The sequence below is a fragment of the Fulvimonas yonginensis genome (assembly GCF_037137055.1).
Classification (GTDB): domain Bacteria; phylum Pseudomonadota; class Gammaproteobacteria; order Xanthomonadales; family Rhodanobacteraceae; genus Frateuria_A; species Frateuria_A yonginensis.
In genome coordinates, this window is sequence record NZ_JBBBNY010000011.1 from 1 (window position 1) to 56,740 (window position 56,740).

Sequence of the window (56,740 nt, forward strand, 5' to 3'; positions counted from 1 at the left end):
ATGCAGGTTCATCCGGGGTTCCTGGTGTGCTGGTTGGGTCGCACCTCCAGAATCCCGGGATCGCCCCGGGTGAACAACCTACTGAGAGATCACAGCTAGGCCCGCGCCGCTTGCACCTGCGGCGGATCGGCGCAGACTTCGGCCCGTACCACGCGCTGGAGCCTCGCGATGCCTTGCTGCCGAGGGCTTGCCGCCTGCCTTGCCGTGCTGCTGCTGTCCGGCGGCATGGTCCACGCCGTGCCCGCGCAGAAGGCTCCGCCCACCGCCGCGCAATGGCGCGACATGCAGCTGCGGGCGGCGGACAAGGCCGACCGCCTCATGCGCGAGGCCGACACCCGCAAGAGCCTGCTCGGGCGCTACGAGGCGATGCTCGCGGCAGCGAGCCAGGGCGACGCCAACCCGGCGTTCGCGATCATCATCGGCCAGTACCTGAGCTGGTACGAGACCTTCATCGGCGACTACCCGAACGCGGCGGCGAACTTCTCCATCCAGGAACTGCCGCAACCGGACGACCGGCCGCTGCCGCCGGACGGCGAGGCGCAGGCGCGCCCGGCCATCGAGGCGATCAGCGAGCTCGCGCGCGGCCGCCAGGCGGTATTCCTCAACGAGGCCCACCACCTGCCGCTGACCCGCACGCTCACCGTGCAGTTGCTGGCGAGGCTGCGCGAGGAGGGCTTCGATACCTTCGCCGCCGAAACGCTGTACGCCAGCGACGGCCATCTGGCCGAGCGCGGCTATCCCGTGGAGGGCACCGGCTTCTACACCCGGGAGCCGATCTGCGCGGAAATGGTGCGTACCGCGCTCAGGCTCGGCTACCGCGTGGTCGCCTACGAGGCCGAAAGCGAAACCAGCGGAGACGCACGCGAAAGCCGGCAGGCACGCAACCTCTACGAGCGGGTCTTCGAGCGCGACCCGCACGCGCGGCTGGTGCTCGACGCCGGCTACGGGCACATCCAGGAAGCCGGCACCTACCTGGGCGGACGGTCGATGGCCGAGTACTTCCGCCGCATCAGCGGCATCGACCCGCTCACCGTGGACCAGGTCATGCTGATCCCGCACCCGGATCCCACGCACGACCATCCCGACTACACGGCCGTGATGAAGCAGCTCGCCCCGAAGGAGCCGCTGGTCTTCATGCAGGCCGGCAAGCCCTGGGCATTGCGCGCGGGCTACGACGTGAGCGTGTTCTTCCCGCCGCAGGTGCTCCGGCTGGGTCGCCCGACCTGGCTGGCGCTGGGCGGCCTGCGCAGGCCGTACCCGGTGCGCGGCGAGGAGATCTGCAGGGGTGAATACCCGTGCCTGGTCGAGGCGCGCTATGCGAGCGAGGGCGACGATGCGATCGCCGCCGACCGCCTGGCGTTCGACCCGCCGCCCCGCTACGGTCCCCCGGACGTGGGCCTGCGGCCCGCCGGCGGCGCCTCGATCGGCGAACTGTACCTGCGCCCGGGAAAGTATCGGCTGCTGGCGACCGATGCGCAGGGACACCCGCTCGGCCGCCGGACCATCACGGTCTCCCCGTGAGACCACGCCCCCGCCGCCGGCGGAGGCACGGGTGTCCTCACTTGCGCTGGTCGGCAGTCTTCTCGCGGACGGCGCGGAACTCCGAATCCTTCGACCACTCCGGCCAGGCGTCCGAATCGGCCAGCTCGTCGCCGAGCTGGTACAGCACGCCCAGGTCGTGCGCCATGCCGGTGAAACTCCAGCTCGCCTGCCATTCGTCCGAGGGCTGGTGGTAGTGGTCGCGGGTGTAGGCCTTGCTGGCCGCCTCGCCGGCGGCCTTGCCCCCGTCGACCAGGTCGTTGCCGGATTCGAACGACACCGCCGGCACGCCCTGCTTGGCAAAGGAGAAATGATCGGAACGGAAGAAGCTGCCGGCTTCCGGGTGCGGGTCCGGCGCGTAGCTGAGGCCATGCGCCCCGGCGACCGCGATCAGCCGGTCGAGCAGGCCCAGCCTGGCGTTGCCGGAGATGGTGAAGTTGCGCGCCGGACCGTGCGGGTCCAGCGCGTCCATGTTGATGTCGGCCACGGTAGTGGCGTTCGGGTAGAGCGGGTGGGTGGCGTAGTACTCCGAGCCGAGCAGGCCCTTCTCCTCGGCGGTGACGGCGAGGAACACCACCGAACGCCGCGGCCTGGGCGCATGCGCGAAGGCGCGCCCCATCTCGATCAGCGCCGCGACGCCGGTGGCGTTGTCCACCGCGCCGTTGTAGGTGCGGTCGCCGGTCCGGTCCGGCGCGCCCACGCCCAGGTGGTCCCAGTGCGCGCTGTAGATCACCGTCTCGTCCGGGCGCTTGGCGCCCACGATGCGGCCGACGATGTTGTGCGAGGTGATCACCTTGGCGTCGACGTCGTAGCGCGCCGACAGGGTCACGCCCTCCAGCGTCACCGGCTTGAACGCGCGCGTCTGCGCCTGTTTCTTCAGCGTCTCGAAGTCCAGGCCCGCGGCCTTGAACATCTGCACCGCCAGGTCGCGCTGGATCCAGCCCTCCAGCGTGGGATGCTCGGCGGTCGGCTTGTCGCGCACGATGTCGAACTGCACGTTGGTGTTGGAGTTCTTCACCGTGGCCCAGCCGTAGGAAGCCGGCGCGGTCTCGTGGATCACCAGCATGCCGAGCGCGCCCTGGCGCGCTGCCTCCTCGTATTTGTAGGTCCAGCGGCCGTAGTAGGTCATCGCCTTGCCGCCGAAGTCGCCCTGACCGGTCTCGAAGTCCGGGTCGTTGACCAGCACCACGCCGATCTTTCCGTGCAGGTCCACGCCCTTGAAGTCGTCCCAGTGGCGCTCGGGCGCGTCCACGCCGTAGCCGACGAAGACCAGCGGCGCGTTGCGGATGTCCACCTTGCGGCTGCCGTCCATCGCCGCGCGCACGGCGATCTCTTCGCCCTGGGTGAGCGTGCGGGTCTTGCCGTGCTCGGCCAGCGACAGCGCGGGCGTGCCGACCATCTCGAAGCGGCCCAGCGGCACCGGCTGGGTCCAGCTGCGGCTGCCGTCGGGCCGGCGTTCGCCGCCCGGCGACAGGCCGGCGGCCTTCATCTGCGCCACCACGTAGTCGATCGTCTTCTGCTCGCCCGGCGTGGCCGGGCCGCGGCCCTGGAAGTCGTCGGAAGCGAGCGTGCGCACTTCCTGCGACAGTCGGTGGGGATCGAAGGTCGGAGCCTCGGCAGCGGAGGCCGCGCCGGTCAGCGCCAGGGCGATCGCGAGGGCGGGCAGACGGTTCATGGAGCACCTGTGCTTGGGGAACCCCGGCATGTAAGCACGCAGGCGCCGGACGGTCCAGCCGCTCAGCGGTTGTCACCCTTGGGAAAGCGCACCCGCTCGGGCTGTGCGTTGAGCCGCGCCAGCATGGTGTCGATCAGCCGCGTCTTCACGCTGCCGGCGCGGCGCGGGTCGACCACGTAGCGCACCGTCGCATCCACCCAGGTGTTGGGGTTGATACGGAACAGCACCGAGGGATGCTCGTTCACCTGCAACTCGTCCACCGGCGTGCGCGCCAGCACCTTCCGGAACGTGTGCACGCGCTCGATCATCGCCTCGCCCAGCTCCTCCTCGGCGACCTCGCGCATCACCTGGGCCACGAAGGCGAAGTCGCTGTCGTAGGCCACCTGGAAGGTGATCTCGTTCCAGATGTAGGGAAACACCGGCCAGGAGTAGTTGTAGACCGCGCTGGTCAGTACGTTGGCGTTGGGGAACTTGACGATGCGCCCGCTGGGGTGGTCGGTCGAGATGTAGGGGCCGCCGACCTCCCACAGCGTGGTGTCCAGGTAGGTCACGTCGATTACGTCGCCGGTGGCATCGCCGATCTGGATGCGGTCGCCGACGCGGTAGGGCTCGCGCACCAGGATGTAGAGCCAGCCGATGAAACTGGTGATCGGCGTCTGCAGCGCGAAGCCCAGCACCAGCGAGATCAACCCCAGCGAGGCCACGGCGGCGTACCAGTTGGCGAACAGGACCGACACCACGATCAGTGCCAGCACCATGTACACGACCAGCCGCAGGATGCGGCGCAGGTTGTAGCGGGTCACCGCGGTCTGCGCGCGTTCGATGGCGTACGCGCGCACCAGGCGCGCGGCGGCCAGCGTGAGCACGATCGCCATCGCGCCCACGGTGGCGCGCCGGGCCATCGGCAGGTAGCGGCCGAGGAAGCCGAAGAAATCCAGCCGCAGCAGATAGAACAGCACGCCAAGCGCGACCAGCGTCAGCACGTAGGCGCCCAGCCACAGCTTGTGACCCGTCCGCACCGGCCGCTTGCGGGTGCGATAGGTGGCGCTGCTGGTGGCCAGCGCGCGACGAACGTCCGCGCGGCGTTCCACCTTGCGTACATCCGTGTCGGTCATGCGATCTCCCGAGCCCAGGACGCACACAGCAGACAACCGCGGCAGTGCCGGCCAGGTGAAGGCCTTGACCCGCACTGCACGCCGCGGCCGGATGATGAGTCCGGCAGCGCGCACGCATCGGGCTCGGTGACGACGGTCCCAAGCCCGCGAGTCCAAGGAGCCGCGATGTCCGTCGAACCCGCAGCAGCCCCCCGCGCCGACCGCGAGGAGGCGCCACCCACCCCACGCTGGCGGCGCCGGCTGTGGTGGGGTGGGCTGGGTGCCGTCGCGACGCTGGTGTTCGGAATCCTGGTGCTCAACCTGCTGCCGCAGGAAAAGCAGCTGGTCCACCCGCTCGGCCCGATCAGTCCGGTGGAAAGCGCGCAGTTCCGGCGGGAGATCGGGAACCTGCTCGGGTCCGCGGTGGTGGAGGGCAATGCGGTGGCCGACTACCAGAACGGCGCGGAGATCTTCCCGGCGATGCTGGCGGCGATCCGCTCGGCGCGCTACAGCGTGGACATGGAGACCTACATCTACTGGTCCGGGCGCGTCGCCGACGAGTTCGTACAGGCACTCACCGAGCGTGCCCGGGCCGGCGTGCGCGTACACGTGATCGCCGACTGGGTCGGCTCCTCGCGCATGCACCGGGACGTGGTCGAGGCCTTGATCGCCGGCGGCGTGCACTTCGAGTACTTCCACCCCTTGCGCTGGTACGACATCGACCGCGTGAACAACCGCACGCACCGCAAGCTGCTGGTGGTCGACGGCCGCGTGGCCTTCACCGGCGGCGTGGGCATCGCCGACGAATGGGATGGGCATGGCGACCGCCCGGACATCTGGCGCGACATGCAGATCAGCGTCACCGGCCCCGGCGCGGCGCAGATGCAGGCCGTGTTCGAGGACAACTGGATCACCACCACCGGCCAGGCCCTGCTCGGCCCGGCCTACTACCCGCAGGTACCGCCGGCCGGTGCCAGTGCGGTGCAGACGGTGGCCAGTTCGCCGGACGGCGGCAGCGAGAACCTCCAGCTGATGTACCTGATGGCAATCGACGGCGCGCGCCGCTCGATCGACGTGGAGGCCGCCTACTTCGTGCCGGACGACCTGACCCTGGCCGCGCTCCAGCGCGCCCTGCGGCGTGGCGTGCGCATCCGCCTGGTGGTGCCGGGCCCCTACGTCGACAGCAAGGTGATCCGCAACGCCTCGCAGGCGTTCTGGGGCGGAATGCTCGAGGCCGGCGCGCGCATCTGGCGCTACCAGCCGGCGATGTTCCACAACAAGCTGATGATCGTCGACGGCTACCTGACCATCGTCGGCAGCGCCAACCTCGACAACCGCTCCTTCAGCCTCAACGACGAGGCCAACGTGCTGGTCTACGACCGCGACTTCGCCGCGCACATGACCGGCGTGGTCGAGCAGGACATCGCCCGATCGCGCGAGGTCGCCCTGGCGCAGTGGCGCGAGCGCCCCTGGACGGACCGCCTGCTGGACCGGCTCTCGCTGCTGGGCGCGACGCAGTACTGAAGGAAACGCCATGCCCGCCCGCAAACCGCTCAAGCTGGCCACCTTCAACATCAACGGCGTGCGCTCGCGCCTGCCCGCGCTGCTGGCCTGGCTGGACCGCGAGGCGCCCGACATCGCCTGCCTGCAGGAGCTGAAGGCACCGGACGAGGCCTTTCCAGCCAACCCCATCCGGGACGCCGGCTACGGCGTGATCTGGCATGGCCAGCGCTCGTGGAACGGCGTGGCGATCCTGGCCCGCGGGCAGGACCCGCTGGAGAGCCGCCGTGGCCTGCCGGGCGACCCCAGGGACACGCAGAGCCGCTACCTGGAGGCGGCCGCGCACGGGCTCGTCGTGGGCTGCCTGTACCTGCCCAATGGCAATCCGCAGCCCGGTCCCAAGTTCGACTACAAGCTGGCCTGGTTCGACCGCCTGCTGGAGTACGCGGGGCAACTGGTGGACAGCGAGCACCCGGTCGCGCTGGTCGGCGATTACAACGTGGTGCCCACCGACGAGGACATCTACAACCCGCGCTCCTGGCGCAAGGATGCGCTGCTGCAGCCGGAAAGCCGCGACCGCTATGCTGCGCTGCTCGCGCAGGGCTGGACCGACGCGCTGCGCCAGCGCTTCGGCCAGGAGCGCATCTACACCTTCTGGGACTACTTCCGCCAGCACTGGGAGCGCAACGCCGGGCTGCGTATCGACCACCTGCTGCTCAACCGCACGCTGGCGCCGCGGCTCACGGATGCCGGCGTCGACCGCTGGGTGCGCGCGCTCCCCAGCCCCAGCGACCACGCGCCGACCTGGGTCGCACTCACCCGGACGCGCCGGAAAACGCTTCCGTAGGAGCGGGCTTGCTCGCGATGCCTCTCCTTCGGTCGGGAGCGAAGCGCATCGCGGGCAAGCTCGCTCCTGCCGGCACGCACGGCGACAGCATTTCTGGCACAGTGCCCCGGCCGTTTCCGCACCCTGGGGAATCCATGCGCCTCCTGCCCTGCCTCGCCGGCCTGGTCCTGTCCGCATCCGCCTTCGGCACGCCCGCAACCGACCTCGCCGCCAGCGCCTACGCCCGCGATCCGTCGCAGCCGGTGGACCCGGCCTACACCGCGCAGATCGCCAAGTTCACCACCGATCCGCGCTTCAACTCGCCGCTCACCGACTACCTGCCGGCCTCGCCGACCGTGCCGACGCCGCTGGCGGTGCTCGGCCACATCGCCGGCGCGGCCGACTGGCTGCCCTACTCCGCCGACGTCTACCGCTATTTCCGCGCGCTGGAAGCGGCCAGTCCGCGGGTCAAGGTGTTCTCCATCGGCCGCACCGAAGAAGGCCGCGAGATGATCGCCGTGGCGGTGGCCGACGAGGCGTTGCTCGCCGACCTCGAGGCCAACGACGCGCGCCTGGCGCAACTGGCCGACCCGCGCACGATCGGCATGGACGACGCGAAGGCGGACGCGCTGATCGCCCGCACCACGCCGGTGTACTACCTCACCGGCAGCATCCATTCGACCGAGACCGGCGCGCCCACGGCACTGATGGAGCTGGCCTACCGCCTGGCGGTGGACGAGGCGCCCTACATCCGGCACATCCGCTCGCACGTGATCACACTGATCACGCCGATCGTCGAGGTGGACGGCCGCGACCGCATGGTCGACCTGTACCGCTGGCACAAGGCCCACCCGGGCCGGAACTACCCGGACCTGCTCTACTGGGGCCACTACGTCGCGCATGACAACAACCGCGACGCGATGGGCATGACGCTCGCACTCACCCGCCACGTGGCCGATACCTACCTGGGCTGGCACGCCCAGGTGCTGCACGACCTGCACGAGTCGGTGCCGTTCCTGTACGACAACACGGTCGGCGACGGCCCCTACAACGCCTGGATCGACCCGATCCTCACCGGCGAGTGGCAGCAGCTGGGCTGGGACAACGTGCAGAAGATGACCGAACTGGGCATGCCGGGCGTGTTCACCCACGGCGACTTCGACACCTGGAGCCCCGGCTACCTGATGTTCGTCGCCGCCATGCACAACGGCATCAGCCGCCTGTACGAGACCTTCGGCAACGGCGGCGCCGACACGCAGAAGCGCATCCTCGAGCCGGCCGAATACGCGCGCACCTGGTACCGCCCGAACCCGCCGCTGCCCGAGGTGGAATGGTCGCAGCGCGACAACAACAACTACGAGCAGACCGGCGTGCTCACCGCGCTGGACTACTTCTCGCACAACACGCAGGCCTTCCTGAAGAACTTCTACCTGAAGGCCAGGCGCTCGATCGAGAAGCCGCAGCAGGCCGGCCCGGTCGCCTACGTGCTGCCCGCCGACGAGAAGCGCAGCGGCACCCAGGCCCAGCTGCTGCGCGTGATGGAACGCCAGCACGTGGAGATCAGCCGCGCCGACGCGGCGTTCAGCGTGGCCCTGCCCGCGGACGGCAAGGACGACCCGCCGCGCAAGCGCCGCTTTCCCGCGGGCAGCTACGTGATCCGCATGGACCAGCCGTACTCGCGCATCGCCGACGCCCTGCTCGACCGCCAGTACTGGTCGCCCAAGGATCCGCAGCAGCATCCGTACGACGACACCGGCTGGTCGATGGGCGACCTGTTCGATGTCGAAGTGGTGCGCGTCACCGACCCGGACCTGCTGAAGGTGCCGGTGAGCCGGCTCACGCAGCCGGTGGAGGTGCCGGCAGGCCTGGCCGGCGTGGACGTGCCCGCCGGGAAGCTGCCGCGCATCGCGCTGATGCACACCTGGCTCGACACGCAGACCGAGGGCTGGTGGCGGATGGCGCTGGACCAGCTCGGCGTGCGCTACGACTACATCAGCACGCAGGACGTCGCTCACCTGGGCGACCTGCGCGCCAGGTACGACGTGATCCTGTTCGCCCCGGTCGGCGGCGCCAGCCTGCGCCGCATCGTCGACGGCTTGCCGATGTGGGGCGATCCGCTGCCCTGGCAGACCACCGAGCTGACCCCCAACCTGGGGCACATCGACAGCACGCCCGACATCCGCCCCGGCCTCGGCGAGGCGGGCCTGGCCGGCCTCAAGCGCTTCGTGCAGGAAGGTGGCCTGCTGGTCACCGCGGAGGACACCGCGCGCTTCGCGATCGACGCCGGCCTCGCGCCGGGCGTGTTCGTCACGCCGACGAACCGGCTCAAGGTCGTCGGCAGCGTGCTGCAGGCGCGCTTCGTCGACCGCGACAGTCCGCTGGCCGCCGGCTACGACAGCGACCGCCTGGCGGTGTACAGCGCCGAAGGCCAGTCCTTCACCGTCTCCAACCTGCTCACCGGCAGTCGCCACCTGCCCGACGCCGCCGACGCGGAACGGCCGACCGGACGCGGCGGCCCGCAGGACGAGGACGTCCCCGAAGGCCGCCCCTTCGCCCGGCCGCCGGCGCTGCCCGATGCCAAGCCCTGGCAGGCGCTACCGCTGAACGAGGAACAGACCCGCAACAACCCCTGGGTGATTCCCGCCGACCAGCGCCCGCGGGTGATCCTGCGCTTCGCCGACGCCAAGCATCTGCTGGTGGCCGGCCTGCTCGACGGCGCCGGCGAGATGGCCGAACGCGCCGCCGTCGTGGACGCGCGCTACGGCAAGGGCCACGTGCTGCTGTTCGCCGGCAATCCGATCTGGCGGGGCGAGACGCTGGGCAGCTATCCGCTGGTCCTCAACGCGCTGACCCACTTCGACCGCTTGGATCAGGGCCACTGAGCCGGCGGGCCCCGGCTCGGACATGGTGCGCCGGAGCCGTGGCGAGCGGAGCCCCCGTGCGGGCCGCAACGATGGGCTCCTCGCGCAGCCGCGGGCACCCCATCGCCCAGGCGACCGACACCATCACACCCGCCTGAATGCCCCCATGCCACCTCACGGTTTTTTCATCACCCATTGCCGTGCGCCCGCCAACACTCGGACGCATCCCCTCCGTGGAGCGACGGCCATGAAAAAGCTCGTTTCGACCGCCTTCGCGCTGACGCTCGGCGTCTGCGGCACGGCACTGGCGCAGCAGCAGGCGATGACCGAGGCCCAGGTGCGCGAGACGCTGATCCACCAGGGCTACACCGACATCGACGACCTGGAGTTCGACCACGGCCTGTGGCAGGCCGATGCGCACAGTGCCGACGGCAGCCACGTCACCGTGCGCGTCGATCCGAAGACCGGCAAGGTGTTCCCGAACAAGGAGGTCTCGCGGCTGAGCGAGGACGACGTCCGCGCCGCGCTGGCGACCCAGGGCTACACCAACGTGCACGACCTCGATTTCGACGATGGCGTGTGGAGCGCCAAGGCCGACGACAAGAACGACCACCGGGTCAAGCTGACCATCGATCCCTCGACCGGCCGCGTGCTCGACAGCGAGGACTGAGCCTCAGCCACTGGCTGCGGTAGCGGGCCGCAGCGCCTCGTCGGCGGGCGCGGCGCGAAACTGCTGGCGCCAGCGCAACGCGCCCAGCACCAGCAGTACCAGCACCGCCACGAGCAGCAGGATCAGGCCGAACCGGCGTCGTCTTCCCTTCATGGGCAACAACCTAGCGTGGGGATCGTCGTGGCGGCGTGCGCGCGGCGCCCGCACGCCAGGCGAGCGCCCAGCGCCCGAGCACGCGGTACTCGGTCCGCCCCAGCAGGCTGTGGATCAGCACGAACTCGCGTGCCTCCCAGCCGATCGGTTCGATCGGCTGGGGCGCCACCATCCGGGCGTCGTACAGCAGCGTCAGGTGGGGCACGAAAGGACGCTCGCGCCGGAGCAGCCCTGCCGCCGCCAGCCGTGCGCCCAGCGCAGCCTGCAGCCCGGCGGGTCCCGCCGTGTCGGCGTCGCCCAGCAGCACGAACGGGTGCCGCCCCGCACGGCCGGCCAAGCTGCCCGCACGGTCGAAGCGCACCTCGAACGGCGCCGTGGCCACGCCGGCCGCCGCCGTCGCCGCGGCTGCCACCTGCTGCGCGGGCAGGCCCGCGAAGTCGCCCAGGTGGTGCAGCGTCACGTGCAGGTGACCGGTCGGCCGCGGCTTGCCGCGCAACCCCAGGCGCCGGCGCAGCGCCTCGGCGAACGTGGTGATCGGCGCGGCTGCGTCGGACGGCGGCATCAGGGCGAAGAACAGGCGGTCGGTGGGTTGCCGCGCGGCGAAGCCGGCCAGCGAGGCCTGGTGGTAGTCGGAAGGCATGCAATCGTTCGCTCGATGGGCCTGCCATTGTAGGAGCGGGCCGCCCGCGATGCTCTTGCCGCTCCCACCCGTGGCCATGCCCGCGCAGGCCACGCCCGCATCCATAATGCGGCTTTCCCCGACGAGCCCAGCCATGCCGAAGATCGACATCTCCAAGGTGCCCGAACGCCGCGGCTCGGGCTACCCTGCACCGTTCGCCGAAGCGGCCAGGGACCGCGTCAAGCAGGCGCTGGGCGACGCCGGCGACCTGACCGATTTCGGCGTCAACCTGACCCGCCTGCCGCCGGGCGGCTGGTCCAGCCAGCGTCACTGGCACACCGGGGAGGACGAGTTCGTCTACGTGCTTTCGGGCGAGCTGGTGCTGGTCACCGACGCGGGCGAGCAGCCGTTGCGCGCGGGCGAATGCGCCGCCTTTCCCAAGGGCGTCGCGGACGGCCACCACCTGATCAACCGCTCAGGCGAGTGGGCCGTCTACCTGGAGATCGGCACGCGCTCGGACGAGGACGCCTGCCACTATCCGGACGTCGACCTGCACGTGGAAGGTCGCAAGGGCTTCACGCACAAGGACGGCACGCCCTACTGATCACTCCCCGCCCTTGCGCAGGTCGCCCTGCGGGTCGGTGCGGCAGACCGCGTGGCCACAGCCGCACGGGGCGCCTTCGGAACGCCCGGAAGCGGCCGCCTCGCGGCAGTGCTCGCTGCAGTACTGGCCGCCGCCGGGCACGGTGCACTGGCAAGGGGCATGGCCGCAGCGATAACCGTTGTCGGACACGGGAGTGCTCCGTCGCCTCACGAAAGACGCGGCGCATCGCGCTTCCATGCCCATGGCACGACCATGGGCCTCCGCAAGGGGGATACGGGGGCCGGGGTCCCACCACCGGCCACGGAAGCGCGATGCGCCAGCGACAGCCAGCTTGCCCTGCCGACCGTGAAAGCGCCGGCGAGAAACCGCGCAGCCGGCGTCACCGGTCGCGCAGCGCCTCGACCTGGATGCGCAGCATCACCCGCATGTCGAAGCCGTAGTCCTTGCCCGCATCCAGCCCGAACGCCGAGCGGTCGAACTGGCCGAACGCGTCCGCGCCGCACCACTCGCGCTTGTACAGTGGATGCGCCATGCACTTGAAGCGTTCGATGCGCAGCGCCAGCGGCCGGGTGACCCCGTGCAGTTGCAGCGTGCCCTCCACGCGGGTCGGCGCGCCGTGGACGAAACCGGCGAGGCGGCCACGGTAGACGGCTAGCGGATGCCTCGCCGTATCGAACAGGTCCTTGCCGCGAGCCCAGGCGTTGAGCGGCTCCTGGCCGAAATCGACGCTGTCCAGCGCCACGGTGACTTCCACCTCGCCGCGGCCGGCGGCACGGTCCAGCTCGACCCAGCCCTTGCTGTGGTTGAACTTGCCGCGCCAGGTGGACATGCCCATGTGGTCGGCTTCGAAGCTCGGGTAGGTATGGTCCGGGTCCAGCGTATAGCGGACCGGGTCGGCGGCGGCGGGCGTGGCTGCAAGCAATGCGAGCAGCCAGAGGTGATGGGCGAAGCGCAGGGCGTTGGGCATGACGGGTTTCCGGGTGGCTCAGGCGACGGTGCCTGTGTGGAGACGACGCTCGACGCGTAGCGGGATCGACACGCGGACAACCTTACGCGTCAGCTTTTTACGCGCCGGACATGCTGCCATGATGCCCGGACGGTCCAGCGCGTGGAGCGTCCATGGTCCAGAGCACGCGGCAGCCTTCCTTCTGGCCGGTCGGATCGAGCGAGATGGCCGAGCGCATCCGTCGGCACGACTGGGCCGCCACGGCGCTGGGGCCGATCGCCGGCTGGCCGCCGTACCTGCGTACGGCCACCGACATCTGCCTGGCCTCGCCCCTCCCCATGGCAATCCTGTGGGGCGAGCGCCGTATCGAGATCTACAACGACGCCTATCGCGCGATCGCACAGGATCGCCACCCCGCGATCCTGGGCCGTCCCATGCTGGGCAACTGGCCGGAGATGCAGGGGTGGATCGGCCCGATCCTGGACCGCCTGTTCGCCAGTGGCGAGGCCGCCCGCCTGGAAAACCGGGCGGTGTGCCTGAAGGACGCCGCGGGCCATCTGCAGGAGCGCCGTTTCGACTTTACCTTTTCGGCCATCCGCGACCGCTACGGGCGGGTCGCCGGCGCCCTGCACACGGTGGCGGAAACCACCACCCGCAGCCGGGCCGAGAGGCGGTTGCGCGAACTGCTCGACCGGACCGGCCTCAGTCCGGACTTCCGCGCGCTGTTCCAGGCCGCGCCCGCTCCGCTGCTGCTGCTCGCGCCGCCGGACTTCCACATCCTCGAGGCCAACGACGCGCTGCTGCGCTCGGACGGACGCCACCGGGAACAACTGCTCGGCAGGACCGTCTTCGACATCCTGGCGGCGGCACACGCCGGCGAGGACATCGAGCGGCAGCTGCACGAATCCTTCACCAGGGTGCTGGCCAGCCGCATGCCGGACAGCATGCCGATGGCGATGCGGCAAGGAAGCGACGGCCGCGCGCCGACCTGGTGGAAGATCATCAACACGCCCGTGCTCGGCCCGCACGGCGAGGTGGCGCTGGTCATCCACCGCGCCGAAGACATCACCGAGCTGGTCCGGCTGCGCAGCGCCGCCGACGCGCAGGCCGAACTGGATCACGACCAGCAGGCCCTGATGGCCAGCCTTCGCGGGACCAGCGCGACCGCGGCAGCCACGCATCCGGGGAGCGGCGCCTCCCGCCAGCTCGCCGCCACGCTGGATTCCATTCCCGACTACGTGTACGCGTTCGACCGGCAGCACCGCTTCACCTACGTCAATCACGCGATGCGGGACCTGTTCGGTCTGCCTGCCGGGCAGTTGCTGGGCAAGACCTTTCTCGAGCTGGGCTATCCAACCGAACTGGCGCGCCGGCTGGACGGACACATCGCGCACATCTTCGCCACCGGCGAGACGGTGGAGGACGAACTGTTCTTCACCGGGCCGGGTGGCGTGCGGGCCTACTTCCAGTTCGTGTGGGGACCGGTGCGTACCGAGGACGGCGGCATCACGCAGGTGGTGGGCGTCTCGCGCGACACCAGCGACCGGCGCCGCATGGAGGAGCGGCTGCGCCAGGGCGAGGCACGCCAGTCGTTCCTGCTGCAGCTGGGCGACCAGGTTCGCGGCCTCACCGACGCCGCGCGTGCCGTCTCGACCATCAGCACCCTGCTCGGCCGCCACCTGGGTGCCGGCCGTTGCGGCTACGGCGAGGTCGACCCGAGCGGCGAGTACTTCCTGGTCGAACGGGACTGGACCGACGGTGCGATGCCGAGCCTGGCCGGGCGCGTCCGCCTGTCCGACTTCGGCCCGCAGGTACTGGCACACTACCGCGCCGGGCAGACCGTGGTGATCGAGGACACGCTGGAGGACGCGCGCACGCAGGGCGCCGGACGCGCCTACGCGGAGGCCGGCTCGATCCGTGCCGGTGTCGGCGTGCCGCTGTACAAGGACGGCCGCTTCGTCGCCGCGTTCTACGTGCACCAGATGCGCCCCCGGCACTGGACCGACGAGGAGGTCGCGCTGATCGGCGACGTCGCCGAGCGGACCTGGTCGGTGGTCGCCCGGACCCGCGCCGAGCGCGCACTGCGCGAGAGCGCACGGCGCTACCGGGCGCTGTTCGATGCCGTCGATGAAGGTTTCTGCCTCGTCGAAAAGACCCGTGCTCCCGCCGAGGCACCGTCCGACTACCGCTACCTCGCCACCAACCCGGCCTTCGTGAGGCACACGGGTATCGGCGGCGTGGTCGGACGGACCATGCGCGAGGTGTTCCCGGAGGCTTCGTCGTTCTGGTACGACACCTTCGACAACGTGGTCGCCAGCGGCGAGGCCTGCCGCTTCGAGCATGGCCTGCTCACGCACGGCCGGGTGTTCGACGTGTTCGTCTCGCGCCTGGAGGACGGCAGCCGGCGCCGCCTGGCGGTGATCTTCAACGACGTCACCGAACGCAAGCGCCACGAGCAGCACCAGCGCCTGCTGCTCAACGAGCTCAACCACCGCGTGAAGAACACGCTGGTGACGGTGCAGTCGATGGCGGCGCAGTCGTTCCGCCACGGTGTCGATCCCGAACAGGCCCGCCAGCAGTTCGAAGGTCGGCTGATGGCGCTGTCGCGCGCGCACGACATCCTCACCCGGGAGCACTGGGGCGGCGCATCGCTGGAGACGGTCGTGCAGGAAGCGATCGCCCCGTGGCGTGACCAGCATCGCGACCGGCTGCACGCGCAGGGACCCGCGGTATGGCTGCCGCCGCGCCACGCGCTGGCCTTCGCGATGGTGCTGCACGAGCTGTGCACCAACGCGGTCAAGTATGGGGCGCTGTCCAATGACAGCGGCCAGGTGAACATCGACTGGACGGTGAACGACCTGCTGCACCTGCGCTGGACCGAGTCCGGCGGTCCGCCGGTACGGCCGCCCTCGGGACGCGGCTTCGGCTCCCGCCTGATCGAGCGCGGGCTGCGCCACGAAATCGGGGGACAGGTGGATCTGCGCTTCGCGCCCGGAGGCGTGGTGTGCACGATCGAGGCGCCGCTGGGCGAACCGGGGCACCCGGTGCACTTTGCCTAGGCGGAAAGTCACCGGCTCCCCGGCTGGGCAGGCCGACCCGCATCGGCTATCGTGCATGGGCAGCCCGTGCATGCGAGGAAGGCATGGTGGTTGACGAAGGCCCGATCACGTTCGGCTACTACACCACTGCACTGCTGGCGACCGCCGGCATCGCGCTCGCTTCGGGCGCCCAGTTCGCGGTGATCGGCCTGTGGCGGCGCCGCGAGGCGATCTACCTCTCCTACGCGCTGCTGTGCCTGTGCGTCGCGATCCTCGCCGGCGGCAACGCCCTGTTGCACACGGCACGCTCGATGGCCGACGCCACGCTGGCGCTGCGGGTCATGATCGCGTCGGCGGCCGTCTCGTTCCTGCCCTTCGTGATCTTCATCCGCGCCTATACCGGCGGCCCGCCGCAGCGGCAGCTGCAGCTGGTGGTGGGCGCGATGGCCGGCGGCTTCCTCTGGCTCGACCTGGTCAGGCCCGGCACCCTGTTCTATTCGAGCCTGGCGCCCGGCAGGCGCATCGTGCTGCCCTGGGGCGAGCAGCTCTACGGCCTGACCGGCGACATCTCGAACTGGGGCGTGCTGTTCCATGCGCTGACCTACCTGGCCTTCCTGTGGGCGTTGTTCCGGGCGGTGGCGCAGATCCGTGGCGGCGAGCCGCTGCGCGGCTCGCTGCTGTCGGTCTGCCTGCTGGCGCAGTTCGCGGCGCTGCTGTGGGGCGACGTGGTGGTCGATGCGCTCGGCTACCGCTATCCCTACCTGGACGCCTTCTCCTTCCTGCCTTTCGTGCTGCTGATGGGACTGTCGCTGGCGGCCCAGTTGCACCAGCGCACCGTGCAGCTCGAACAGACCACGCGCCGGCTGGAATCGGAGGCACAGATCCGGCGCGACGCCGAGCTCAACCTGCGCCACGTCGCCTACCACGACAGCCTGACCGGCCTGCCCAACCGCCTGCGTGCACTGGACCGGCTGGCCGACCTGCATGCCGAGGTGCTGGCGCGGCGCCAGCACGGCGCCGTGCTGCTGATCGACCTGGACAATTTCAAGACCATCAACGACGCGCTCGGCCACCCGATCGGCGACCGCATGCTGGAAGCGGTGGCCGACCGGCTGCTCGCCGCGGCGCCGGCCGAGGCGCTGCTGGCCCGCCTGGGCGGCGACGAATTCGTGCTGGTGCTGGGCCCGCTGAGCGGCGACGCGGAGGCGGCGCAGGCACAGGCGCAGGCGGTGGCCGAGCGGATGGTCGCGCGGCTGGCCGAACCGGTCATGGTGGACAGCCGCATCCTCGCCGCCGGCGCGAGCGTGGGCGTGGCCGTGTTTCCCTCCGGCGAGGCGGACGTGGCCGACCTGGTGCGACGCGCCGACATCGCGCTGTACCGCGCGAAGGCCGCGGGACGCAACGCCGTGCGCCTGTTCCTGCCACCGATGCAGCAGGAGGCCGACACGCGCCTGGCGCTGGAGCGCGGCCTGCGCACCGCGCTGGAGCAGGAGCGCATGCCGGCCCAGTTCGCCCTGCACTTCCAGCCGCTGGTGAGCCGCCAGGGCGATCTGCTCGGCGCCGAGGCGCTGCTGCGCTGGCGGCACCCGCAGCTCGGCGAACTGTCGCCCAGCGTGTTCATCCCGCTGGCCGAGGAGACCGGCCTGATCCACGCGCTGGGCGCCTGGGTGATCCGCGAGGCCTGTGCGCACATCCGCGCCTGGGACCGCGACGGCGTGGCCTTCGGCGACCGCCTGGCGGTGAACGTCAGTGCCTGGCAGCTCGCCCAGCCGCAGTTCGCCGCGCAGCTGGAGGCCGAGGTGCGCGGCGCCGGCGTGGAGCCGTCGCGGCTGACCCTGGAACTCACCGAGAGCGCCCTGCTGCAGGACTTCGACAGCGCGCTGGACACGCTCCGCCAGCTTGCCGCCGCCGGGTTCCGGCTGGCGCTGGACGACTTCGGCACCGGCTACTCGTCGCTGAGCTACCTGCAGCGGCTGCCGCTGGACGTGCTCAAGATCGACCGCGCCTTCGTCAGCGAGCTGCATCCCAGCGCTTCCACGCCGCTGGCCGGCTTCATCATCGACGTGGCGCACCGGCTGGGCGTGGCCGCGGTGGCCGAGGGCGTGGAAACCGTGGCGCAGCGGCTGGCGCTGGAGCGCCTCGGCTGCGACGGCCTGCAGGGCTATCTGATCTGCCGCCCGGTGGACGAGGCCGGCTTCCGCCAGTGGCTGGCCGAGCGCGAGCAGGCGCGCAGCCTGCCGCAGGCGCAGCGCCCGTCGTCCGATGCCGGCGGTACCGCGCGGGACGTCGGCCTCACCCGCGAGCGGCCGTAGCGACGGCGCTCAGGCGGGCTCGGCGGCCGGATCGGTGCCGTTGCGCTGGGCGAGCTTGCTGGCGTACATGGCGCGGTCGGCGGCCGCGTACAGGCGCGTCTCGTCCTGGCCATCGTCGGGATAGAGCGCCAGGCCGATGCTTGCGCCGATCGACAGGCGATGCCCCTGGAAGTCGGTACTCGCCTCCAGTGCCCGCGCCAGGCGGTCGGCGCGCGCCTCGGCCGCTTCGCGATCGGCCACCTCGGTGAGGATCGCCGCGAACTCGTCGCCGCCCAGGCGCGCCAGCGTGTCGCCGGCGCGCACGCCCTGCTGCAACTGCTGCGCCACGAAGCGCAGCAAGGCATCGCCGGCGGCATGGCCCAGCGTGTCGTTGATGCGCTTGAAGTCGTCCAGGTCGATCACCAGCATGGCGATCCGGCCGCGGCTGTCGCGCGCCCGCCGCAGCGCGTGCTCGAGCCGGCGCGCGAACACGCGGCGATTGGGCAGGCCGGTCAGCTCGTCGTGCTGGGAGGCGTGTTCGGCCTGGCCGATCTGTTCCTCCAGCAGGGTGAAGATCAGGCCGGTGGCGACCAGGAACTTGGGCAGGTTCCAGGCCTCGTTCTCGATGCCCCAACCGTCCAGCCAGGGCGTCAGCGCGGAGGCCACCGGAAACACCGCCGCCCACGCGACGAAGCTGACCGTGGTGAACAGCACGCCCACGGTCGGGCGGGCCGCGCCGCGGTAGAAGCAGAACGCGACCGCCAGGTAATGCCAGAACAGCATCCAGTTGAGCGCCTGTTCGATCCTCCCCTGCCAGGCGAGCAGCCCCTGCAGCGCGTAGATGCCGACCAGGACCGGCTGCCACCAGCGCGGCCGGCGACGGTCGCGGCGAAACACCCAGGCGGTCGAGAGCAGGCCGAGCACGGTGCAGCCGAGAAACGGCAGCGGCGCCTCCACACCGTAGGCGGCCAGCACGAAGAAGGCGACGTCCGGAGCGGCGGCGAGCAGGGTAATGCCGAGGTCGTACCACCAGGCGGGGCGGCTGTCCGAGCCGGCCCAGACGAAGGCGACGCTGGTCAGCAGCAGCATCGAGAGCGACACGGCCAGCGCCGCGTCGGCGCCCGGCCCGGCCGACAGGTTGCGCTCGACCATCTGCGCCACGATGTGGACCAGGATCATCGCCCAGCCCACCAGCCAATAGCGCAGGCGCGTCTGTCGCGTGCGCTTGAGCAGGGACGCGAACACCATGACCAGCCCGCCAATGGCCAGGAAATCGGGTACGACGGACAGGTTCAACTCAAGGCCCTCCACGAGCACCCGGAATCTCCGGGACAAGCCTTCGGAACGGTATCGGCCAGGCGGATACCAGCTTGAGTCAAGCGGCAGGCGCTCCGCAACGCAAGCGCAGGACCGTGCGGTCTTCTGCGCTCTGCGCACGGGCGCGCCTGCCAGCCTGCCGGATCAGGCCACGTCCACATCGAGCGCAGCCTGTACCTTGGCCAGCAGATCTTCCTCGCTGAACGGCTTGCTGATGATCCGCTCGTCCCCCACCTCCCTGAGCGTGGCGAAATCCGCGTAGCCGGTGATGAACAGCACCGGCAGCGCTGGGCGCTTCGCATGCGCCTCGCGCGCCACCTCCGAGCCGTTCATGCCAGGCATCGCGTAGTCCATCAGCATCAGATCGATCGCACGTCCCTCGCGCTCGAGCACGTCCAGTGCGGCACCGCCGCTGCCCGCCTCGACCACCTGGTAGCCCTGCTCGGCGAGGATGGCCGCGGTGACCTCGCGCACGTCGGCGTCGTCGTCGACCAGCAGGATCCGGCGGCGTGCCGGCTCCGGCTCACGCCGCGCCGCACTGGCCACGGCCTCTTCCGCCTTATCGGCCGAACCGTCCGCGCGCGGCAGGTAGACCTTGACCGAGGTGCCCTCGCCCAGCCGCGTCTCGATCCGCACGCCACCGCCGGACTGCTTGGCGAAGCCGTACACCTGCGCCAGCCCCAGGCCGGACCCCTTGCCGACCTCCTTGGTGGTGAAGAACGGTTCGAACGCGCGCGCCAGCACTTCGGGCGTCATGCCGCTGCCGTGGTCGGTGACCGCTACCATCACGTAGTCGCCCGGTCCGGGCTCCTCGGGCCGGCGCGCGGGCTCGCGCAAGGCCACGTTGGCGGTTTCCACGATCAGCTCGCCGCCGACCGGGGAGGCGTCGCGCGCGTTGATCGCCAGGTTCAGGATCACCAGCTCGATCTGCGTAGGGTCCACCAGCGCCGGCCACAGCCCGTGCTGCAGTTTCATCGACAGCTGCACCGAACCGCCCATGGAGCTCTGCAACAGGTCGCGCATGCCGGCCACGATGCCGTTGAGGTCGACCGCCTTGGCCTCCAGCCGCTGCCGCCGCGAGAAGGCGAGCAGCTGGGTAGTGAGCTTGGCGCCACGTGCGGCGGCCTCCTTCATGTAGCCCAGCCGCTGGCGCAGTCGCGGGTCGATGCCCGGGCCATTGAGCGCGCGTTCGAGGATGCCGATGTTGCCGCTGATCACGGTCAGCAGGTTGTTGAAGTCGTGCGCCACGCCGGAGGTGAGCTGCCCGACCGCCTCCAGCCGCTGCATCTGCCGCAGCGTGGCCTCGACCCGCTCGCGTTCCTCGATCTGCGCCAGCAACTGGCGGTTGGTGGCGGCCAGCTCCGCGGTGCGTTCGGCCACGCCGCGCTCGAGCGCCTCCTGGGCCTGGTGTTCCAGCGTACGGTCGCGCAGCACCTTGAGGTAGCCGAGCAGCCGGCCTCCACCGTTGCGCAGCGGCATCATCAGCCCGCTGGCGAAGAAGCGCGAGCCGTCCTTGCGCACGTGCATGCGATCGTCGACCGCGCGGCCGCTTTCCGCGGCGCGCTTCATCTCCTGCCGGGGGATGCCCTGCGCGCGCTCCTCGGGCGTGTAGAAGATGTCGGCCGGCTTGCCCAGGACTTCCTCCTCGCACCAGCCCAGCAGCTGTTCGGCGCCGGGGTTCCACAGGGTGATCCGCCCTTCCAGGTCCAGCGTCAGGATGCCGTAGCCAGTGGTGCATTCGAGGATCAGCTTCAGCCGTTCGCTGGTGGCGCGCAGCGCCGTTTCCGCACGGGCGCGCTCCACCGCGGCCCAGGTCCGTTCGGCGGCTTCGCGCACGATCGCCTCGTCCTCGTCGGTCCAGTGCCTTGGCGTGCGCTGCTGGACGGAGAGGAACGCCGCCAGCCGTCCTCCCTTGACCAGCGGCACGGTCAGGCTCGCGCGCAAGCCGCCCAGGGAGTGGTGCGTCCTGGCCGCGTCGCTGTCGATCCGCCCGTCCTCGAACGGGTCGCTGACGCGCAAGGTACGGCCGGTCAGGGCTTCGGCCACCAGCCGGGGGCCGAACTCGCTGAGGCGATGCCGGCCCACGCCGGTCGGCATGTCGCCACGCACCCAGTCCCTCTCCACGGTGAAGTACTCGCCGGTGTCGTCGAGCTCCGCGTAGCCGACGCGGTCCGCACGCAGGTGCCGGCCCAACCGGCGGGCCGCCTCCGCCATCACCTCGCGCGGGTCGGTCAGGTTGCGCAGCGCGTCGCCCAGCCGCGAGCGGAAACGCTGGCGGCGCTCGGCCAGCACCCGCTCGGTGGTCTCGACCGCCTGGTTGATCAGGCCGGCCACGCTGCCGTCCCCGTCGCGCAACGGGCCGATCCAGTAATCGAAGTAGGCGCGCTCCGGGTAGCCGTGCCGCTCCAGCAGGACGCAGGCGTCCCGCAGGCAGCTGGGTTTGCCGTGGCGGGCCTGCTCGACCATGGGCTCGGTGAGCCTGCGCGCCTCCGGCCACACGTCCTGGAAGGGTCGCCCCAACGCCTCGGGCTTGCCGCCGAGCAACGGCCGGTAGGCGTCGTTGTACAGGCAGGTGAGTTCCGGGCCCCATCCCAGGGCGATCGGCAGTTCGCTCTCCAGCATCATCGCCGCGAACGAGCGCAACGCGCCCGGCCACGAGGCGATCGGCCCGAGCGGGGTCGCGGCCCAGTCGAACGCGCAGATGCGCGCGCCCATCTCTCCGCCGTCGGCAAGGAAGGCGCCCCCCGCTGACGCTGGCGTGAAGGATCCCGACAAGGCCACACTCCTTGCAGGCGTCCCTGCCCACCCGTATCGCTGGCCGGGTCGGTGCCATGGCGGCGCGCCCGGGCTGGCCGGACCCGCGCCCTGCGCCGGCTTCGGCGGTGGCATCCGCCCGGACCGCACAATGTGACGCACATCACACTATGCAGGGCTCGCTGTCGGCGCTCCGGCAAAGGCTTGTGAGCGCTGGATCGTCGGCAACCCGGCGACGCCCGCTTCACGGCGGCGCGGTCCATGCTCGCGACTTTGCGAGCCACCCATGCCCGACGCGCCTCTCGACTGCCTGATCATCGGGGCCGGCCCGGCCGGCCTCACCGCCGCCACTTACCTCGCCCGGTTCCGCCGGCACCTGCTGCTGGCCGATGCCGGCGCCAGCCGGGCGCGCTGGATCCCGGCGAGCCACAACTGCCCCGGCTTTCCCTTCGGCGTGGCCGGCAACGAGCTGCTGGCGCGCTTCCGCCTGCAGGCCGACGCCTACGGCGTGCCGCGGGCCGAAGCCCGCATCACGCGGCTGCAGCGCCATGCCGAGGGCTTCATCGCCAGCGACGGCGAGCGGCACTGGCAAGCCCGTACCGTGATCCTCGCCACCGGCGTCGTCGATCGCCTGCCGCGCCTGGAGGGCCTCGAGGAGGCGATCGCCCAGGGCGTGGTGCGGCTGTGCGCGGTGTGCGATGCCTACGAGGCACGCGACGACATGATCGGCGTGCTGGCGCCGGTCGAGGCGGCGATCGACCATGCCGCGTTCCTGCGCACCTTCTCGCGGCGCGTGTGCGCGCTGGCCACCGATCAGGACACGCCCGGCCGCCGATGGCAGGAGCGCGCGGCGGCGGCCGGCGTGGAACTCTGGCCGGCGCCCGTCGCACTGACCCTGGCCGAGGGCGCATGCGAGGCGCGTTTCCCCGACGGCCGGCACCTGCGCCTGGACACGCTCTATCCGGTGCTCGGTGCGGATGCCCAGTCCGGCCTGGCGGCCGCCCTGGGCGCCGAACTCGATGGCGAGGGCGCACTGGTGGTGGATGCGCACCTGCAGACCACGGTGCCCGGCCTGTACGCGATCGGCGACGTGGTCAGCGCGCTCAACCAGATCAGCGTAGCGGTAGGCCACGCGGCGATCGCGGCCACCGCGGTGCACCGGGGCTTGCCGCCGAACTACTGCTGAGCCGGCGGCAGCCGCTTGCGCAGGCGGTGCACGCGCCGGCCCCGCCTGCGCAGCGCCTCAGCTGCGGGACGGGGCCGGGAGCGAGGCCCCGGTCAGCCGGGCGCGGATCGCGCGCAGCTTGGCCTTGGCCTTGGCCTCGTCGGCCGGGCCCAGGCGCATCATCATCTTCTGGCCGGCCGAGCGCGATTCCAGCGCCGGGTCGGCATAGCGGAAGAAGACCTTGGGCTGCACCAGCGACGCGGGCGTCTGCAGGTCGGGCGCCGCCAGCATGTCGTCGATCGCCGCGACGAGGCGGTCGTTGAAGTAGCCATGCGGGTAACCGAGATCCCGGTAGGCCTGCTGGAACAGCGGGTAATGGCCGACATACCAGGCCACCAGCGTCTGCGGATCGGCACCTTCCAGCACGCGCATGTAGGGCGCGTAGCGTTCGGCGTTGCGCGGGCTGAGGACGAAGCCGCCTTCGGCCGGCTCGACCACGAAGCTGCCCTTGGGCGGCTTCACCGGCATGAGGTTGCTCGCCACGCTCTGCCGCGGCAGCGCATCGACGGTGGCCACGATGCGGCGGATGATCTGGTCGCGATACAGCAGGCCGCCGAGCCGGTCACCACCGGCCATCCCGAGCAGGGCCTCGGCGACACTGGGATCGCTCGCGTCCAGTGCCGGCAACGGCGCCGTGGTGGCCGGCGCGGGACCCGCCTGCGCAATCGGATGGCGGATCGCGCTCGACGCGGCCGCCGGCCCGGCACTGGCCGCCGCAGCCGGCGCCCGGGTGACCGCGGTCGGCTCGACCTGCGTCGCCTTGCGCCAGATGAACACGCCGATCGCGATGGCCACGATCACCACCACGCCGGTCACCAGCCACTGTCCGATCGAGGATCGCTTCTTCAAGGTGCTTCACCTGCTCTCGAGGGATGTCCGCCTCCCTGCATACTGCTGGTGGTGGCGATGTGCAAGTCGCGCCGCTATGCCGCCACGCCGAACAGCAGGCCCACGCCCGTGGTCAGGGCCATCGCCAGCGCCCCCCAGAACGCGATCCGCCAGGCGCCCACGCCCACGGGAGCGCCGCCCATCCGCGCGGCCGCCGCGCCGAGCAATGCCAGGCAGGCCAGCGACACGCCGAACACCCAGGCCAGCAGCGCGGTACGGACCAGCGCCGCCACCAGCAGCGGCAGCACCGCGCCGAGCGCGAAGCTCGCGGCAGAGGCCGCCGCGGCCTGCAGCGGGCGAGCCTTGAGCACCTCGGTGATGCCCAGTTCGTCGCGCGCGTGGGCGTCCAGCGCATCGTGCGCCATCAACTGCTCGGCCACCTGCCGCGCCAGCGCCGGCTCCAGTCCGCGGCCCACGTAGATCGCCGCCAGCTCGCGATGTTCGGCATCCGGACTGCTGGCCAGTTCCTCGCGCTCGCGGGCGAGCTCCGCCTGCTCGCTGTCCGCCTGCGAGTGCACCGAGACGTATTCGCCGGCCGCCATCGACATGGCGCCGGCGACCAGCGCCGCGATGCCGGCGACCAGGACGGCGTGCCGGTCCGCCTGCGCGGCCGCCACCCCCATCACCAGACTGGCGGTGGAGACGATACCGTCGTTGGCGCCCAGCACGGCGGCGCGCAGCCAGCCCATGTGGCCGGTCCGGTGCGTTTCCCGATGGCGGCGCATGCGCTCTCCCCCGTTGCGGTCCTGCGCGAGCATAGCCGGCCCGCCGCACGGCGGTCGAACCCTGCGCCAACGATACCGGGAGCGCCCGACCGTCGGAGCGGGAACACAGGCCGGAGATGCGCACCGCTCCGCGCTGCGAAGCGGCTGGCGGCTTTACGGCGCGGTCACCGCGATCGTCTCAGTATCCGGGCATCCCGCTTCCGGAGAAAACGCCATGCCCACGCCGACGCCTACCGGTCCCGGCCCGGACACCGGCACCACCGCCAACCCCGCGGTCAGCGGCAGCGGCACCGGCATGGGTGCCGGCAGCCCTGCTGGCCCCGGTGCGACCGGCGGGGTACAGGCGGGCACCGTCAACGACGCCGCCCAGGGCGCGATGGCCGGCAGCGCGGCCGATCCCAGCCTGGGCAGCGGCGCGGCCGTGCCCGAGCAGGGCAACCGCATGGGCGATGCCGCCACCGGAGGCGCTCCCGGCATGCAGGCGGCCCCTTCGGGCGGTGCGCCGCTGGAGCCGTTCGAGCTCCCCTACAAGGTGATCACGCCACCGAGCCGGGGACGCTGACCACACCCGGCCCGAGGACCGGGACGGTTGCGGGAGGCCTGCCGGGGCCCAAAGAAGAACGGGCGCCGAAGCGCCCGTTCCTTTCGTCAAGCGGGATGGGGCGGCTTACTTCTCGCCGACCACGATCACCTTGATCTGCGTCTGCACGTCGGCGTGCAGGGCGATCGTCACCTCGTACTCGCCGGTGTTGCGGATCGGGCCTTCACCCTGGATCACCTCACCCTTGCCGACCTTGTGGCCGGCCGCTTCCAGGGCCTCGGCGATCTCGCGCGGGCCGACCGAGCCGTACAGCTTGCCCTCGGGACTGGCATGCGCGGTGATGGTGACCTCGGTGCCTTCCAGCTTGGCCTTGCGGGCTTCGGCATCGGACAGCAGCGCGTTGGCCTTGGCTTCGTACTCGGCGCGGCGCTTCTCGAAGGCTTCGAGATTGGCGGCCGTGACCGGCACCGCCTTGCCCTGCGGCAGGAGGTAGTTGCGACCGTAGCCCGGCTTCACCTTGACCTTGTCGCCAAGATTGCCGAGGCCGCGGACTTTCTCGAGAAGAATCAGTTCCATGGGTCTTTCCTTTCGTTAGCGCCGGTGAGGCCGGCGCAGCCGTGGAGGTTGTCCGAACTGGGTCGTCGAGCCCCCTCTCCCCATCGGGGAGAGAAAAGGGGCATCGTCAGACGTCGTGGTTGTCGGTGTACGGCAGCAGCGCCAGGAAGCGGGCCCGCTTGATCGCGGTGGCCAGCTGGCGCTGGTAGCGCGCCTTGGTGCCGGTGATGCGGCTGGGCACGATCTTGCCGTTCTCGGTGATGTACTGGCGCAGCGTGTTGAGATCCTTGTAGTCGATCTCCTTCACGTTTTCGGCCGTGAAGCGGCAGAACTTGCGGCGGCGGAAGAACTTGGACATGGCTGGGTGCTCCTGGATCAGTCGTCGCTGTCGCGGTCGGTGTCACGGCTGCCGCGGCGGTCGTCGCCGTCGCCGTCGTCGTCGCGGCGACGCGAGGACTTGGCGTCGTCCTTCTCCTTCGACTTCAGGATGAAGGACGGCTCGGTGTCGGCCTCGTCACGCTTGATAACGAGATGGCGCAGCACGGCGTCGTTGAAGCGGAAGCCGGACTCCAGCTCGTTCAGCACGTTCTGGCCCACTTCGATGTTCAGCAGCACGTAGTGCGCCTTGGCCAGGTTCTCGATCGGGTAGGCGAGCTGGCGGCGGCCCCAGTCCTCCAGGCGGTGGACCTTGCCACCGTCGGCCTCGATCAGCGCCTTGTAGCGGTCGATCATGGCCGGGACCTGCTCGCTCTGGTCAGGGTGGACCAGGAACACGATTTCGTAATGACGCATGGTCATCTTGGTGTTGGCTCCTTGTGGATGCGGCCCCGAGGGGCCTCGCAGCCTCCCGCCGGATGCGGTGAGGCAAGTGCCCGCCCACGCCCATGGGGCGCGGACAGAAGCGGAAGTGTATCGCGACCCCGGCCACCGGGTAAAGGCACCGCACGGTCGGACTTTCCCGTGATCTCCGTCCCGGTGCGGCCGGGAAGGCGTCGCGGGCAAGCCGCTCCTGCCGACCGTCGGCGGGGCTCAGCCGACCGTGAAGCTCTCCCCGCACCCGCACTCGCCGGTGGCGTTGGGGTTGTGGAAGACGAAGCTGGCGTTCAGGCCCTGGCGGCGGAAATCGATCACCGTGCCGTCCACCATCGGCAGGCTCCTGGCGTCGACGATCAGCGGAATGCCGTCCACGTCCAGGGTGCGGTCGTCCGGCTGCACGGCGTCGGCCAGATCCACCACGTAGGCGAAGCCGGAGCAGCCGGTGCGCCTGACGCCGAAACGCACGCCGGCGGCGCCGGGCGTCCGGTCGAGGAACTGGCGGATGCGTTCGCGCGCGGGCGGAGTGATCGAAATGCTCATGGACGCAGGGTGAAGAAGGCCGCGGGCCTACATTATCATGTGGGTTTGCCCGACGCGCCGCTCCCGGCGCGATCGAACATGACAGTCCAGATGCGGCGCGCGCGCAGGAGTTTCAATCCCATGGCGGTAGTGAGTGTCAAGCAGGCCCTTTCCGGCGCCGTCGAGGCCGGCAGCACGGTGACCGTGCGCGGCTGGGTACGCACGCGGCGCGACTCCAAGGCGGGCCTGTCCTTCGTCAACGTCAGTGACGGCTCCTGCTTCGATCCGATCCAGGCGGTGGCCCCGGCCACGCTGCCGAACTACGAGAGCGAGGTCCGGCACCTGACCGCCGGCGCCGGCGTGATCGTCACCGGCACGCTGGTGCCCTCGCAGGGCAAGGGCCAGGCCTTCGAGGTCCAGGCGAGCGAGATCGTGGTGACCGGCTTCGTCGACGATCCGGAAACCTACCCGATCCAGCCCAAGCAGCACTCGATGGAGTTCCTGCGCGAGGTCGCCCACCTGCGCCCGCGCACCAACCTGTTCGGCGCGGTCACGCGCGTGCGCCACACGATGATGATGGCGATCCACCGCCACCTCACCGCCGAGGGCTTCTTCTGGGTCAACACGCCGATCATCACCACCTCGGACGCCGAGGGCGCCGGCGACATGTTCCGCCTGTCCACGCTGGACCTGGCCAACCTGCCGCGCACCGACGAGGGCAAGATCGATTTCCGCAAGGATTTCTTCGGCCGCGAGGCGTTCCTCACGGTGTCCGGGCAGCTCAACGTCGAGGCTTACTGCCTGGCGATGAGCAAGGTCTACACCTTCGGCCCGACCTTCCGCGCAGAGAACTCCAACACGCCCCGCCACCTGGCCGAGTTCTGGATGATCGAGCCGGAGATCGCCTTCGCCGACCTGGCCGCCGACGCCGACTGCGCCGAACGCTTCCTCAAGGCGATCTTCAAGGCGGTGCTGGAGGAGCGCGCCGACGACATGGCGTTCTTCGCCGAGCGCGTGCTGCCCGAGGCGGTCACCCGCCTGGAGCACTTCATCGCCCAGCCGTTCGAGCGCATCGACTACACCGACGCGATCGAGATCCTGAGGGAGTCCGGCCAGAAGTTCGAGTTCCCGGTCGCCTGGGGCGTGGACCTGCAGACCGAGCACGAGCGTTACCTGGCCGAGAAACACGTCGGCCGCCCCGTGGTCGTCATGAACTACCCCGAGGCGATCAAGGCCTTCTACATGCGCCTGAACGACGACGAGAAGACGGTCGCCGCCATGGACGTGCTCGCGCCGGGCATCGGTGAGATCATCGGCGGCAGCCAGCGCGAGGAACGCCTGGACTACCTCGACCGGCGCATGGCCAAGTTCGGCCTGGACGCGACCACCTACGCCTGGTACCGCGACCTGCGCCGCTACGGCACCGTCCCGCACGCCGGCTTCGGCCTGGGCTTCGAGCGCCTGCTGTGCTATGTGTGCGGTCTTTCCAACATCCGCGACGCCATTCCCTACCCGCGTGCCGCCGGATCCGCCGACTTCTGACCATCATGCTTCGCCGCCTGCTCCCCGCCTTCCTGCTGCTCACCCTCACCCTGCTGCTGGGCGCCTGCCACAGCGTCAAGGTGCTGGTGCCGCCGAACCTGCGCCCGCCGTCGGGCACCGGCAACACGCTGGAGCAGGCGCGACAGCAGCTGCAGCAGGCCACACCCTGCTGCGGCAGTTTCGCCGACTTTTCCTACCTGACGCCGCTGCCCTGGCGCCCGAAGAAATTCGTGCTGGGTCCAGGCAGCATGGTGGCCAACCTCAACGGGGTACGCAGCTACTTTCTCGCCTTCCGCCTGCCCACCGACGCGAAGCTGCCCTATAAGATCGCGCTGAAGTCGGAGCTCAACGGGCGCTGGCTGCATTCGAGCTACCTGTTCGCCCCCACGGTGGTGCTGCTGGACGAAGGCTTCCAGCCGATCGACTCGCAGGACGTGCAGCTGTGCGAGTACATGGGCTGGAGCAGCGCCACCACCGGTGCGTTCGGCAGCTACAAGGTGGCCAGTGACCGCGCGCGCTACCTGGTGGTGTACAGCTCGGCGCAGCAGCAGTCGGGCGATACCTACTGGGAGCAGTCGCCCGCCGCGTTCTCGGCCGAGGCGCCGGTGCAAATGACCTCCACCGGCAGCTTCCGCATCCCGCACGGCCCCGACGGCACGGTCTGGCTGGGCATGATGAACGACAGCTACGCCAAGGCGGTGGACAACGCGATCTGCGACAAGGCGCCGGAAGGCAAGGGCGTGCTCAACACGCTGCGCACCGCCCTGCCCACGCACTGGAGCGGGAGCAAATCGTGAACCTCGCCGTGATGGTCTACCTCGCGCTGCTGGCCTGTGGCGTCGCGTCCTTCGTGCTGTACTACGTCGCGCAGTTCCGCATCGCGGCGCTGCTACGCGAGCATCACCCGCAGCAGTGGAGGATCATCGCCGAGCCGGAGCAGGGCCAGGCGAGCGGCCTGCGTACGTGGATGCGCATGCAGCACGTGCTGCGCTCGACCCAGCCGCGCCTGCCGGAGCTGCTGCAGGACGCGGCGATCACCCGCTGGTTCCGGCTGTGGCGCGTGATGCCCTGGCTGGCCTGGGCCTGCTGGTTCGCGGCGATCTTCCTGCAGTGGCAGGCACGCTGAGCCGGAGGGCGCGCAACGCCGCCGGCGTCGCAGCGGCACAACGACAGTGAGGAGCTGACGATGCAACTGGATCTGGGTGGTCGCCATGCGCTGGTCTGCGGCGCCTCGCAAGGGATCGGCCGCGCCACCGCCATCGAGCTGGCGGAACTGGGCGCCACCGTCACCCTGCTCTCCCGCTCGGCCGACGCCCTGGAGGAACTGGCCGGTCGGCTGCCCTGCCCCCGCGGGCAGCAGCACCGCTGGCAGGCGGTCGACATGCTCGACACCACTCGCCTGCAGGGCATCGTCACCGACGTCGCCGCCGCCGAGGCGGTACACATCCTGGTGAACAACAGCGGCGGCCCGCCCGGCGGGCCGGCGCACACCGCCGACCCCGCCGCCTTCGAGGCCGCCTTCCGCCAGCACCTGATCGCCGGCCAGGCGATGGTGCAGGCCTTGCTTCCGGGCATGCGCGAGGCCGGCTACGGCCGCATCGTCAACGTGATCTCCACCTCGGTGAAGGAGCCGATCGCCAACCTCGGCGTGTCCAACACCGTGCGCGCGGCGGTGGCCGCCTGGGCCAAGACGCTGTCGGGCGAACTGGCCGCCGACGGCGTCACCGTCAACAACGTGCTCCCCGGCTACACCCGAACCGGCCGGCTCGACAGCCTGCTCGCCGCCCAGGCCCGTGCCAGCGGCCGCAGCGAGAACGACATCGCACGCGACCTGGTGGCGACCATTCCCGCGCGCCGCTTCGGCGAGCCTGCCGATGTCGCCGCCGTGATCGCGTTCCTGTGCACCCCGGCGGCCGCCTACGTCAACGGCGTGAGCATCGCCGTCGACGGCGGCCGCACACGCGCGCTGAGCTAGCGTCCCGCGTCTCTTGCAGGAGCGGGCTCGCGACCCCGTGGTCCGGATGCCGCACGCGAGACCGGATGCTGCACCAGCGCCATAGCCTCGCGAGCAAGCTCGCTGCAACACGGGGAGAGACAGGCGGCGGGGCGCATACGCCTGCGTCCGGTGCAATCGGAGGCCTCAGGTCGTAAGCTTGCGCGGATGCCTTCCTTGCGCCTCGCCAACCTCATCGACGGCCGCCTCGTGGCGTCGCGGGCGGACCGCTGGCTGGACGTGCACGAGCCCGCCACCGGCGAGGTTTTCGCGCACTGCCCCGATTCCGACGCGGACGACGTGGCCGACGCCGTGGCCTCCGCACGGCGCGCGGCCGCCGATTGGGCCGCGCTGCCGATCGACCGGCGCGCCCGCCTGCTGCACCGCCTCGCCGACCTGGTCGAGCAGGACCTCGAGGACTTCGCCGCGCTGGAGTCGCGCGACAGCGGCAAGCCGCTCGCGCTGGCGCGCAGCCTGGACATCCCGCGCGCGGTGAGCAACCTGCGCTACTTCGCAGCCGCGATCCAGGCCTGGGAAAGCGAATCGCACGCCACGCCGCTGGGCCGGCCCGACGCGGGCGCGATCAACTACACCCTGCGCCAGCCGCTCGGCGTGGTCGGCTGCATCAGTCCGTGGAACCTGCCGCTGTACCTGTTCACCTGGAAGATCGCGCCGGCCCTGGCCGCCGGCAACACGGTGGTGGCCAAGCCCTCGGAGGTGACGCCGTGCACGGCCGCGCGGCTGGCCGCGCTCAGCATCGAGGCGGGCTTTCCGCCCGGCGTGCTCAACATCGTGCAGGGCCGCGGCCCCAGCGTGGGCCAGGCCCTGGTCGAACACCCGGCGGTCAAGGCGATCTCCTTTACCGGCAGCACCGCAACCGGCGCAGCCATCGCCGCGGCGGCGGCGCCAGCCTTCAAGAAGCTTTCGCTGGAGATGGGCGGCAAGAACCCCGCCATCGTCTTCGCCGACGCGGATCTTTCGGACGCCAACCTCGACACCATCGTGCGCTCCGGCTTCGCCAACCAGGGGGAGATCTGCCTGTGCGGCTCGCGCCTGCTGGTGCAGCGATCGATCTACGCGCCGTTCAAGGAGCGCTACCTCGAGCGCGTGCGGCGACTGGTGGTGGGCGACCCGCAGGATCCAGCAACCCAGCTCGGCGCGTTGGTGTCCCGGCCGCATTTCGACAAGGTGATGCGCTGCATCGCGCAGGCACGCGACGAAGGCGCCGTCGTGCTGTGTGGCGGCGAAGCGCTGTCCCTGCCCGGCCGCTGCGCCGGCGGCTGGTTCGTCGCGCCCACGGTGATCGAGGGGCTGCCCAACGCGGCGGCCACCAACCAGGTGGAGATCTTCGGCCCGGTGGTCAGCCTGATCCCGTTCGAGGACGAGGCCGATGCCGTCGCGCTGGCCAACGACAGCGCCTACGGGCTGGCCGCCTCGCTGTGGACGGCCGACCTGTCGCGCGCCCACCGCGTCGCCGCGGCGCTCGATTTCGGCATCGTGTGGATCAACTGCTGGCTGCTGCGCGACCTGCGCACGCCCTTCGGCGGCGCCAAGCAGTCGGGCCTCGGCCGCGAGGGCGGCACCGAGGCGCTGGCCTTCTTCACCGAGCCCAAGAACGTCTGTATCCGTTATTGACTGGAAAGAACCATGCCGCACACCCTGAAGGACCTGCTCGAGAACAACCGCCGCTGGGCTGCCGGCGTCACTGCCGCCGATCCGCATTTCTTCGAACGGCTTTCGCAGCAACAGGCGCCGAAGTACCTGTGGATCGGCTGCTCGGACTCGCGCGTGCCGGCCACGCAGATCGTCGACCTGCCGCCGGGCGAGATCTTCGTGCACCGCAACGTCGCCAACGTGGTGGTGCACACCGACCTCAACGCGTTGAGCACCATCCAGTTCGCGGTCGACGTGCTGAAGGTCGAGCATATCCTGGTGGTCGGCCACTACGGTTGCGGCGGCGTGGCGGCGGTGCTGAACGAATCGCGGCTCGGCTTGATCGACAACTGGCTGCGCCACGTCAACGACGTGGCGGTCAAGCACGCCCCCGCGCTGCCGCCGGAGGTGGCCTTCGCGCTGCGCCACGATCGGCTGTGCGAACTCAACGCGCTCGAGCAGGCACTCAACGTGTGCGGCACGAGCATCGTGCAGGACGCCTGGGACCGCGGCCAGTCGCTGACCGTGCACGCCTGGATCTACGGCCTCACCGACGGCCACATGCACGATCTGGGGCTGGTGGTGACCGGCCGCGACACGCTGGCCGAGGCCTACCGGAAAGCGCTCGATGGCCTGGCCGAGCGCTGGCGGGCGCGCGCGTGAGCGGCGTGGTGCGCACCGATGCGGCGCCGGCGCCGGTGGGTGCGTATCCGCATGCCCGGCGCGTGGGCAACCTGCTGTTCCTCTCCGGGGTCGGGCCGCGACAGCCCGGCAGCAACGCGATCCCCGGCAACGTGCACGATGCCGACGGCAGGCTGGTCGCCTACGACATCGAAGCGCAGTGCCGGCAGGTCTTCGCCAACGTGCGCGCAGTGCTGGAAGCCAGCGGCGCGCGCTGGGTTGACCTGGTCGACGTGACCGTGTTCCTCACCGACATGGCGCGCGATTTCGCGGCGTACAACCGCCTCTACGCGGAATACTTCGCCGGCGTGGACGCCTGCCGCACGACCTTGGGGATCAGCGCGCTGCCCACGCCGATCGCGATCGAACTCAAGTGCATCGCCGCGCTGCCGGCCGACCACCCGTAACGGATCGCCACGGCGCGAAGCGAGGGCCCTGCCGTCACTGCGGACAGGGCCCGGGCGGTACCACGACTTACGTGCCGGAGGCCGGCTTGGTCGCACTCTTCTTCATCGTCTTGTGGACACGATGGTGATGGGTCACCGTCTTCTTGGTGGCGGAGGTCGCCTGCTCGGTCTTGGTCGCTGCCTTGGGAGCCGCGTCCTGGGCCAGCACCACACCGGAAAGAGCCACGCCCGCCACGAGCAGGGAAGCGATCAGGAGCTTACGCATGGTGAGAAACCTCGAGCTGGAAAGCCGCGGACCCGGCCGGAACCCGGCGTCACGGGCGGCGCGGCGACAGCACGATGCGTCCGCTGCGGCATACGCCGACTGAACGCGCCGTCGGCCGCGCGCACGCCGCCGCGCTGCCCCTCTTGACTTGCGAGGTGTCGCGATCGGCGCGAACGAACTTGCGTCAGTCCAGGCAGGCGCGCAGCAGCGGTTCGATCGCCTCACGCAGTGTCGTGGCCTTCGCCTCGTCCCAGGCGAAGCTTTCCTCGTCCATGTAGTTGCATTGCGCCAGTTCGAGCTGCACGGCATCGACGCCGTCGCCCGGCCGGCCGTAGTGCCGGGTGATGTAACCGCCCTTGAAGCGGCCGTTCACCACGGAATCGTAGCGGTCCTGCGCGTCCAGCAACGACTCGAGGCGATGCTGCAATCCGGGCGCGCAACTGGCGCCGTCCGCGGTACCGAGGTTCAGATCGGGCAGGCGCCCTTCGAACAGCATCGGCACGCGGCTGCGGATCGAATGTCCTTCCCACAGCACCACCCGGCCGTGTCGGGCGCGCAGCCGCGCAAGTTCCTGCTGCAAAGCCTCGTGGTAGGGCCGCCAATAGGCGTTCACGCGGCGTTGCACTTCGGCGGCGTCCGGTTCGCCGTCCGGACCGAGGTAGAGCGGCTCGCCGTCGAAGCCGATGGTAGGCACCAGGCCGGTCTCGCGTCGCCCCGGGTACAGCGCGTGGCCGTCGGCCGGCCGGTTGAGGTCCACCACGTAGCGCGAGGCCAGCGGGCGCAGCAGGCTGGCACCCAGCGCCTGCGCCAGCGGTGCGTAGAGCCGCGCGACGTGCCAGTCGGTGTCGGGCGAACGGCGCGCCGCCGGGCGCATGCGTGCTGCGATCCCGGGCGGAATGTGGCTGCCGTCGTGCGGCAGGCTGATCAGCAGCGGCGCCGTGCCGCGGTCGAGGCGGAAGATGTCCATGCGCGGAGTTTACCGTCCCGCCTTTCAGTGCATCAGCAGCAGCTCCTCGGACGAGGTCGGATGGATCGCCACCGCGTCCCTCAGCTGGCTGCGGGTGAGGCCCTGTCGCATCGCCACGGCATAGCCCTGCAGCATCTCGTCCACGCCCGGCCCGAGCGCGTGCAGGCCGAGCACGCGCTCGTCGTCACCGCTGCAGACCAGTTTCATCAGCGTGGGGGTGGCGCGTCCGGCGACCGCGTACTGCAGCGGTACGAAGCGTTTGCGGTAGATGCGCACCGCATCGCCGTGACGCGCCCGCGCCTCGCGTTCGGTCAGCCCGATCATCCCCAGCGGCGGCTCGGCGAACACCACGGTCGGGATCGCGCGGTAATCGAAGCCGGCCTGCGGCTGCCCGCCGAACAGGCGTTCGATCAGCGCATAGCCGGCGGCGACCGCCACCGGCGTCAGCGCGGGGCACGCGGTGACGTCGCCGATCGCGGTGATGCCCGGCACGCTGGTGTTCTGGTGTGCATCGACCCGGATGAAGCCCTTCTCGTCGCGTACCACGCCGACCGTGTCCAGCCCGAGCCCGTCGCTGTTGGGCACCCGACCCACCGCCCAGAGGATCGCGTCGTAGGGCCCGTGCGCGCCGCCGCCGCGATCGTCCAGCAGCAGCGCCCCGGGCTCGCCGCGGGCACCGCAGACGTTGCTCTGCGGCGTAATGCGGATCCCCTGGGCACGCATCTGTTCGGCCAGCACCTGCACCAGCTCGGCATCGAAGCTGTCCAGGAGCTGCTTGCGGATCAGCAGCTCCACCCCGCAGCCCAGGGCACGCAGCAGGCACGCGAACTCCACCGCCACGTAGCCGCCACCGACGATGCCCACCGAGCGGGGCGCGGCGTCGAGCGCGAAGATGTCGTCCGAGACCATGCCGAGCTCGAAGCCCGCCAGCGGCAACCGCCGCGGACGCGCGCCGGTGGCGATCACGATCTGCGGCGCCCGGTAGCGCTCGCCCGCCGCCTCGACGCCGTCGCGCGCCACCAGACGCGCGGCCGCGGCGATCCGGCACACCCCGGCGCCCTCCAGCCGTTCGGCGTAGCGCCGGCGGATGCCGTCGATGTAGCCGTCGCGCAGTGCCCGGAACCGGCGCCAGTCCAACGACCCGGCACGAATTTCGAAGCCATAGTCCGGCGCCAGCGCCTGCGCGTGGGCCAGTTGCGCGGCGAACCAGAACGCCTTTTTCGGCACGCAGCCGAGGTTCACGCAGGTGCCGCCCGGCGGACCCGGTTCGAACAGCGCCACCCTGGCACCGTATCGCGCCGCCCGCTGGGCCACGGTCAGGCCGCCGGATCCCGCGCCCAGCACGATTAGGTCGAAATCTCGATTCATGCGTTCCTCCGGGCCACAAGCATGCCCGCACTGCTGGGGAGCCGCGTGAACGGCGGCGCCTGCCTCGGAGGATGACCCGGGCCTCGCCCACGATGGCAAGGGCACGCCGCGGCGGACGCACGCACCATTCGGGAGCGTGCGGCAGCTGCCTTGCAGCCCTTCCGGGCGCCGACTAGGCTGGCACGATCGATCAGGGGAACGTCCAGACATGCGCGTACGTCATGCCTTCCGCGTCTGCCTCGCGACCGTGCTGGCCACTGCAAGCCTCGCGGCGGCGGCCTCGCAGGTGACGCTGGATCAAGTGTTCCGCGGTGTGTTCGAGCGCCAGGACGATCTGGCGCGCTACGGCTACCTGGTATCGGTCCTGCCCGAGCTGTCCGAGGCCGATGCCATAGCGGCCCGCCAGCTGCTCGCCTCCACTGAGAACGAACTGGGCCTGTACAGCGAGGCGGTGCGCGACTTCCCGCTGCAGAACAAGCCACTGGCCGAGGTCGTGCTGCCGCGCCCCGAGGCCTGGGAGGCGGTAGACGCGGTCGACGCCATCGTGCAGGCAGCGGGCACCCGCCGGCTGGTGATGGTGAACGAGGCCCACCACGACGGGCATACCCGCCTGCTCACGCTGGCGCTGCTGCCGGCGCTGCGCGCGATCGGCTACCGGTACCTCGCCATCGAGGCACTGGATGCCCGTGACGCGGCGCTGGCCAGGCGGGGATATCCCGTGGCCGCCAGCGGCAGCGAGTATGTCCACGATCCGCTCTACGGGGAGATCGTCCGGCAGGCGCTGCGGCTGGGTTACACGGTCGTCCCCTACGAGGCCATGGGCATGCAGGACCAGCGCCGCGAGGACGGCCAGGCACGGAACCTGTACGACGGCATCTTCGCGCACGACCCGCAGGCCAAGGTCCTGGTGCATGCGGGCTATGCGCACATCGACCGGGCCCGCGGGCGGCTGGGTGGCCGCATCCGCCCGATGGCCATGGAACTGCAGCGGCTGACCGGCATCGAGCCGCTGTCGATCGACCAGACGGACATCCGCGAGGACCGCCCGGTCAACGAGATCGACGCCGTGCACCGGGCGCAGGCGGACTACGCCACGTCCCGCTCCTTGCTGACGGCCCGGCCGGCGACCGGGGAGGCGCCCGGCCCGACCGCCGACAAGGGCCGTCCGTACCGCTCCGCCGACCTCTACTACGAGCTCGCCGGTCTGTACCGTCCCGGCAGACCGATACTGCTGGTCAACCGCAAGACGCGGGCGTGGTGGTCGGCGCGCCCGGGCGTCTACGACGCCAACGTGATCCTGCCCCCGGGCAACGAGGCACGGTCGAACTACCAGCAGGGGCCGATCAACCTCGAGTTCGGCGGCACCTACCACCCGGTCCTGCCACCGGCCGCCCAGGGGCATCGTCCGTCGTGGTTGAGCCTGGACGGCAAGCGGGTGGCCGTACCGGTGCAGAGCAAGCCGTGCGCGCGCACCTTCCCCTGCCTGGTGGAGGCCCACTACGCGCGCGAATCCGACGACGCGGTCGCTGCGGATCGCTACCTGTTCCTGCAGAAAGGCAAGGGCAACCTGCTCTACCTGTACCCGGGGGACTACCGCCTGCGTTACGTGGGCATCGACGGCAAGGTGCTGGCGAGCGAGCCACTGACCGTGCCGGCCGCCGGCTAGCGCCGACCAGGCGCGCCCCACCGCCGTTCCACGGCACGCCTGCTCCGCGGAACTTCCGCACTTGCGGCGGGTGTCGTGCCTGTCTAGCCTGCACGGGCCGCCACCTGGGGGATCGCCGTATGCCGCCGCGTCCGCTGTCCGTCGTCGTCGGGATCATGGTCTGGCTGGGTGCACCCGCGCTGTCCGCGCGAAACATCACCACGCCCGAGTTGCTGGCTGCCATGCAGCAACCGCATGAGCTGGCGCGCTACCGGTACCTGGTGAAGGGCATGCCGCAGCTTTCCGGCCCGGACGCCGGACTGGCGCAGCAGTTCCTCGCCTTCTGCGAGAACGAGATGGGCCTGTACAGCGAGGCGGTGCGCGACTTCCCGCTTCGCAGCCGCCTGCCTGCGGACCTGCAGCTCCCGCGCCCGCCACGGTGGCAGGCGGCGGACGCGCTGGACACCATCGAGGAGCTGGCGGCCGACCGCCGCATCGTGATGGTCAACGAGGCCCACCACGACGCGCACACGCGAGCGCTCACCCTGGCATTGCTGCCGCGATTGCGGGCGCTGGGTTTCACCCACCTGGCCATCGAGGCGCTGGACGGACGCGACACGGAGCTGCAGCGGCGTGGCTACCCCACGCTCGCCAGTGGCAGCGAATACCTGCACGAGCCGGTCTACGGCGAGATCGTGCGGGCCGCGATCAGGCTGGGTTTCGTCATCGTCGCCTACGATGAGCCGGGCAGCAGTCCACAGGAACGCGAAGACCTGCAGGCACGGAATCTGTACCGACGCGTGCTCGCCGGGAACCCGAAGGCAAGGCTGCTGGTCCACGCCGGCTACGCGCACATCGACAAGGCGCCCGGCCGGCTGGGCCGCGTCCATCCGATGGCCGAACGGCTGCAGAAACTCGCCGGGTCGGAGGTGCTGTCCATCGACCAGACGGACATACGCGAAGACCTCCCCAGCACCGAACACGAAGCGTACCTGCGCGTGCTCGGCGCGCTGCGTGCCTACCACCCGATCGTGACCGGACCGGTACGGCCGGTCGACACCAGGCAGCCCGTCGACTCGGCCTACCACCAGCTCATCGGCCTGTACGCGCCGCAGGCGCCCATCGTGCTCCGCCATGCGGATACCGGCGCTCCCTGGAGTGCCCGGCCGGGCGTGTACGACCTCAGCGTGATCCTGCCGGTAGCCAACCGCAACGCCAGCGATTACACGGAAAAGGACCTGGTCTCGCTGAGGTTCGACGGCCGCGACTATGCCGTGCTGCCGCCCGCCGCCGGCGGGCACCGCCCGGGCTGGCTCGCCCTGGCCGGTACGCGCGTGCCGTACCCGGTCGACGCGGACCTGTGCATGACCGTCTTCCCGTGCCTGGTCGAAGCCCACTACAGCGGCGAGACGGAGGACGCGGTCGCGGCCGATCGCTACCTGTTCCTCAAGCGCGGCGCCCGCAACCAGCTCTGGCTGCGTCCTGGCGCCTATCGTCTGCGCAGCCTCGACGCCAACGGCAAGGTACTCGCGCAGGCCACCATCAACGTCGCTCCGGCAGCGCAGCGCTAGGGTCCAGGCCCGACCGGGACCTTCCTGGCCACCTCAAGAACTTGACCCAAGCGCTTGATTCGATAAGCTCGGCGAAACACAGCCGAGGTCGCCATGCCTGCGTCCGGATGCCTCCCGCCCGCCTCGCGTCTCCTTGCGGTGTCGATGGCCGCCCTGCTGCTCGCCGCCTGCGCCGGCAACCCGCACCGGCGCGAGCCGACCTTCCGCTCCTCGCACTCGGCCCTGGCCGACCTGCCCGCACGCGCGCCCTCGGCGGCGAGCGCGGGCACGGCCAACGACGTCCTGTTCCGCGCGATCGCGCTGGTCGGCACGCCCTACCGCTGGGGCGGCAATACGCCGGAGAGCGGCTTCGATTGCAGCGGGCTGATCGACTACATCTACCGCAACGCGGCGGACATCCTGCTGCCGCACAACTCGCGCGCGATGGCGCAGGTGGACGGCCGCAAGGTCAGGCGCGTGACCGACCTGGCCAGCGGCGACCTGGTGTTTTTCGACATCGACGGCGGCATCAGCCACGTGGGCGTGTACGTGGGCAAGGGGCGTTTCGTGCACGCCCCCAACAGCGGTGGCACGGTACGGCTGGACGACCTCGACGGCCCCTACTGGCGCGATCACTTCGCCTTCGGCAAGCGGCTCCTGGACTGACCCCGCTGTCCCGTAGGCAACCGCGTGGCGCAATGCGCCGGCACCTGCGCGCAGGAGGACGACGGCACGCCGGCCGCCGTCCTCCACCGGATCAATGCGCTTCCTGGCCCGGCGGGTGCGCGTGGCCGTGCTTGATCTCCTCCTCGGTCGCCTCGCGCACGTCTTCGATCGCCACGTCGAAGTGCAGCGTCTTGCCGGCCATCGGATGGTTGAGGTCCACGTCGACCGCGCTCATGCCGACCTTGTGCACCGTCACTGCGCGGTGGCCGCCTTCCTTGAGCGCCAGCACCGTGGTCATGCCTGGCTTCAGCTTGGCGGCCTGCTGGAAGTACTTTTTCGGTACGCGCTGGATGCGGCCTTCCTCGCGCTCGCCGTAGCCTTCGGCCGGGCTGATGTCGACGGCGAGCGTCTCGCCGGCCTCGTGCCCGTCCAGCGCCTTCTCGAGGCCGGGAATGAGTTGCCCGTGGCCGAGCAGGATCCACAACGGTTCGCCGTTGTCGCGCGAGCTTTCCACCTTCCCGCCGTCCACCGTCAGCGTGTAGTGGAACGCGATGACCTTGTCCTTGCCTGCCTTCATTGCCTTTCCCGTCGGATCCAAAGGCGGCGATTCTATCAGTCGCGCGCCTCGCCGAAGCCCACCCCGCGCGCCTCCGGCCCGAGCCAGGCGAGCAGCGCGAGCAGCAGCGCCACCACCGCGATCCATGCCGACATGGCGAAGGCGTAGTCGCCGCCGTGCGCGCGGGCGATCCACGCCTGCGCCGTGGCGGTGACCGCGGCCAGCAGGTTGCCGGTCTGGTAGGCGAAGCCCGGCAGCGTGCCGCGCACGTGCTCGGGCGACAGCTCGTTCAGGTGCGTCGGCACCACGCCCCAGGCGCCCTGCACCATCACCTGGATCAGGAACGCCCCGACACCGTAGAGCGCCAGCGTGCCACCGTACATCCACAGCGGGATGACCGGAATGGCGAGCAGCGCTGCAATGACGATCGCCCGGCGCCGTCCGATCCGCTCGGACAACGCACCGAAGAACAACCCGCCCGCGAGCGCACCGAGGTTGAGCAGCGCGACCAGCACGAACGCCGCGGTCGAGCCGGTCGGCAGGTGCAGGTCGACCTCCTCGAAAGTGTGGTAGAGGTCCTGCGAGCCATGGCTGAACATGTTGAAGGCCGTCATCAGCAGCATCAGGTACAGCGCCAGCTTCCATTGCCCGCGCATCGCCTCGCGCAGGCCCCGGCGGGGCGCGCCGCGCTGGCGCTGCCACACCGGCGACTCGGGCACCTTGCGGCGGATGTACAGCACCAGCAGCGCCGGCGCGGCGCCGACCACGAACAGGCCGCGCCAGCCGATGTGGTCGATCAGCAGCCAGTTGACCAGTGCACCGAGGAAGAAGCCGCAGGGATAGCCGCTCTGCAGCAGGCCGGAGACCAGGCCACGCGCCTTCGGCGGGATCGCCTCCATCGCCAGCGAGGCGCCGATACCCCACTCGCCGCCCATCGCGATGCCGAACAGGAAGCGCAGCACGAGCAGCATCGCCAGCGACGTGGAGAACGCGGTCGCCAGCTCGAACAGCGAGAACAGCACCACGTCCAGCATCAGGATCGGACGCCGTCCGTAGCGGTCGGCCAGGCGCCCGAAGATCAGCGCGCCGAGCGGGCGCGCCGCCAGCGTGAGCAACAGCGCGAGCGTGACGTCGGCCTTCTCCACGCCGAATTCGTTCGCGACGCCGACGATGACGAAGGTGAGCAGGAAGTAGTCGAAGGCATCCAGCGTCCAGCCGAGAAAGCTGGCCAGGACCGTGTGGCGCTGGTCGTGGTCCAGCTCACGCAACGTGGACAGAAAACTCATGCCGCGGCTCCCAGCATCGGACGCAGGTCATCAGGCTAGCACGCGGCCTTGGCGTGGCCGTCGCACGCGGATGCTGCTGGGCATGATGACTCGCTCCCCGATTCGTCGTATGGTGCCTGTTCGGCATGCGGCGTCCTGGGGAGGACGGCACGTGCCGACAACGGCGGGACGCGACAGGAGTCGCCGATCGCCATTCCAATTCCTTGGGAGGGATACAGATGCTTCAGAAACCGCTTGCCGGTGCCCTGCTGGGCGCCCTCGGCCTGCTCGTGGCCACCGCCGCCCAGTCGGCGACGCCGAACCACATCCGCACGTCCGCGCTGGGTCATCTCGACCGCGCCGCCCTGGCGCAGCGCCTGGGCCTCGATCCACAGGCCTCGCTGGCCCCGGGCCTGCAGCTGCGTACCGTCCACGGCACCATCAAGACGCGCGAACAGCAGATGTTCCAGGGCGTGCCGGTGTACGGCCGCAGCGTGGTCGTGGAACGCGATGCCGCGGGCAACGTTCGCAGCGTGGACGGCGAGACCGCCACCGGCCTGGGCTTCGACCTGGCCTCGACCACTCCGCGCCTCAGCGGCGCAAGCGCCGTGGCCGTGCTGCGCCAGCACGCCGGCCTGCTGCCCTTCGGCATCGGTACCGACGCCGTGTCCGACGCCGACCTGCACAACGTCAAGCACGACCTGTACGTCTACGCCGAAGGCAAGAAGGCGCGCCTGGTCTACCTGACCTCGTTCTTCGTCGATCGCAGCGGCAAGCCCTCACGCCCGACCGCACTGATCGACGCCGATACGGGCGAAGTGCTGCAGAGCTGGGAAGGCCTGACCACCGGCAAGCCCGGCAGCGGCGGCGGTGGCGGCGGCACGCTCACCCCGGCCACGGCCAACGGCCCGGGCGGCAACCAGAAGACCGGCGAGTACTTCTACGGCACCGACTACCCGCTGCTGTCCGTGCAGCAGTCGGGCAGCACCTGCTACATGCAGAACGCCGACGTGAAGACCAACGACATGCACCAGCGCCGCACCGGCGGTTCGCTGTGGACCTTCGCCTGTCCGACCAGCAGCGGCGACGCCATCAACGGCGCCTACTCGCCGATCAACGACGCGCACCACTTCGGCGGCGTCGTGCACGACATGTACAACAGCTGGTTCGGCGCGCCGCCGCTGAACATGGTGCTGGTGATGAACGTGCACTACAGCCGCAACTACGAGAACGCGTTCTGGAACGGGTCGGCGATGTATTTCGGCGACGGTGCCAGCACCTTCTACCCGCTGGTGTCGCTGGACGTGACCAGCCATGAGATCAGCCACGGCTTTACCGAGCAGCACTCCAACCTGCAGTACTCCGGCCAGTCCGGCGGCATGAACGAGGCATTCTCCGACATGGCGGGCGAGGCCGCGGAGTATTACGACCGTGGCCACAACGACTGGCTGGTCGGCGCCGAGATCTACAAGACCGGCACCGCCCTGCGCTACATGTGCAACCCGACCCAGGACGGCCGCTCGATCGACAACGCGGCCAACTACTACAGTGGCCTGGACGTGCACTATTCCAGCGGCGTGTACAACAAGGCGTTCTGCACGCTGGCCAAGACGGCGAACTGGAATACGCGCAAGGCGTTCGAGGTGTTCGAGCGCGCCAACGCGATGTACTGGACCTCGACCGCCACGTACAACTCCGGCGCCTGCGGCGTGGAGAACGCGGCGGACGACTACGGCTACTCGCGCAGCGACGTGGTGGCGGCGTTCAACGCCGTCGGCGTGACCTGCCAGTAACCGCAGCGGCAAGCCACCGGGAGCCCGGCCTCGCGCCGGGCTCTTTTTTTGTGGCCGCAGGCGCATGCATTCCCTGCACATCCGGCGACGGCGGCGTGCCTATACTGGCGATCCCGCCCCACGGAGGCCGTCCATGCACCGACCGACCCCGCCCGCGGCACGTCGCACACCCGCTGCACCCGCCCTGCCGGGATGCCTGCCTTGACGGTGCGGCCGCGGTACCACCTGGACCGGTCGATGCGCGCCACGCTGTCGGCACGCTTCCGCGGCTTCAACCAGCGCCAGTACGTGCGCGGCAAGCTGGCCGGCGATCCGGTCTACGCGGCCGTCGCGCGGCTGCTGCAGGACGCACCGCCCTTCCCTCTGCTCGACGTCGGCTGCGGCATGGGGCTGCTCGGGCACTACCTGCACGGCTGCGGCGTGCTGCATGGCTATGTGGGCATCGACCACGACGAACGCAAGATCGCCGCCGGCCGCGAAGCGGCGGCCACGATCGGCGACGCGCTCGACCTGCGTTGCGCGGACGTCGCCGACCTGCCGGACTTCCGCGGCCACGTGTGCCTGCTCGACGTGCTGCACTACCTGCCCGCCGCACGCCAGCCCGGGCTGCTTTCCCGGCTGGCCGGCCACGTCGCGCCCGGCGCGCAGCTGATGATCCGCAACGTGCTGCGCGAGAAGCACTGGCGCTTCCACGCCACCGTGCTGGAGGAGCACGTGCTGCACGCCACCGGCTGGATGCGCGTGCCGGCGACGCACTATCCGACCGCGCGGGAAGTAATGGCGCCGCTGCACGATGCCGGCCTGGCGACCTCGATCGAACCCCTGTGGGGACGCACGCCCTTCAACAGCTACCTGATCGTGGCCAGGCGTCCTCGCTGACCTTGCCGGGCGGGCATCGTGCCGCGCTTGCCCATTTGCCGAGGAAGGGGCGCCCCGGACGCTCTCCGCGGGTGAGGCCGGGAGGCCGCCGTTCCCGGGTGTGCGCCCGAGCCCGCTCATCGGCTATACTGCGCGGACGGCTCCCTCGCCGTTGCGGCCTCCGGCCGCCCCTTCCCATCATCGCAACGCGGTTCTGAAAGAACGCTCCGGGTTGCACAGGAGTGTTTTCATGTCTTTCGAATCGCTGGGCCTTGCGCCCGCGTTGCTGCGCGCGCTCGCCGAACAGGGCTACACGCGGCCCACCCCGATCCAGGCCGGCGCCATCCCGCTGGTGCTCGAGGGCCACGACCTGCTGGCCGCCGCCCAGACCGGCACCGGCAAGACCGCCGCCTTCGCGCTGCCGCTGCTGCAGCGCCTGTCCACCGCCGGCACCACGCAGACCCGCCGTCCGCGCGCACTGGTGCTCACGCCGACACGCGAACTGGCCGCCCAGGTGCACGACAACCTGCGCGACTACGGCAAGCACCTGCGCGTCTCCAGCACCACCATTTTCGGTGGCGTCGGGATGAACCCGCAGGTGCAGGCGCTGCGGCGCGGCGTGGACGTGGTGATCGCCACGCCCGGCCGCCTGATCGACCACATGCAGCAGCGCACCGTCGATCTTTCCGGCCTCGAGATGCTGGTGCTCGACGAGGCCGACCGCATGCTGGACATGGGCTTCCTGCCGGCCATCAAGCGCATCCTCTCGGCGCTGCCGAAGCAGCGCCAGACGCTGCTGTTCTCAGCCACCTTCGCCGAGCCGATCAAGGCGCTGGCGATGCAGTTCATGCGCTCACCGCGCGAGGTGTCGGTGACCCCGCCCAACACCGTGGCGACCACGGTGAGCCACCAGGTGCATCCGGTCGACGCGGCGCGCAAGCGCGACCTGCTGCTGCACGTGCTGGCGCAGGACAGCCGCCGCCAGAGCCTGGTGTTCAGCCGCACCAAGCACGGCGCCGACAAGCTGGTGCGCTTCCTGGAGGCCTCCGGCCTGCGTGCCGCCGCGATCCACGGCAACAAGAGCCAGAACGCCCGCACCAAGGCGCTGGGCGACTTCAAGAACGGCCGGATCACGGTGCTGGTGGCGACCGACATCGCCGCCCGCGGCATCGACATCGACCAGCTGCCGATGGTGATCAACCACGACCTGCCGATGGTCGCCGAGGATTACGTGCACCGCATCGGTCGCACCGGCCGCGCCGGTGCCGAGGGCCTGGCCGTGTCGCTGGTCAGCCACGAGGAGTCGGGCCTGCTGCGCGACATCCGCAAGCTGCTCAAGCAGGAGATCGCGATCAGCGAGGTGCCCGGTTTCGAGCCTTCCGCCCCGCTACGGCTGGATGCCGGCGCGCCCCGCCCCGTGCAGGGCCAGCGCCAGCCGCGCGCCGCGCGTCCGCCGACCGGGCATCGCCCGCACGCCGTGCAGGCGCAGGCGGCCGGCGAGCGCACCGAAGCCAACCGCACGCGGCGCCGGCGCCGCCGGCCTGCCGCCAAGGCCTGAGGCGCCGCCCCCGTCGGCCCTGCCAAGCACCGGTCGCTGCCCCTGGCCGCGGCCCGGGCGGCTCGAGCCCTGCTGTCCTCGCAGCCGCCCGCCGCTGTACGGCTTGCCGACGCCCCTTGTACCTGACGCCCACGTCGCACCCGCGACGCTGGTAACATGCCGCGCGCCGCGCGGTGCGCTCCATCCGCCGCAGCTTCCGCCGAGGTTCCCATGTCTTCCCCCGCTCCTGCTCCCACGCCGGCCGACCACGACCCGGCGCAGGCCGGCTTTGCCGCGCTCGCATTGCGCCCAGAGGTCCAGCGGGCGCTCGCCGACGTCGGCTACGAGTCGCCCTCGCCGATTCAGGCCGCGACCATCCCGCCGCTGCTGGAAGGGCGCGACGTGCTCGGCCAGGCGCAGACCGGCACCGGCAAGACCGCTGCGTTCGCGCTGCCGATCCTCTCGCGCATCGAGGCCAGGCCCGGCAAGCCGCAGGCGCTGGTGCTGGCGCCCACGCGCGAACTGGCCATCCAGGTGGCCGAGGCGTTCCAGCGCTACGCCGCGCATATCCCCGGTTTCCAGGTGCTGCCGGTCTACGGCGGGCAGAGCTACGGCCCGCAGCTGCACGCATTGCGCCGCGGCGTGCACGTCGTGGTGGGCACGCCCGGCCGCGTGATCGACCACATGGACAAGAACACGCTCGATCTGTCCGAGCTGAAGTACCTGGTGCTCGACGAAGCCGACGAGATGCTGCGCATGGGCTTCATCGACGACGTCGAGAAGGTGCTCGAGGCCACGCCGCCGACGCGCCAGGTCGCGCTGTTCTCGGCCACGATGCCGGCACCGATCCGCAAGATCGCCCAGCACCACCTGAAGGATCCGGTCGAGGTCACCATCAAGGCCAAGACCACCACCGCGGCCAACATCCGCCAGCGCTACTGGTTCGTCAGCGGCATGCACAAGCTGGACGCGATGACGCGCATCCTGGAAGCCGAGCCGTTCGACGCGATGATCATCTTCGCGCGCACCAAGCAGGCGACCGAGGAGCTGGCGGAGAAGCTGACCGCGCGCGGCATGGCGGCCGCCGCGATCAACGGCGACATCGCCCAGCCACAGCGCGAGCGCGTGATCCAGCAGCTCAAGGAGGGCAAGCTGGACATCCTGGTCGCCACGGACGTCGCCGCGCGCGGCCTGGACGTCGAGCGCATCAGCCACGTGCTCAACTACGACATCCCCTACGACACGGAGAGCTACGTGCACCGCATCGGCCGCACCGGCCGTGCCGGGCGCAGCGGCGAGGCGATCCTGTTCGTCACGCCGCGCGAGAAGGGCATGCTGCGCGCGATCGAGCGCGCCACCCGCCAGCCGATCGAGGAGATGAAGCTGCCCACGGTCGAGGCAGTCAACGACGTGCGCATCGCGCGCTTCAAACAGCGCATCACCGACACGCTGGCGCAGGACGACCTGGGCCAGTTCCAGCAACTGATCGAGCAGTACGAGCAGGAACACAACGTACCGGCACTGGAGATCGCCGCCGCACTCGCCCGCATTGCCCAGGGCGACCGGCCGCTGCTGCTGACCCCGCCACCGAAGCGCGAGTACGAGCGGCGCGAGCAGGCGGCGCGCGAACCGCGCGAGCGCGACGGCGAACGGCGCCTGCCACCGGAGCGCAAGGCGCGCGAACCGCGCGGCTTCGACACCCGCCCGCCGCGCCCGCACAACGCGCCGGAGCCGGGCAAGCGCACCTACCGCATCGAGGTCGGCCACGAGCACGGCGTCAAGCCCGGCAACATCGTCGGCGCGATCGCCAACGAGGCCGGTCTGGACAGCCAGTTCATCGGGCGCCTGAGCATCCGCGACAACTACAGCCTGATCGACCTGCCCGAAGGCATGCCCAAGGAGGTGTTCGAGCACCTCAGGAAAGTCTGGGTAAGCCAGCAGCAGCTGCGCATCAGCGAGTGGGACGGTAGCGAGGAGCCGGCCGGCAGCGCCCCGCCGCGCCGCCCGCGGCCCGGCGGCTTCAAGCCGCGCCCGGGCGGCAAGCCGCCACGGCGCAAGTGACCGGAGGCCGGATGCGTCCGCGCATCCCGGCTTGCCACAGGAGTGAGCGGCTCGCGATGCTCCTGGTTCCGGAAGAGCCGCAAGGCAAAGGCATCGCGAGCAAGCCCGCTCCTGCCGCGTCCGTCAGGCCAGGCGGTCCTTCAGGTACGCCAGCACCTGCTCGGCCATCTGCTCGGCGCGTCGCCCCTCGCCATGCAGGTGCAGCTCCGGCGTCACCGGCCTTTCATAGGGCGAATCGATGCCGGTGAAGTTGCTGATCCGCCCTGCCCGTGCCTTGGCGTAGAGGCCCTTGGGGTCGCGCTGCTCGCATTCGGCCAGGGGCGTGTCGACGAACACCTCGACGAATTCACCCTCACCGAACCGGCCGCGCGCGAAGTCGCGCTCGCTGGCGAAGGGCGAGATCACGCAGACCAGCACGACCAGCCCGGCGTCCACCATCAGGTGCGCCACCTCCGCCACGCGGCGCACGTTCTCCACGCGCGCCTCGGGGGTGAAGCCGAGGTCCACGTTGAGGCCGTGGCGCAGGTTGTCGCCGTCCAGCAGGTAGGTGTGGTAACCCTGCGCCGCGAGCTGCCGCTCGACCCGGTTGGCGATGGTCGACTTGCCCGCGCCGGACAGCCCGGTGAACCACAGGCACATCGGCCGCTGGCCCTTGGCGCGCGCGCGCACCGCCTTGTCCACGTCGGTGTGCTGCCAGTGGATGTTGGCGGAGCGCTGCAGGGCGAAGTCGAGCATGCCGCAGGCAACCGTGGCATGGGTCTGGCGGTCGATCAGCACGAAACCGCCGAGCGTGCGGTCGTCCGCGTAGCGCTCGAACGCCAGCGGGCGGTCCAGATCGATGTTGCAGTAGCCGACCTCGTTGAGTTCCAGGCGGCTTGCGGCGAGTGGCGCCTGCGTGTTGACGTCGACCTTGTGCTTGATCGCCGTGACCCGCGCGTTGGCCGTCGCGGTGCCCAGCCGGAGCAGGTAGCTGCGGCTGGGCAGCAGCGGCGCGTCGCCGAACCAGACCAGGTGGCAGCCGAACTGGTCGGCCACGGGCGCGGGTTGCGCCGCTGCGGAAACCACGTCGCCGCGGCTGATGTCGAGCTCGCGGTCGAGGCACAGCGTGATCGCCTGCCCCGGGGCCGCCTGCGCCAGGTCCGCGTCCGGCCCCACGATGCGCTCGACCCTGGCGTACCGCCCGCCGGGCTGCACCACCACCTCGTCGCCGACCGCCACGCGGCCACCGCATACCGTTCCGGCGTAGCCGCGGAAGTGCTGGTCCGGGCGATTGACCCATTGCACCGGCAGGCGGAACGGCGACGGCGGCGCGGAGGAGGCGTCGACCGTCTCGAGCAGTTCCAGCAGGCTGGGACCCTCGTACCAGGGCATGCGTGTCGAGCGCCGGCCGACATTGTCGCCCTCGGGCGCGACCACCGGCAGGGCGTGCACCGCCTCGATGCCCATCGCCGCGGCGAGCTCGCGGTAGGGGCCCACGATCGCCTCGTACACGCCGGCGTCCAGGCCGACCAGATCCATCTTGTTGACCGCCAGCACGATGCGGCGGATGCCCAGCAGCGCGCAGAGGTAGGTGTGCCGGCGGGTCTGCGGCAGCAGCCCCTTGCGCGCGTCCACCAGCACCACGGCCAGGTCCACCTGCGAGGCACCGGTGGCCATGTTGCGCGTGTACTGCTCGTGGCCCGGGCAATCGCCGACGATGAAGCTGCGCCGCGCCGTGTGGAAGTAGCGCCAGGCCACGTCGATGGTGATGCCCTGCTCGCGCTCGGCATCCAGCCCGTCGGTGACCAGCGAGAAATCCAGGTTTTCGCCGCCGCGTCGGCGGCTGTCGCGCCGCAGGGCGTCGAGCTGGTCGTCGGCGAGCATGCCGGCGTCGTACAGCAAGCGGCCGAGCAGCGTGCTCTTGCCGTCGTCCACGCTGCCGCAGGTGATGAAGCGAAGCATGCGGGCGTCCATCAGAAATAGCCCTCCTGCTTCTTGCGCTCCATCGAGCTGGCGCCATCGTGGTCGATGATGCGGCCCTGCCGCTCGGAGCTGCGCGAAGCGCGCATCTCCTCGATGATCGCGTCCAGCGAGTCGGCGTCGGACTCGATCGCGCCTGTCAACGGGTAGCAGCCGAGGGTACGGAAGCGCACGCGTCGCATCTGCACGCGCTCGTCCCCGCGCAGCACGAAGCGCTCGTCGTCGACCATGATGAGCGCGCCGTCGCGTGCCACCACCGGGCGTTCCTTCGCGAAGTACAGCGGCACGACGTCGATCTTCTCGCGGCGGATGTACTCCCATACGTCCAGTTCCGTCCAGTTGGACAGGGGGAACACGCGCACGCTCTCCCCCTCGCGGATCTGGGTGTTCCAGGCGCGCCAGAGCTCCGGTCGCTGCTGCTTCGGATCCCAGCGATGCTGCGCATTGCGGAAGGAGAAGATGCGCTCCTTGGCGCGCGACTTTTCCTCGTCGCGGCGGGCGCCGCCGATCGCCGCATCGAAGCGGTGGCGGTCCAGGGCCTGGCGCAGCGCCTGGGTCTTCATCACGTCGGTGTGCACCGCCGAACCGTGCACCAGCGGCGAGATGCCCTGGCGCACGCCTTCCTCGTTCACGTGCACCAGCATGTCCACGTCGCCCTGGGCGGCCACGCGGTCGCGGAAGGCGATCATCTCGCGGAACTTCCAGGTGGTGTCCACGTGCAGCAGGGGCAGCGGCGGCCGCGCCGGGCGACTGGCCTTGCGCAGCAGGTGCAGCAGGACCGTGGAGTCCTTGCCGATGGAGTAGAGCATCACCGGCCGGCGGAAACAGGCGAACACTTCGCGCAGGATCTGGATGCTCTCGGCTTCCAGATCGTCGAGACGGGACATGCCTTGCATGAAAACGGGGCGTTCCTGGCCCGCGGCGCGCGGGCGAAAACGCGCAAGCTAGCAGACTCGCGCCAGCCGTGCCCACAGCGGCAGGATGCCTGCCTTCGCGCGGTCGCGATCGTGCAGGAACCGCGTACCATCGTGTTTCCGCCGAACGAGACCTGCCATGCCCGAGTCCTGGCCCCGCCCATCGCACCCCATCGAACCGGCCACGCGGGCCGTCGCGCTGCTGCCGCCGCAGATGCAGCGGCTGGAGGCGGCGGCCCGGGCGATCCGCGATGGCGCCCTGGGGCCGGCTTCGCAGATGCTCGAGTCGTTGCTGGCCGAGGCGCCGGAGCACCCGGAGCTGCTGCGCCTGTTCGCCATCCTGCACCTGCGCGCACGTCGCCCCGATCTCGCGCGGGCGGCGCTGACCCGCGCGCTGGCGCAGTGGCCGGACGATCCACTGGCGCTCACCGACCTGGGCAACGTCGAGCAGGCCGCGGGCGATGTCGACCGGGCGCTGGCGCTGTGGCGCCAGGCCTGCGCGGTGGCGCCCGATTATCCGATGGGCTGGTTCAACCTCGGCCGCAACCTGCAGGTGCTCGGCTTCACCGGACCGGCGGTGGAGGCGCTGGAGCGCGCCTGCGCACTGGATCCCACGCTGCTGCCCGCGCACGTGCTGCTCGGCGACGCGCGGGTGCACCTGGGCCGCTTCGAGGAGGCCGACCGGGCCTACCGCGCCGCGCTGGCGCTGCACCCTGCCTGCGGCGACGCCTGGCGCGGCCTGGCCAACATGAAGACGCGGCCGCTGTCGGACGCCGACCGCACGCAGCTCGCCGCGCTGCTGCGCCGCGCGGACCTGGCCGAGGCCGATCGCATCGCCATCGGCTTCGCGCTGGGCAAGGTGAACGAGGACCAGGGCCGCCACGCCGAAGCCTTCGCCGCGCTGAGCGAGGCGAACGCCCGCCAGCGCCGGCTGGCGCCATGGAACGCCGGCGGCTTCCACGCCTTCGTCGACGCCGTCGCGGCGGCGGGCGCCAGGCTGCCGCCGCCGATCGACGCCTCGCTCGGCGAGGAGGCGATCTTCATCGTGGGCCTGCCGCGCTCGGGCTCCACCCTGTTCGAACAGATCCTCGCCGCACACCCCCAGGTGGAGGGGGCCAGCGAACTGCCGGACCTGGGCGAGGTGCTGGTGGAGGAGTCCGGTCGCCGTCGCCAGCCCTTTCCGCAGTGGGTGCCGGCGGCGAGCGCGCAGGACTGGCAGCGGCTGGGCCGGCGCTACCTCGAGCGCACCGCACGCTGGCGCGAGCGCCGGCCGCGCTTCACCGACAAGCTGCCGGAGAACTGGCTCTACAGCGGCATCCTCGCCGCGATGCTGCCGGGCGCGCGCATCGTGGATGTGCGCCGGGACCCGGTCGAGGCCGGCTGGTCGTGCTTCAAGCAGCAGTTCTACCGGCTGCCGCATTTCGCCTGCACGCTGACCGACATCGCCGCCTACATCCGCGACTACCAGGCGGCGATGGATCGCTGGCAGGCGCTGGCGCCCACGCGCATCCGCACACAGCGCTACGAGGCGTTGCTGGCCGATCCGCAGGCGGAGATCCGCGCCCTGCTTGCCTTTTGCGGCCTGCCCTTCGACGCCGCCTGCCTGGACTTCCACCACGCCGCCCGTGCCGTTCGTACGGCCAGCGCGGCGCAGGTGCGCCAGCCGCTGGACCGCGACACGGCGCGCGCCACACGCTACGGCAAGCTGCTCGATCCGCTGCGCCTCGGCCTGGGCCTGCCGCTTGCCACGGAATCCACACCGTAGGAGCGAGCGTGCTCGCCATGCCTCGCGCTCCTGGGAGGGTGCGGGACCGACACCTTCATGCCGCACCGTGCGGCATGACCCCGAGAGCTGCGAACGGCCCCGCTCCTACACGGTGGCGTGCGCGGTCGACGATTGCAGCGTCTGGAGACCCTCATGCGCGCACTGCCCAGCCTTTACATCTCCCACGGTTCGCCGATGACCGCGCTGCAGCCGGGCCCCGTGCGGGAACGGCTGGCCGCGCTGGCGGCCGAGTTGCCGCGGCCACGGGCGATCGTCGTCGCCACTGCGCACTGGCTGACGCCCGGCCCCTGCATCGGTAGCGCGGAACGGCCGGATACCGTGCACGACTTCTTCGGCTTTCCGCCGGCGCTGTACGAGATCCGCTATCCCGCGTCCGGCGCCCCCGCGCTGGCGCAGCGCGTCTTCGACCTGCTCGCGCAGGCTGGGCTCGCTCCCACGATCGCCCCGGACCAGGGCCTGGATCACGGCGTCTGGGTCCCGCTGCGCCTGCTCTACCCGGAGGCGGACATTCCGGTGGTGCCGCTGTCGATCCAGCATGCCCGCGATCCGGCCCATCACCTGGCGGTGGGGCGTGCGCTGGCGCCGCTGCGGGACGAAGGCGTGCTGGTCATCGGCTCGGGCAGCATCACGCACAACCTGGGCGACCTGCGCATGGGCTACGGCCCGGGACGGGAGGCGCCCTACGTGCAGCCGTTCGTCGCCTGGATCGAACAGCGGCTGGATGCGGGCGACGTGGATACGCTGCTCGACTACCGCCGCCAGGCGCCGTTCGCGCAGCGTGCCCACCCGACCGACGAACACCTGCTGCCGTTGTTCGTCGCCCTGGGCGCGGCAGGCGCAAGAACCCACGCACATCGCATCGATGCAGGCGTTGACCACGGCATTCTTGCGATGGACATCTACCGCTTCGAAGGGCACGGGGCAAACTGAGCACGGCGGCACGCGACCTTCCCATTTTTCCGATTGCGCGGCACACGGCCGCGCGCTATGCATCCGAGGTCCTGCCGCCAGGGGCTCGCGCCGTGAAGGTCGCGTGACGGCCGGACAGCATCGGATCGATGCCATGCCTGGCCGCCTCGCTGGCGACCCCGCCGGGTACCGATCCCTCCACAAACCCGATTCTGTGGGAGGGAACATGTCCATTCGCAACTGGAGCACGCTCAGCCTCGCGCTGGGCTCCGCCATGGGCCTCGCCATCGCCGGGCCGGCCCATGCCGCCAAGGGCGGCGTCGAAGTCACGCCTGCGGTGCATCACGACACCTTGCCGTCGCTGCGCGGCGTGATGCCGCGCCCGGACGATTTCGCCAAGAACCCGCACGCCCACCCGCTGCACCGGCTGCCCTTCATCTCGGGCAACCAGGCCGACGGCGCCGTGCAAGGCGCCAGTGTCACCGGCTTCGCGCCTGCGCTGGGCGCCGGCTTCGACGGTGTCGGCCAGGGCTTCAGCGGCCCGCAGGGCACGTTCAACGTCAACAGCGCGCCGCCGGACACCAACGGCGCGGTCGGCGCCACGCAGTACTTCCAGATCGTCAACACCGGATTCGCGGTGTTCGACAAGGCAAGCAAGGCCGTGGTCTACGGCCCGATGCCCAGCAACACGCTGTGGTCGGGCTTCGGCGGCCCCTGCGAGGCGGACAACGACGGCGATGCCGTGGTGGTCTACGACAAGGCGGCCAACCGCTGGGTGGTGTCGCAGTTCGCGGTCACCGCGGCGCCGTACTACCAGTGCGTGGCGGTGTCGGCCACCAGCGACGCCACCGGCGCCTGGTACCGCTACGCGTTCTCCTACGGCAACGTGTTCCCGGACTATCCGAAGATGGGCGTGTGGCCGGACGGCTACTACGAAACCTTCAACATGTTCACCAACACGTTCCAGGGCGCCAAGCTGTGTGCCTACGACCGCAATGCGATGTTGAGCGGCCGGGCCGCGACCCAGCAGTGCTTCCAGCTCTCGACCAGCTACGGCGGGGTGCTGCCGGCGGATCTGGACGGTTCCACCGCGCCGCCGGCCGGCTCGCCGAACTACATGCTCAACTTCACCAGCAACGCGCTCAACCTGTGGCGCTTCCACGTGGACTGGAGCAACAGCGCCAATACCACGCTGACCGGTCCGATCAAGATCCCGGTCGCCTCCTTCTCGGCGGCCTGCGGCGGCGGCGCCTGCGTTCCGCAGTACGGCACGCGGCAGAAGCTGGATTCGCTCGGCGACCGGCTGATGTTCCGCCTCGCCTACCGCAACTTCGGCGACCACGAATCCCTGGTGGTCAACCACTCGGTGCAGGTCGGCACGTCACGCAAGAACCCCTACACCGGTGTGCGCTGGTACGAGATCCGCAGCCCCGGCACCACGCCGGTGGTCTACCAGCAGTCGACCTACTCGCCCGACACCACCTACCGCTGGATGGGTTCGGTGGCGATGGACAAGCAGGGCAACATGGCGCTCGGCTACAGCGTCTCCAGCAGCACCATCCATCCGGGGATCCGCTACACCGGCCGCCTGGCCACCGATCCGCTGAACACCCTGCAGGCGGAGACCACCGTCATCGACGGCCTCGGCTCGCAGAGCGGCTCCAACCTCAACCGTTGGGGCGACTACAGCGCGATGACGATCGACCCTGTGGACGACTGCACCTTCTGGTACACCACCGAGTACCTGCGCAACACCGGCGCGTTCAACTGGAACACGCGCATCGCCACGTTCAAGTTCCCGGGCTGCCAGTAGGTCCGGCGCGGCCGGCCGTACCGCGGCCGGCCGCATCCTGGCGACGCAATCAGGCGCTCTGCGGCAGGGGCGGCGCGCTGTCGCCCGACGGATCGAGCCAGTCCTCCGGGGTGAGCGGCTTGAGGCCGTGGGCGATGCGGCCCTTGTCGCACTGCGGACTGTGCCGGCCGAATTCCCAGGAGGGCTCCACCTCGCGGCAGACCGAGGGCTTGATCGGATGGATGCCACAATAGGCCGCCTCGCCGATGGTGCCCTTGAGGGCGACGCAACGTGGCCGGCTGGACTGGGTGCCACGCATCACCACGCGGTGGGGATCGAGCTTCTCGGTCAACGCCTCCGGCACCGTCCCGCCCAGGAAGGGATCGGTCTCGGACCAGTGGAAGGCGATGCGGAAGTAGGCGCAACACGCGCCGCAACGCAGGCAGGGATGGGCCATGGACGGACGGAAGGCGCACCCCGAGGCGCGCAGCGCGCGGATTCTAGGCCCCCGCACGGTTCCGTGGAAGACGCGTGAGCGATGCGTGAAAGCCCCCACGGACCGGCGTTCAAGGACGGTTGGGCTTGGCCCGCGGTGGAGCGGTCGCGGAATCCTTTCCCGGGAACGCAGCGGGCGCGCCGGTCGGCTTCGCCCCGCGGCCGCTCAGATCTCCCCGGAGAACGTGTCGCAACGGGATACCTGCCCGCTCTCCAGGCCGGCCTTGAACCACTTCACCCGCTGCGCGGACGTGCCGTGGGTGAACGAGTCGGGCACCACCGTACCGCGGGTTTCGCGCTGCAGCGTGTCGTCACCGATGCGGCTGGCTGCGTTGAGCGCCTCCTCCACGTCACCCTCCTGCAGCCAGTGCAGGCGTTGTTCGCTGCGGTTCGCCCAGACGCCGGCAAGGCAGTCGGCCTGCAGCTCCTGGCGCACCGACAGCCCCTCGGCCCCCTCCATCGGCACGCCCTGCTCGCGCGCCTGGCGCACACGGTCGAACACGCCCAGCAGGTTCTGCACGTGGTGGCCCACTTCGTGGGCGATCACGTAGGCGCGCGCGAAATCCCCGGCGGCGTGGAAGCGATCCTGCAATTCCTGGAAGAAGGACAGGTCCAGGTACACCTTCTGGTCGCCCGGGCAGTAGAACGGCCCCACCGCCGTCGAAGCCATGCCGCAGGCGGTGCTGACGCCGCCGCTGAACAGATCGAGCCTGGGCTCGACGTAAGCACGGCCGTTGGCCGCAAACAGGTCGCCCCAGGTCTTCTCGGTGGAGCCGAGGATGGCGCTGACGAAGTCGCGCTGCTGCGGGTCGACCTGCGCCGGTTCGCCGATGGGAGCGGGCGGGTTCGTCGGCCCGCCCGGGTCCAGCAGCGCGGTCGGGTCCCGGAAGAACACCCAGCCCAGGATCGCCAGGATGATCAG

General features: G+C 70.5%; 50 protein-coding genes (1 of these 50 cut by a window edge). 27 read left to right on the forward strand and 23 right to left on the reverse strand.

The window, feature by feature from the left end:
• The first annotated feature begins 168 nt into the window (after positions 1-168).
• The gene (locus WAT24_RS13210; RefSeq protein ID WP_336808361.1) at positions 169-1,521 is read left to right on the forward strand and encodes a hypothetical protein; all 1,353 of its coding nucleotides are present in this window, start codon (positions 169-171) and stop codon (positions 1,519-1,521) included.
• A gap of 37 nt (positions 1,522-1,558) precedes the next feature.
• Here the strand turns inward: WAT24_RS13210 and WAT24_RS13215 are convergent, their stop codons facing one another.
• Together WAT24_RS13215 and WAT24_RS13220 are read right to left on the reverse strand one after the other, a co-directional pair.
• A complete protein-coding gene (locus WAT24_RS13215; protein WP_336808362.1) occupies positions 1,559-3,214 on the reverse strand; it encodes a M28 family metallopeptidase in 1,656 nt (551 codons plus the stop codon).
• A gap of 62 nt (positions 3,215-3,276) precedes the next feature.
• Positions 3,277-4,329 (reverse strand): mechanosensitive ion channel family protein, encoded by a 1,053-nt coding sequence (locus WAT24_RS13220; RefSeq protein ID WP_336808363.1) that lies wholly within the window; start codon positions 4,327-4,329, stop codon positions 3,277-3,279.
• Positions 4,330-4,494: 165 nt separating this feature from the next.
• Here WAT24_RS13220 and WAT24_RS13225 point away from each other — a divergent pair, with 165 nt between their 5' ends.
• From WAT24_RS13225 to WAT24_RS13240, 4 genes are all read left to right on the forward strand, one after another.
• On the forward strand, positions 4,495-5,832 hold the full coding sequence (locus tag WAT24_RS13225; protein WP_336808364.1) for a phospholipase D-like domain-containing protein: 1,338 nt from the start codon (positions 4,495-4,497) through the stop codon (positions 5,830-5,832).
• Positions 5,833-5,842: 10 nt separating this feature from the next.
• Complete coding sequence (gene xth, locus WAT24_RS13230) at positions 5,843-6,655, forward strand: exodeoxyribonuclease III (RefSeq protein WP_336808365.1); 813 nt, start codon at positions 5,843-5,845, stop codon at positions 6,653-6,655.
• A gap of 134 nt (positions 6,656-6,789) precedes the next feature.
• Positions 6,790-9,516, forward strand: coding sequence for a M14 family zinc carboxypeptidase (locus tag WAT24_RS13235; RefSeq protein ID WP_336808366.1), 2,727 nt, complete (start codon positions 6,790-6,792; stop codon positions 9,514-9,516).
• 226 nt (positions 9,517-9,742) lie between these two features.
• Complete coding sequence (locus tag WAT24_RS13240; protein WP_336808367.1) at positions 9,743-10,165, forward strand: PepSY domain-containing protein; 423 nt, start codon at positions 9,743-9,745, stop codon at positions 10,163-10,165.
• A gap of 3 nt (positions 10,166-10,168) precedes the next feature.
• On the opposite strand, the gene WAT24_RS13245 is transcribed toward WAT24_RS13240, so the two are convergent.
• Positions 10,169-10,318 (reverse strand): hypothetical protein, encoded by a 150-nt coding sequence (locus WAT24_RS13245; protein WP_336808368.1) that lies wholly within the window; start codon positions 10,316-10,318, stop codon positions 10,169-10,171.
• 10 nt (positions 10,319-10,328) lie between these two features.
• Positions 10,329-10,958, reverse strand: a complete 630-nt coding sequence (locus tag WAT24_RS13250; RefSeq protein ID WP_336808369.1) for a 2'-5' RNA ligase family protein — start codon at positions 10,956-10,958, stop codon at positions 10,329-10,331.
• 133 nt (positions 10,959-11,091) lie between these two features.
• Between WAT24_RS13250 and WAT24_RS13255 the strand changes: the two genes are divergently transcribed.
• The gene (locus WAT24_RS13255) at positions 11,092-11,541 is read left to right on the forward strand and encodes a cupin domain-containing protein (protein WP_336808370.1); all 450 of its coding nucleotides are present in this window, start codon (positions 11,092-11,094) and stop codon (positions 11,539-11,541) included.
• On the opposite strand, the gene WAT24_RS13260 is transcribed toward WAT24_RS13255, so the two are convergent.
• Positions 11,542-11,730 (reverse strand): hypothetical protein, encoded by a 189-nt coding sequence (locus WAT24_RS13260; RefSeq protein ID WP_336808371.1) that lies wholly within the window; start codon positions 11,728-11,730, stop codon positions 11,542-11,544.
• Positions 11,731-11,920: 190 nt separating this feature from the next.
• The gene (locus WAT24_RS13265; RefSeq protein ID WP_336808372.1) at positions 11,921-12,508 is read right to left on the reverse strand and encodes a YceI family protein; all 588 of its coding nucleotides are present in this window, start codon (positions 12,506-12,508) and stop codon (positions 11,921-11,923) included.
• Between the two features lie 203 nt (positions 12,509-12,711).
• On the opposite strand from WAT24_RS13265, the gene WAT24_RS13270 reads away from it, so the two are divergent.
• Positions 12,712-15,546: a PAS domain-containing protein gene (locus WAT24_RS13270; protein WP_336808373.1), complete on the forward strand. Its 2,835-nt coding sequence runs from the start codon at positions 12,712-12,714 to the stop codon at positions 15,544-15,546.
• 83 nt (positions 15,547-15,629) lie between these two features.
• Complete coding sequence (locus WAT24_RS13275) at positions 15,630-17,837, forward strand: putative bifunctional diguanylate cyclase/phosphodiesterase (protein ID WP_336808374.1); 2,208 nt, start codon at positions 15,630-15,632, stop codon at positions 17,835-17,837.
• A gap of 9 nt (positions 17,838-17,846) precedes the next feature.
• Here WAT24_RS13275 and WAT24_RS13280 read toward each other — a convergent pair whose 3' ends face one another.
• Both WAT24_RS13280 and WAT24_RS13285 read right to left on the reverse strand, forming a co-directional pair.
• Positions 17,847-19,112, reverse strand: coding sequence for a diguanylate cyclase domain-containing protein (locus tag WAT24_RS13280; protein ID WP_336808375.1), 1,266 nt, complete (start codon positions 19,110-19,112; stop codon positions 17,847-17,849).
• Between the two features lie 165 nt (positions 19,113-19,277).
• Positions 19,278-21,848 (reverse strand): response regulator, encoded by a 2,571-nt coding sequence (locus tag WAT24_RS13285; RefSeq protein WP_336808376.1) that lies wholly within the window; start codon positions 21,846-21,848, stop codon positions 19,278-19,280.
• A 325-nt stretch (positions 21,849-22,173) separates the two neighbouring features.
• Between WAT24_RS13285 and WAT24_RS13290 the strand changes: the two genes are divergently transcribed.
• The gene (locus WAT24_RS13290) at positions 22,174-23,073 is read left to right on the forward strand and encodes an NAD(P)/FAD-dependent oxidoreductase (protein ID WP_336808377.1); all 900 of its coding nucleotides are present in this window, start codon (positions 22,174-22,176) and stop codon (positions 23,071-23,073) included.
• 57 nt (positions 23,074-23,130) lie between these two features.
• On the opposite strand, the gene WAT24_RS13295 is transcribed toward WAT24_RS13290, so the two are convergent.
• Together WAT24_RS13295 and WAT24_RS13300 are read right to left on the reverse strand one after the other, a co-directional pair.
• Positions 23,131-23,961, reverse strand: a complete 831-nt coding sequence (locus tag WAT24_RS13295) for a DUF3014 domain-containing protein (protein WP_336808378.1) — start codon at positions 23,959-23,961, stop codon at positions 23,131-23,133.
• Between the two features lie 74 nt (positions 23,962-24,035).
• Complete coding sequence (locus tag WAT24_RS13300; RefSeq protein WP_336808379.1) at positions 24,036-24,725, reverse strand: VIT1/CCC1 transporter family protein; 690 nt, start codon at positions 24,723-24,725, stop codon at positions 24,036-24,038.
• A gap of 214 nt (positions 24,726-24,939) precedes the next feature.
• On the opposite strand from WAT24_RS13300, the gene WAT24_RS13305 reads away from it, so the two are divergent.
• Positions 24,940-25,287: a hypothetical protein gene (locus WAT24_RS13305; RefSeq protein WP_336808380.1), complete on the forward strand. Its 348-nt coding sequence runs from the start codon at positions 24,940-24,942 to the stop codon at positions 25,285-25,287.
• Between the two features lie 105 nt (positions 25,288-25,392).
• Here the strand turns inward: WAT24_RS13305 and rplI are convergent, their stop codons facing one another.
• The 4 genes from rplI to WAT24_RS13325 all read right to left on the reverse strand — a co-directional run bounded on the left by rplI (position 25,393) and on the right by WAT24_RS13325 (position 27,177).
• A complete protein-coding gene (gene rplI / locus WAT24_RS13310; protein WP_336808381.1) occupies positions 25,393-25,842 on the reverse strand; it encodes a 50S ribosomal protein L9 in 450 nt (149 codons plus the stop codon).
• Positions 25,843-25,948: 106 nt separating this feature from the next.
• The gene (gene rpsR, locus WAT24_RS13315; protein ID WP_074552179.1) at positions 25,949-26,179 is read right to left on the reverse strand and encodes a 30S ribosomal protein S18; all 231 of its coding nucleotides are present in this window, start codon (positions 26,177-26,179) and stop codon (positions 25,949-25,951) included.
• 17 nt (positions 26,180-26,196) lie between these two features.
• Positions 26,197-26,619 carry a 30S ribosomal protein S6 gene (gene rpsF, locus WAT24_RS13320; RefSeq protein ID WP_336808382.1) on the reverse strand — a complete coding sequence of 141 codons (423 nt, stop codon included), beginning with the start codon at positions 26,617-26,619 and terminating at the stop codon, positions 26,197-26,199.
• A 231-nt stretch (positions 26,620-26,850) separates the two neighbouring features.
• Positions 26,851-27,177 (reverse strand): HesB/IscA family protein, encoded by a 327-nt coding sequence (locus tag WAT24_RS13325; RefSeq protein ID WP_336808383.1) that lies wholly within the window; start codon positions 27,175-27,177, stop codon positions 26,851-26,853.
• 120 nt (positions 27,178-27,297) lie between these two features.
• On the opposite strand from WAT24_RS13325, the gene asnS reads away from it, so the two are divergent.
• The 7 genes from asnS (at position 27,298) to WAT24_RS13360 (ending at position 33,432) form a co-directional block, all read left to right on the forward strand.
• Positions 27,298-28,698 (forward strand): asparagine--tRNA ligase, encoded by a 1,401-nt coding sequence (gene asnS, locus WAT24_RS13330; RefSeq protein ID WP_336808384.1) that lies wholly within the window; start codon positions 27,298-27,300, stop codon positions 28,696-28,698.
• Between the two features lie 5 nt (positions 28,699-28,703).
• The gene (locus WAT24_RS13335; protein ID WP_336808385.1) at positions 28,704-29,495 is read left to right on the forward strand and encodes a MalM family protein; all 792 of its coding nucleotides are present in this window, start codon (positions 28,704-28,706) and stop codon (positions 29,493-29,495) included.
• The gene (locus WAT24_RS13340; protein ID WP_336808386.1) at positions 29,492-29,824 is read left to right on the forward strand and encodes a hypothetical protein; all 333 of its coding nucleotides are present in this window, start codon (positions 29,492-29,494) and stop codon (positions 29,822-29,824) included. Before WAT24_RS13335 ends, WAT24_RS13340 begins: the two co-directional genes overlap by 4 nt.
• A 60-nt stretch (positions 29,825-29,884) precedes the next feature.
• Positions 29,885-30,673 (forward strand): SDR family oxidoreductase, encoded by a 789-nt coding sequence (locus WAT24_RS13345; protein WP_336808387.1) that lies wholly within the window; start codon positions 29,885-29,887, stop codon positions 30,671-30,673.
• Between the two features lie 186 nt (positions 30,674-30,859).
• Positions 30,860-32,326 (forward strand): aldehyde dehydrogenase, encoded by a 1,467-nt coding sequence (locus tag WAT24_RS13350; RefSeq protein ID WP_336808388.1) that lies wholly within the window; start codon positions 30,860-30,862, stop codon positions 32,324-32,326.
• Positions 32,327-32,338: 12 nt separating this feature from the next.
• Complete coding sequence (gene can, locus WAT24_RS13355) at positions 32,339-33,007, forward strand: carbonate dehydratase (RefSeq protein WP_336808389.1); 669 nt, start codon at positions 32,339-32,341, stop codon at positions 33,005-33,007.
• On the forward strand, positions 33,004-33,432 hold the full coding sequence (locus tag WAT24_RS13360; protein ID WP_336808390.1) for a RidA family protein: 429 nt from the start codon (positions 33,004-33,006) through the stop codon (positions 33,430-33,432). The genes can and WAT24_RS13360 overlap by 4 nt, the downstream gene beginning before the upstream one ends.
• Before the next feature lie 67 nt (positions 33,433-33,499).
• Here WAT24_RS13360 and WAT24_RS13365 read toward each other — a convergent pair whose 3' ends face one another.
• From WAT24_RS13365 to gorA, 3 genes are all read right to left on the reverse strand, one after another.
• On the reverse strand, positions 33,500-33,697 hold the full coding sequence (locus WAT24_RS13365; protein ID WP_336808391.1) for a hypothetical protein: 198 nt from the start codon (positions 33,695-33,697) through the stop codon (positions 33,500-33,502).
• A gap of 184 nt (positions 33,698-33,881) precedes the next feature.
• Positions 33,882-34,664: an N-formylglutamate deformylase gene (gene hutG, locus WAT24_RS13370; RefSeq protein WP_336808392.1), complete on the reverse strand. Its 783-nt coding sequence runs from the start codon at positions 34,662-34,664 to the stop codon at positions 33,882-33,884.
• Positions 34,665-34,688: 24 nt separating this feature from the next.
• On the reverse strand, positions 34,689-36,032 hold the full coding sequence (gorA, locus tag WAT24_RS13375; RefSeq protein WP_336808393.1) for a glutathione-disulfide reductase: 1,344 nt from the start codon (positions 36,030-36,032) through the stop codon (positions 34,689-34,691).
• Positions 36,033-36,240: 208 nt separating this feature from the next.
• Here gorA and WAT24_RS13380 point away from each other — a divergent pair, with 208 nt between their 5' ends.
• The 3 genes from WAT24_RS13380 to WAT24_RS13390 all read left to right on the forward strand — a co-directional run bounded on the left by WAT24_RS13380 (position 36,241) and on the right by WAT24_RS13390 (position 39,893).
• Positions 36,241-37,698: a hypothetical protein gene (locus tag WAT24_RS13380; RefSeq protein ID WP_336808394.1), complete on the forward strand. Its 1,458-nt coding sequence runs from the start codon at positions 36,241-36,243 to the stop codon at positions 37,696-37,698.
• A 119-nt stretch (positions 37,699-37,817) separates the two neighbouring features.
• Complete coding sequence (locus WAT24_RS13385; RefSeq protein WP_336808395.1) at positions 37,818-39,248, forward strand: hypothetical protein; 1,431 nt, start codon at positions 37,818-37,820, stop codon at positions 39,246-39,248.
• A gap of 144 nt (positions 39,249-39,392) precedes the next feature.
• Positions 39,393-39,893 (forward strand): C40 family peptidase, encoded by a 501-nt coding sequence (locus WAT24_RS13390; RefSeq protein ID WP_336808396.1) that lies wholly within the window; start codon positions 39,393-39,395, stop codon positions 39,891-39,893.
• Positions 39,894-39,984: 91 nt separating this feature from the next.
• On the opposite strand, the gene WAT24_RS13395 is transcribed toward WAT24_RS13390, so the two are convergent.
• Both WAT24_RS13395 and WAT24_RS13400 read right to left on the reverse strand, forming a co-directional pair.
• Positions 39,985-40,470, reverse strand: coding sequence for an FKBP-type peptidyl-prolyl cis-trans isomerase (locus WAT24_RS13395; RefSeq protein ID WP_336808397.1), 486 nt, complete (start codon positions 40,468-40,470; stop codon positions 39,985-39,987).
• 35 nt (positions 40,471-40,505) lie between these two features.
• Positions 40,506-41,735, reverse strand: a complete 1,230-nt coding sequence (locus WAT24_RS13400) for an MFS transporter (RefSeq protein ID WP_336808398.1) — start codon at positions 41,733-41,735, stop codon at positions 40,506-40,508.
• Positions 41,736-41,953: 218 nt separating this feature from the next.
• On the opposite strand from WAT24_RS13400, the gene WAT24_RS13405 reads away from it, so the two are divergent.
• From WAT24_RS13405 to WAT24_RS13420, 4 genes are all read left to right on the forward strand, one after another.
• Positions 41,954-43,507 (forward strand): M4 family metallopeptidase, encoded by a 1,554-nt coding sequence (locus WAT24_RS13405; RefSeq protein ID WP_336808399.1) that lies wholly within the window; start codon positions 41,954-41,956, stop codon positions 43,505-43,507.
• Positions 43,508-43,744: 237 nt separating this feature from the next.
• On the forward strand, positions 43,745-44,386 hold the full coding sequence (locus tag WAT24_RS13410) for a class I SAM-dependent methyltransferase (RefSeq protein ID WP_336808400.1): 642 nt from the start codon (positions 43,745-43,747) through the stop codon (positions 44,384-44,386).
• A 229-nt stretch (positions 44,387-44,615) separates the two neighbouring features.
• Entirely contained in the window at positions 44,616-45,923 is a 1,308-nt protein-coding gene (locus tag WAT24_RS13415; protein WP_336808401.1) for a DEAD/DEAH box helicase, read from the forward strand.
• Between the two features lie 210 nt (positions 45,924-46,133).
• The gene (locus tag WAT24_RS13420; RefSeq protein WP_336808402.1) at positions 46,134-47,963 is read left to right on the forward strand and encodes a DEAD/DEAH box helicase; all 1,830 of its coding nucleotides are present in this window, start codon (positions 46,134-46,136) and stop codon (positions 47,961-47,963) included.
• 123 nt (positions 47,964-48,086) lie between these two features.
• Here the strand turns inward: WAT24_RS13420 and cysC are convergent, their stop codons facing one another.
• Entirely contained in the window at positions 48,087-49,904 is a 1,818-nt protein-coding gene (gene cysC / locus WAT24_RS13425; RefSeq protein WP_336808403.1) for an adenylyl-sulfate kinase, read from the reverse strand.
• Between the two features lie 11 nt (positions 49,905-49,915).
• Entirely contained in the window at positions 49,916-50,809 is an 894-nt protein-coding gene (cysD, locus tag WAT24_RS13430) for a sulfate adenylyltransferase subunit CysD (protein WP_425605307.1), read from the reverse strand.
• Between the two features lie 166 nt (positions 50,810-50,975).
• Here cysD and WAT24_RS13435 point away from each other — a divergent pair, with 166 nt between their 5' ends.
• The 3 genes from WAT24_RS13435 to WAT24_RS13445 all read left to right on the forward strand — a co-directional run bounded on the left by WAT24_RS13435 (position 50,976) and on the right by WAT24_RS13445 (position 55,344).
• Positions 50,976-52,601, forward strand: coding sequence for a tetratricopeptide repeat-containing sulfotransferase family protein (locus WAT24_RS13435; RefSeq protein ID WP_336808404.1), 1,626 nt, complete (start codon positions 50,976-50,978; stop codon positions 52,599-52,601).
• A gap of 153 nt (positions 52,602-52,754) precedes the next feature.
• Positions 52,755-53,552 carry a DODA-type extradiol aromatic ring-opening family dioxygenase gene (locus WAT24_RS13440; protein ID WP_336808405.1) on the forward strand — a complete coding sequence of 266 codons (798 nt, stop codon included), beginning with the start codon at positions 52,755-52,757 and terminating at the stop codon, positions 53,550-53,552.
• A 205-nt stretch (positions 53,553-53,757) separates the two neighbouring features.
• Positions 53,758-55,344 (forward strand): hypothetical protein, encoded by a 1,587-nt coding sequence (locus tag WAT24_RS13445; protein WP_336808406.1) that lies wholly within the window; start codon positions 53,758-53,760, stop codon positions 55,342-55,344.
• Positions 55,345-55,393: 49 nt separating this feature from the next.
• Here the strand turns inward: WAT24_RS13445 and WAT24_RS13450 are convergent, their stop codons facing one another.
• Complete coding sequence (locus WAT24_RS13450) at positions 55,394-55,780, reverse strand: YkgJ family cysteine cluster protein (protein WP_336808407.1); 387 nt, start codon at positions 55,778-55,780, stop codon at positions 55,394-55,396.
• A 204-nt stretch (positions 55,781-55,984) separates the two neighbouring features.
• Positions 55,985-56,740, reverse strand: partial view of a KPN_02809 family neutral zinc metallopeptidase gene (ypfJ, locus tag WAT24_RS13455; RefSeq protein ID WP_336808408.1) — the 3' portion only. 96 nt of this gene lie beyond the right edge of the window; the window shows 756 of its 852 coding nt (coding positions 97-852); its start codon lies beyond the right edge, outside the window; the stop codon is at positions 55,985-55,987.

Bases quoted from the DNA above. Each gene is read 5' to 3' on its own strand.
- WAT24_RS13210 (WP_336808361.1), top strand. From the start codon at position 169: ATGCCTTGCTGCCGAGGGCTTGCCGCCTGCCTTGCCGTGCTGCTGCTG.
- WAT24_RS13215 (WP_336808362.1), bottom strand. From the start codon at position 3,214: ATGAACCGTCTGCCCGCCCTCGCGATCGCCCTGGCGCTGACCGGCGCG.
- WAT24_RS13220 (WP_336808363.1), bottom strand. From the start codon at position 4,329: ATGACCGACACGGATGTACGCAAGGTGGAACGCCGCGCGGACGTTCGT.
- WAT24_RS13225 (WP_336808364.1), top strand. From the start codon at position 4,495: ATGTCCGTCGAACCCGCAGCAGCCCCCCGCGCCGACCGCGAGGAGGCG.
- xth (WP_336808365.1), top strand. From the start codon at position 5,843: ATGCCCGCCCGCAAACCGCTCAAGCTGGCCACCTTCAACATCAACGGC.
- WAT24_RS13235 (WP_336808366.1), top strand. From the start codon at position 6,790: ATGCGCCTCCTGCCCTGCCTCGCCGGCCTGGTCCTGTCCGCATCCGCC.
- WAT24_RS13240 (WP_336808367.1), top strand. From the start codon at position 9,743: ATGAAAAAGCTCGTTTCGACCGCCTTCGCGCTGACGCTCGGCGTCTGC.
- WAT24_RS13245 (WP_336808368.1), bottom strand. From the start codon at position 10,318: ATGAAGGGAAGACGACGCCGGTTCGGCCTGATCCTGCTGCTCGTGGCG.
- WAT24_RS13250 (WP_336808369.1), bottom strand. From the start codon at position 10,958: ATGCCTTCCGACTACCACCAGGCCTCGCTGGCCGGCTTCGCCGCGCGG.
- WAT24_RS13255 (WP_336808370.1), top strand. From the start codon at position 11,092: ATGCCGAAGATCGACATCTCCAAGGTGCCCGAACGCCGCGGCTCGGGC.
- WAT24_RS13265 (WP_336808372.1), bottom strand. From the start codon at position 12,508: ATGCCCAACGCCCTGCGCTTCGCCCATCACCTCTGGCTGCTCGCATTG.
- WAT24_RS13270 (WP_336808373.1), top strand. From the start codon at position 12,712: ATGGCCGAGCGCATCCGTCGGCACGACTGGGCCGCCACGGCGCTGGGG.
- WAT24_RS13275 (WP_336808374.1), top strand. From the start codon at position 15,630: ATGGTGGTTGACGAAGGCCCGATCACGTTCGGCTACTACACCACTGCA.
- WAT24_RS13285 (WP_336808376.1), bottom strand. From the start codon at position 21,848: ATGGGCGCGCGCATCTGCGCGTTCGACTGGGCCGCGACCCCGCTCGGG.
- WAT24_RS13290 (WP_336808377.1), top strand. From the start codon at position 22,174: ATGCCCGACGCGCCTCTCGACTGCCTGATCATCGGGGCCGGCCCGGCC.
- WAT24_RS13300 (WP_336808379.1), bottom strand. From the start codon at position 24,725: ATGCGCCGCCATCGGGAAACGCACCGGACCGGCCACATGGGCTGGCTG.
- WAT24_RS13305 (WP_336808380.1), top strand. From the start codon at position 24,940: ATGCCCACGCCGACGCCTACCGGTCCCGGCCCGGACACCGGCACCACC.
- rplI (WP_336808381.1), bottom strand. From the start codon at position 25,842: ATGGAACTGATTCTTCTCGAGAAAGTCCGCGGCCTCGGCAATCTTGGC.
- rpsR (WP_074552179.1), bottom strand. From the start codon at position 26,179: ATGTCCAAGTTCTTCCGCCGCCGCAAGTTCTGCCGCTTCACGGCCGAA.
- rpsF (WP_336808382.1), bottom strand. From the start codon at position 26,619: ATGACCATGCGTCATTACGAAATCGTGTTCCTGGTCCACCCTGACCAG.
- WAT24_RS13325 (WP_336808383.1), bottom strand. From the start codon at position 27,177: ATGAGCATTTCGATCACTCCGCCCGCGCGCGAACGCATCCGCCAGTTC.
- asnS (WP_336808384.1), top strand. From the start codon at position 27,298: ATGGCGGTAGTGAGTGTCAAGCAGGCCCTTTCCGGCGCCGTCGAGGCC.
- WAT24_RS13335 (WP_336808385.1), top strand. From the start codon at position 28,704: ATGCTTCGCCGCCTGCTCCCCGCCTTCCTGCTGCTCACCCTCACCCTG.
- WAT24_RS13345 (WP_336808387.1), top strand. From the start codon at position 29,885: ATGCAACTGGATCTGGGTGGTCGCCATGCGCTGGTCTGCGGCGCCTCG.
- WAT24_RS13350 (WP_336808388.1), top strand. From the start codon at position 30,860: ATGCCTTCCTTGCGCCTCGCCAACCTCATCGACGGCCGCCTCGTGGCG.
- can (WP_336808389.1), top strand. From the start codon at position 32,339: ATGCCGCACACCCTGAAGGACCTGCTCGAGAACAACCGCCGCTGGGCT.
- WAT24_RS13365 (WP_336808391.1), bottom strand. From the start codon at position 33,697: ATGCGTAAGCTCCTGATCGCTTCCCTGCTCGTGGCGGGCGTGGCTCTT.
- hutG (WP_336808392.1), bottom strand. From the start codon at position 34,664: ATGGACATCTTCCGCCTCGACCGCGGCACGGCGCCGCTGCTGATCAGC.
- gorA (WP_336808393.1), bottom strand. From the start codon at position 36,032: ATGAATCGAGATTTCGACCTAATCGTGCTGGGCGCGGGATCCGGCGGC.
- WAT24_RS13380 (WP_336808394.1), top strand. From the start codon at position 36,241: ATGCGCGTACGTCATGCCTTCCGCGTCTGCCTCGCGACCGTGCTGGCC.
- WAT24_RS13385 (WP_336808395.1), top strand. From the start codon at position 37,818: ATGCCGCCGCGTCCGCTGTCCGTCGTCGTCGGGATCATGGTCTGGCTG.
- WAT24_RS13390 (WP_336808396.1), top strand. From the start codon at position 39,393: ATGGCCGCCCTGCTGCTCGCCGCCTGCGCCGGCAACCCGCACCGGCGC.
- WAT24_RS13395 (WP_336808397.1), bottom strand. From the start codon at position 40,470: ATGAAGGCAGGCAAGGACAAGGTCATCGCGTTCCACTACACGCTGACG.
- WAT24_RS13400 (WP_336808398.1), bottom strand. From the start codon at position 41,735: ATGAGTTTTCTGTCCACGTTGCGTGAGCTGGACCACGACCAGCGCCAC.
- WAT24_RS13405 (WP_336808399.1), top strand. From the start codon at position 41,954: ATGCTTCAGAAACCGCTTGCCGGTGCCCTGCTGGGCGCCCTCGGCCTG.
- WAT24_RS13410 (WP_336808400.1), top strand. From the start codon at position 43,745: ATGCGCGCCACGCTGTCGGCACGCTTCCGCGGCTTCAACCAGCGCCAG.
- WAT24_RS13415 (WP_336808401.1), top strand. From the start codon at position 44,616: ATGTCTTTCGAATCGCTGGGCCTTGCGCCCGCGTTGCTGCGCGCGCTC.
- WAT24_RS13420 (WP_336808402.1), top strand. From the start codon at position 46,134: ATGTCTTCCCCCGCTCCTGCTCCCACGCCGGCCGACCACGACCCGGCG.
- cysC (WP_336808403.1), bottom strand. From the start codon at position 49,904: ATGCTTCGCTTCATCACCTGCGGCAGCGTGGACGACGGCAAGAGCACG.
- cysD (WP_425605307.1), bottom strand. From the start codon at position 50,809: ATGTCCCGTCTCGACGATCTGGAAGCCGAGAGCATCCAGATCCTGCGC.
- WAT24_RS13435 (WP_336808404.1), top strand. From the start codon at position 50,976: ATGCCCGAGTCCTGGCCCCGCCCATCGCACCCCATCGAACCGGCCACG.
- WAT24_RS13440 (WP_336808405.1), top strand. From the start codon at position 52,755: ATGCGCGCACTGCCCAGCCTTTACATCTCCCACGGTTCGCCGATGACC.
- WAT24_RS13445 (WP_336808406.1), top strand. From the start codon at position 53,758: ATGTCCATTCGCAACTGGAGCACGCTCAGCCTCGCGCTGGGCTCCGCC.
- WAT24_RS13450 (WP_336808407.1), bottom strand. From the start codon at position 55,780: ATGGCCCATCCCTGCCTGCGTTGCGGCGCGTGTTGCGCCTACTTCCGC.